General features: G+C 67.1%; 51 protein-coding genes and 1 tRNA gene (2 of these 52 only partly in view). 30 read left to right on the top strand and 22 right to left on the bottom strand.

Translation table 11 applies throughout. The features are described from left to right. The 4 genes from ACWPMX_RS01945 to ACWPMX_RS01930 all read right to left on the bottom strand — a co-directional run. A protein-coding gene (locus tag ACWPMX_RS01945) for a glycosyl transferase family protein (protein WP_455698368.1) crosses the window boundary here: on the bottom strand, positions 1-743 show its 5' portion. 661 nt of this gene lie to the left of the window's left edge; the window shows 743 of its 1404 coding nt (coding positions 1-743); its start codon is at positions 741-743; the stop codon falls past the left edge of the window. A 249-nt stretch (positions 744-992) separates the two neighbouring features. Continuing rightward, complete coding sequence (locus ACWPMX_RS01940) at positions 993-1376, bottom strand: YdbL family protein (protein WP_455698367.1); 384 nt, start codon at positions 1374-1376, stop codon at positions 993-995. Then, a complete protein-coding gene (locus tag ACWPMX_RS01935) occupies positions 1376-1564 on the bottom strand; it encodes a YnbE family lipoprotein (RefSeq protein ID WP_455698366.1) in 189 nt (62 codons plus the stop codon). The genes ACWPMX_RS01940 and ACWPMX_RS01935 overlap by 1 nt, the downstream gene beginning before the upstream one ends. Positions 1565-1629: 65 nt before the next feature. After that, the gene (locus ACWPMX_RS01930) at positions 1630-4842 is read right to left on the bottom strand and encodes an intermembrane phospholipid transport protein YdbH family protein (RefSeq protein WP_455698365.1); all 3213 of its coding nucleotides are present in this window, start codon (positions 4840-4842) and stop codon (positions 1630-1632) included. 70 nt (positions 4843-4912) lie between these two features. Here ACWPMX_RS01930 and radC point away from each other — a divergent pair, with 70 nt between their 5' ends. From radC to ACWPMX_RS01880, 10 genes are all read left to right on the top strand, one after another. Further along, entirely contained in the window at positions 4913-5623 is a 711-nt protein-coding gene (gene radC / locus ACWPMX_RS01925) for a RadC family protein (RefSeq protein WP_455698364.1), read from the top strand. Positions 5624-5672: 49 nt separating this feature from the next. After that, positions 5673-6983, top strand: a complete 1311-nt coding sequence (gene purB / locus ACWPMX_RS01920; protein ID WP_455698363.1) for an adenylosuccinate lyase — start codon at positions 5673-5675, stop codon at positions 6981-6983. Positions 6984-7055: 72 nt separating this feature from the next. Beyond that, entirely contained in the window at positions 7056-7427 is a 372-nt protein-coding gene (locus ACWPMX_RS01915) for a DUF1049 domain-containing protein (protein ID WP_455698362.1), read from the top strand. Then, a complete protein-coding gene (pyrF, locus tag ACWPMX_RS01910; protein ID WP_455698361.1) occupies positions 7424-8098 on the top strand; it encodes an orotidine-5'-phosphate decarboxylase in 675 nt (224 codons plus the stop codon). The genes ACWPMX_RS01915 and pyrF overlap by 4 nt, the downstream gene beginning before the upstream one ends. 4 nt (positions 8099-8102) lie before the next feature. Beyond that, positions 8103-8738: a phosphoribosylanthranilate isomerase gene (locus ACWPMX_RS01905; RefSeq protein ID WP_455698360.1), complete on the top strand. Its 636-nt coding sequence runs from the start codon at positions 8103-8105 to the stop codon at positions 8736-8738. 50 nt (positions 8739-8788) lie between these two features. Beyond that, positions 8789-10000 (top strand): tryptophan synthase subunit beta, encoded by a 1212-nt coding sequence (trpB, locus tag ACWPMX_RS01900; protein WP_455698359.1) that lies wholly within the window; start codon positions 8789-8791, stop codon positions 9998-10000. Then, on the top strand, positions 9940-10230 hold the full coding sequence (locus tag ACWPMX_RS01895) for a DUF6980 family protein (protein ID WP_455698358.1): 291 nt from the start codon (positions 9940-9942) through the stop codon (positions 10228-10230). The genes trpB and ACWPMX_RS01895 overlap by 61 nt, the downstream gene beginning before the upstream one ends. Further along, complete coding sequence (trpA, locus tag ACWPMX_RS01890) at positions 10227-11006, top strand: tryptophan synthase subunit alpha (protein ID WP_455698357.1); 780 nt, start codon at positions 10227-10229, stop codon at positions 11004-11006. Before ACWPMX_RS01895 ends, trpA begins: the two co-directional genes overlap by 4 nt. Before the next feature lie 44 nt (positions 11007-11050). Beyond that, positions 11051-11899 carry an acetyl-CoA carboxylase, carboxyltransferase subunit beta gene (gene accD / locus ACWPMX_RS01885; RefSeq protein ID WP_455698356.1) on the top strand — a complete coding sequence of 283 codons (849 nt, stop codon included), beginning with the start codon at positions 11051-11053 and terminating at the stop codon, positions 11897-11899. Between the two features lie 106 nt (positions 11900-12005). Beyond that, the gene (locus tag ACWPMX_RS01880) at positions 12006-13310 is read left to right on the top strand and encodes a bifunctional folylpolyglutamate synthase/dihydrofolate synthase (protein ID WP_455698355.1); all 1305 of its coding nucleotides are present in this window, start codon (positions 12006-12008) and stop codon (positions 13308-13310) included. On the opposite strand, the gene ACWPMX_RS01875 is transcribed toward ACWPMX_RS01880, so the two are convergent. After that, positions 13307-15022, bottom strand: coding sequence for an AmpG family muropeptide MFS transporter (locus ACWPMX_RS01875; RefSeq protein WP_455698354.1), 1716 nt, complete (start codon positions 15020-15022; stop codon positions 13307-13309). The two genes, ACWPMX_RS01880 and ACWPMX_RS01875, sit on opposite strands and share 4 nt — an antisense overlap. Before the next feature lie 74 nt (positions 15023-15096). Here ACWPMX_RS01875 and ACWPMX_RS01870 point away from each other — a divergent pair, with 74 nt between their 5' ends. The 5 genes from ACWPMX_RS01870 (at position 15097) to rsmD (ending at position 18745) form a co-directional block, all read left to right on the top strand. Further along, on the top strand, positions 15097-16254 hold the full coding sequence (locus ACWPMX_RS01870; protein WP_455698353.1) for an aromatic ring-hydroxylating oxygenase subunit alpha: 1158 nt from the start codon (positions 15097-15099) through the stop codon (positions 16252-16254). A 63-nt stretch (positions 16255-16317) separates the two neighbouring features. After that, the gene (locus ACWPMX_RS01865) at positions 16318-16884 is read left to right on the top strand and encodes a hypothetical protein (protein WP_455698352.1); all 567 of its coding nucleotides are present in this window, start codon (positions 16318-16320) and stop codon (positions 16882-16884) included. Beyond that, on the top strand, positions 16884-17363 hold the full coding sequence (locus tag ACWPMX_RS01860) for a hypothetical protein (protein WP_455698351.1): 480 nt from the start codon (positions 16884-16886) through the stop codon (positions 17361-17363). Before ACWPMX_RS01865 ends, ACWPMX_RS01860 begins: the two co-directional genes overlap by 1 nt. Positions 17364-17402: 39 nt before the next feature. Next, on the top strand, positions 17403-18197 hold the full coding sequence (locus ACWPMX_RS01855) for a pseudouridine synthase (RefSeq protein ID WP_455698350.1): 795 nt from the start codon (positions 17403-17405) through the stop codon (positions 18195-18197). Beyond that, positions 18197-18745, top strand: coding sequence for a 16S rRNA (guanine(966)-N(2))-methyltransferase RsmD (gene rsmD / locus ACWPMX_RS01850; protein WP_455698349.1), 549 nt, complete (start codon positions 18197-18199; stop codon positions 18743-18745). Before ACWPMX_RS01855 ends, rsmD begins: the two co-directional genes overlap by 1 nt. A gap of 62 nt (positions 18746-18807) precedes the next feature. On the opposite strand, the gene ACWPMX_RS01845 is transcribed toward rsmD, so the two are convergent. Then, positions 18808-19404 carry a hypothetical protein gene (locus tag ACWPMX_RS01845; protein ID WP_455698348.1) on the bottom strand — a complete coding sequence of 199 codons (597 nt, stop codon included), beginning with the start codon at positions 19402-19404 and terminating at the stop codon, positions 18808-18810. Positions 19405-19512: 108 nt separating this feature from the next. Here ACWPMX_RS01845 and ACWPMX_RS01840 point away from each other — a divergent pair, with 108 nt between their 5' ends. From ACWPMX_RS01840 to ACWPMX_RS01825, 4 genes are all read left to right on the top strand, one after another. Further along, the gene (locus tag ACWPMX_RS01840) at positions 19513-21819 is read left to right on the top strand and encodes an ATP-dependent helicase (protein ID WP_455698347.1); all 2307 of its coding nucleotides are present in this window, start codon (positions 19513-19515) and stop codon (positions 21817-21819) included. Continuing rightward, positions 21816-23198, top strand: a complete 1383-nt coding sequence (locus tag ACWPMX_RS01835) for an RNB domain-containing ribonuclease (RefSeq protein WP_455698346.1) — start codon at positions 21816-21818, stop codon at positions 23196-23198. Before ACWPMX_RS01840 ends, ACWPMX_RS01835 begins: the two co-directional genes overlap by 4 nt. 191 nt (positions 23199-23389) lie before the next feature. After that, on the top strand, positions 23390-23974 hold the full coding sequence (locus tag ACWPMX_RS01830) for a hypothetical protein (RefSeq protein ID WP_455698345.1): 585 nt from the start codon (positions 23390-23392) through the stop codon (positions 23972-23974). 34 nt (positions 23975-24008) lie between these two features. Beyond that, positions 24009-25331, top strand: a complete 1323-nt coding sequence (locus ACWPMX_RS01825) for a L,D-transpeptidase family protein (protein ID WP_455698344.1) — start codon at positions 24009-24011, stop codon at positions 25329-25331. Between the two features lie 12 nt (positions 25332-25343). Here ACWPMX_RS01825 and ACWPMX_RS01820 read toward each other — a convergent pair whose 3' ends face one another. From ACWPMX_RS01820 to ACWPMX_RS01810, 3 genes are all read right to left on the bottom strand, one after another. Next, the gene (locus ACWPMX_RS01820; RefSeq protein WP_455698343.1) at positions 25344-26048 is read right to left on the bottom strand and encodes an energy transducer TonB; all 705 of its coding nucleotides are present in this window, start codon (positions 26046-26048) and stop codon (positions 25344-25346) included. A 41-nt stretch (positions 26049-26089) separates the two neighbouring features. Continuing rightward, positions 26090-27511 (bottom strand): DEAD/DEAH box helicase, encoded by a 1422-nt coding sequence (locus ACWPMX_RS01815; RefSeq protein ID WP_455698342.1) that lies wholly within the window; start codon positions 27509-27511, stop codon positions 26090-26092. 121 nt (positions 27512-27632) lie between these two features. After that, a complete protein-coding gene (locus ACWPMX_RS01810; protein WP_455698341.1) occupies positions 27633-28214 on the bottom strand; it encodes a hypothetical protein in 582 nt (193 codons plus the stop codon). A 112-nt stretch (positions 28215-28326) separates the two neighbouring features. On the opposite strand from ACWPMX_RS01810, the gene ACWPMX_RS01805 reads away from it, so the two are divergent. Then, the gene (locus ACWPMX_RS01805; RefSeq protein WP_455698340.1) at positions 28327-29781 is read left to right on the top strand and encodes an FAD-binding oxidoreductase; all 1455 of its coding nucleotides are present in this window, start codon (positions 28327-28329) and stop codon (positions 29779-29781) included. A 67-nt stretch (positions 29782-29848) separates the two neighbouring features. Then, positions 29849-30631 carry a SapC family protein gene (locus ACWPMX_RS01800; protein ID WP_455698339.1) on the top strand — a complete coding sequence of 261 codons (783 nt, stop codon included), beginning with the start codon at positions 29849-29851 and terminating at the stop codon, positions 30629-30631. Between the two features lie 325 nt (positions 30632-30956). Here ACWPMX_RS01800 and ACWPMX_RS01795 read toward each other — a convergent pair whose 3' ends face one another. After that, a complete protein-coding gene (locus ACWPMX_RS01795) occupies positions 30957-33212 on the bottom strand; it encodes a hypothetical protein (protein WP_455698338.1) in 2256 nt (751 codons plus the stop codon). A 150-nt stretch (positions 33213-33362) separates the two neighbouring features. Beyond that, positions 33363-34310, bottom strand: coding sequence for an N-formylglutamate amidohydrolase (locus ACWPMX_RS01790; RefSeq protein WP_455698337.1), 948 nt, complete (start codon positions 34308-34310; stop codon positions 33363-33365). Between the two features lie 77 nt (positions 34311-34387). On the opposite strand from ACWPMX_RS01790, the gene cpdR reads away from it, so the two are divergent. The 4 genes from cpdR (at position 34388) to ACWPMX_RS01770 (ending at position 38019) form a co-directional block, all read left to right on the top strand. Next, the gene (gene cpdR, locus ACWPMX_RS01785) at positions 34388-34777 is read left to right on the top strand and encodes a cell cycle two-component system response regulator CpdR (protein WP_455698336.1); all 390 of its coding nucleotides are present in this window, start codon (positions 34388-34390) and stop codon (positions 34775-34777) included. Between the two features lie 54 nt (positions 34778-34831). Then, positions 34832-34906: transfer RNA gene (locus ACWPMX_RS01780), tRNA-Val, on the top strand. 123 nt (positions 34907-35029) lie between these two features. Beyond that, the gene (locus ACWPMX_RS01775; protein ID WP_455698335.1) at positions 35030-36253 is read left to right on the top strand and encodes an NADP-dependent isocitrate dehydrogenase; all 1224 of its coding nucleotides are present in this window, start codon (positions 35030-35032) and stop codon (positions 36251-36253) included. A 104-nt stretch (positions 36254-36357) separates the two neighbouring features. After that, positions 36358-38019: a GNAT family N-acetyltransferase gene (locus ACWPMX_RS01770; protein WP_455698334.1), complete on the top strand. Its 1662-nt coding sequence runs from the start codon at positions 36358-36360 to the stop codon at positions 38017-38019. 1 nt (position 38020) lies between these two features. Here ACWPMX_RS01770 and ACWPMX_RS01765 read toward each other — a convergent pair whose 3' ends face one another. Continuing rightward, positions 38021-39226: an FAD-dependent oxidoreductase gene (locus ACWPMX_RS01765; protein ID WP_455698333.1), complete on the bottom strand. Its 1206-nt coding sequence runs from the start codon at positions 39224-39226 to the stop codon at positions 38021-38023. 123 nt (positions 39227-39349) lie between these two features. Here ACWPMX_RS01765 and ACWPMX_RS01760 point away from each other — a divergent pair, with 123 nt between their 5' ends. Both ACWPMX_RS01760 and ACWPMX_RS01755 read left to right on the top strand, forming a co-directional pair. Next, positions 39350-41110: a cation:proton antiporter domain-containing protein gene (locus tag ACWPMX_RS01760; RefSeq protein ID WP_455698332.1), complete on the top strand. Its 1761-nt coding sequence runs from the start codon at positions 39350-39352 to the stop codon at positions 41108-41110. A gap of 42 nt (positions 41111-41152) precedes the next feature. Next, on the top strand, positions 41153-41317 hold the full coding sequence (locus ACWPMX_RS01755; RefSeq protein ID WP_455698331.1) for a hypothetical protein: 165 nt from the start codon (positions 41153-41155) through the stop codon (positions 41315-41317). Positions 41318-41349: 32 nt separating this feature from the next. Here the strand turns inward: ACWPMX_RS01755 and alaS are convergent, their stop codons facing one another. The 9 genes from alaS to dapA form a co-directional block, all read right to left on the bottom strand. Further along, positions 41350-44013, bottom strand: a complete 2664-nt coding sequence (alaS, locus tag ACWPMX_RS01750) for an alanine--tRNA ligase (protein WP_455698330.1) — start codon at positions 44011-44013, stop codon at positions 41350-41352. Between the two features lie 70 nt (positions 44014-44083). Continuing rightward, positions 44084-44908, bottom strand: a complete 825-nt coding sequence (locus ACWPMX_RS01745; protein WP_455698329.1) for a class I SAM-dependent methyltransferase — start codon at positions 44906-44908, stop codon at positions 44084-44086. 163 nt (positions 44909-45071) lie between these two features. Then, positions 45072-46142: a recombinase RecA gene (recA, locus tag ACWPMX_RS01740; RefSeq protein WP_455698328.1), complete on the bottom strand. Its 1071-nt coding sequence runs from the start codon at positions 46140-46142 to the stop codon at positions 45072-45074. A 132-nt stretch (positions 46143-46274) separates the two neighbouring features. Beyond that, complete coding sequence (locus ACWPMX_RS01735; protein WP_455698327.1) at positions 46275-47864, bottom strand: DUF4139 domain-containing protein; 1590 nt, start codon at positions 47862-47864, stop codon at positions 46275-46277. Between the two features lie 11 nt (positions 47865-47875). Next, positions 47876-49390 (bottom strand): DUF4139 domain-containing protein, encoded by a 1515-nt coding sequence (locus ACWPMX_RS01730; RefSeq protein ID WP_455698326.1) that lies wholly within the window; start codon positions 49388-49390, stop codon positions 47876-47878. Positions 49391-49465: 75 nt separating this feature from the next. Continuing rightward, positions 49466-51919: a response regulator gene (locus ACWPMX_RS01725; protein WP_455698325.1), complete on the bottom strand. Its 2454-nt coding sequence runs from the start codon at positions 51917-51919 to the stop codon at positions 49466-49468. Beyond that, positions 51916-52506, bottom strand: a complete 591-nt coding sequence (locus ACWPMX_RS01720) for a DUF2062 domain-containing protein (protein WP_455698324.1) — start codon at positions 52504-52506, stop codon at positions 51916-51918. Before ACWPMX_RS01720 ends, ACWPMX_RS01725 begins: the two co-directional genes overlap by 4 nt. Positions 52507-52544: 38 nt before the next feature. Further along, positions 52545-53027 (bottom strand): SsrA-binding protein SmpB, encoded by a 483-nt coding sequence (gene smpB / locus ACWPMX_RS01715; RefSeq protein ID WP_455698323.1) that lies wholly within the window; start codon positions 53025-53027, stop codon positions 52545-52547. Positions 53028-53072: 45 nt separating this feature from the next. Continuing rightward, positions 53073-53954, bottom strand: a complete 882-nt coding sequence (gene dapA, locus ACWPMX_RS01710; RefSeq protein WP_455698322.1) for a 4-hydroxy-tetrahydrodipicolinate synthase — start codon at positions 53952-53954, stop codon at positions 53073-53075. Between the two features lie 103 nt (positions 53955-54057). On the opposite strand from dapA, the gene ACWPMX_RS01705 reads away from it, so the two are divergent. The 3 genes from ACWPMX_RS01705 to ACWPMX_RS01695 are packed head-to-tail and all read left to right on the top strand — an operon-like array spanning position 54058 to position 57023. Continuing rightward, positions 54058-56031, top strand: coding sequence for a lytic transglycosylase domain-containing protein (locus ACWPMX_RS01705; protein ID WP_455698321.1), 1974 nt, complete (start codon positions 54058-54060; stop codon positions 56029-56031). A 34-nt stretch (positions 56032-56065) separates the two neighbouring features. Further along, on the top strand, positions 56066-56542 hold the full coding sequence (gene greB / locus ACWPMX_RS01700) for a transcription elongation factor GreB (RefSeq protein ID WP_455698320.1): 477 nt from the start codon (positions 56066-56068) through the stop codon (positions 56540-56542). Further along, entirely contained in the window at positions 56535-57023 is a 489-nt protein-coding gene (locus tag ACWPMX_RS01695; protein ID WP_455698319.1) for a hypothetical protein, read from the top strand. Before greB ends, ACWPMX_RS01695 begins: the two co-directional genes overlap by 8 nt. Before the next feature lie 73 nt (positions 57024-57096). On the opposite strand, the gene ACWPMX_RS01690 is transcribed toward ACWPMX_RS01695, so the two are convergent. After that, positions 57097-57671, bottom strand: partial view of an outer membrane protein gene (locus ACWPMX_RS01690; protein ID WP_455698318.1) — the 3' portion only. 97 nt of this gene lie beyond the right edge of the window; 575 of the gene's 672 nt are visible here — the last part of the coding sequence; the start codon falls outside the window, past its right edge — the gene reads right to left on this strand; it ends in the stop codon at positions 57097-57099.

Genomic DNA, 57671 nt, shown 5'->3' with positions numbered 1-57671 from the left:
AGCTGCGCCAGCATCTCGCGCGAGATGCCGCAGCCCACGCCCGCAGTCGGGATGCCTGCGCCAAGCGCATCGCGCACAACGAGACCTTTCGAATGGGCTTCCGCGAACTCCTCGCAATAATGCGACGCGACCCAGCGAGAATCGGTCATTGGCTCGGGCAGGACCGGCAATTGCGCGAGGTCGTAATCACCGATCGCGGCGTCGAGTTGATTGAGGCCCGCGGGATCGACCATGTCCTCGGCGTCCTGCATCACGACCATGCGCGCGCGGCACCCGCCCCGCTCCTCGTCGGCCTCCAGCGCGCGGTAAAGCCGGTTGAGACAATCGGCCTTGGTACTGGGTCCATCGCGGTCGTGGATCACCAGCCGCAGGCGCGGATCGCCGTTAGCCGCGCCGATGACCGCTTCAGCCGTGAGTGGGTCATTGCGATAGGTACCGACGTAGAGTCGCAAGTGCTCCTGGGGCCAGGCGGCGAGCGTGTGGCGGACAGTCGCGCCGATGACCGCAGCTTCGCGCCAGGCCGCGATGAACACTGCCGCTTCGCCGTCGAGCGGTGCCGGAGCGCTCTCCTTGGGGGAGAGCCGCCGTGTCCGTGCCCGCCCGGTGAGCTTGAGCCAGAGCCAGATCGCATCGACAACGAATTCGTCGAGCGCGCCGATGAGGAAGAAAACCCCGGCGAACAGCAGGAACTCGTGCTGCACGAGCACGAGCCATTCACCTGGCGAGTTGAGCCATTCCGGCAATTACGACCCCCGAATTACCCGGGCGCCCGACTATCAAGCGGTTAACGGCAGTGCAACGCCAAATACCGGCGAAGATTAATATTTATTTCACCAGTACCATTACGCCCGATGGGGGCTTTGCTTGACCAAAACGAACGCCCGGGAACTTGCTCCGGTGTCAGCAATCCCATGTATCAGACAGCAGACGGGGTCGAGGCTCATCACTCCGGCCCCGCCCTCATGCCTGTCCTTTGCGCGACGATTCGGCGATCAGGCCGGGCAGCGGCTGTCGCGCGTCGGCGGAGCGCTGGTGCGGGTCTGCCAGCTGCCGTCGGGCGCCTGGTACTTTTCGCCCGGCGCGGTACGCGCGATCGCGAGGCAGCCGGCGGTGAGCGCGTATTCCTCGAGCGTGGCATTCGCCCCGCGCGCCTTATCGGCATAGACCGCGCGGCGCTTGATGTTGATGTCGTTGACGATCCGCTGGAGCTCGGCGTTGCTCGCCCCGACGATGCCGAGATAGCCGTCCATCTTCTCGCCGACCTTGCCGCTCGAACGCGCGGCGTCGTAGGCGGGATCGCGCTGGGCGAGCGCGGGCGCGGCGAGCATGCCGGCGGCGAGGCCGGCAACGGCGATCATGGTCCAGGTCTTGCGCATCAAAAGATGTCCTCGTTCTGATCGATCGTATTGCCCGCGTCTGCCGCGAGCCGGTAGATCACTTCCTGCCGGATGTTGACGTTGAGCTCGATCACGATCGGCTTGTCGGGTGCAGTCACCTGCACGCATCCCCCGATCGCCACCGTTCCCAGCATCGCCAGCGGCAGCGCCCTTGCCATACGAGCCATGCGACGTTCCCCCATCATGGGAGCGATTGTCGCAAGCGCGCGGGCGCGGGTCAATTCGGTTCGGATCATGGCTTTTTCTCGCTTTCCGAGGTCTGAACGGGCGGTTGGCCCGGGATAATGTCGGCGGGGGTGACATCGGGCGGCGGCGGCCCGGTGGTCGCGCGCTGGAGCGCGCGGCCGTCGTCGGTCAGCAGCCCCAGTTCGCGCGGATCACGCACCGAGGCGGGATCGTACATCGACTTGAGCGACGTGATCAGCTGGTAGAACTGAGCGGTGATGTTGAGGTTGAAGCGGATCGGCAGGTTTTCGAACCGGCGGGTGATGAAATTGCGCTTGGCATTGGCGCCCTGCTTGACCCCGTCGAAGCGCACCTTGGTGACGATCTCGCCGGTGAGGTTGCCGTTCATGGTCACGAGCATCTGCTGGTAGTCGAGCGATTTCAGCGCATCGAAGGCGAAGTTCGCCATCGTGCCCAGGTCTTCGCGCGTAAGCTCGCCGACATAGGAGACGTTGCCGCCCGGCGGGCGGGCGATGAGGGTGCCGTCCTCGATTCGCCCATTGCCATTGGTGTCGAACACGATCGGCATTGAGCCGTCGAAGATACCGGTCGCCGCGATGTTGGGCAGTTCCATCCGCGCGACGAACTCGGCTGCATCCAGCCCCTCGATCTCGAAGACGTAGCGCCGTTCCTCGCTGGTCCCGAGGTTGAGCGAGGTCGACCGCAGGGTGATGGTGCCGCCCATGAACGGCCAGGTCGCGCCTTCGACCGCGAGGAACTGCCCGTCGCGTAGCGAGAACACGAGCTCGCCGTCGAGCACCTCGATCCCCGGATTGACCGAGGCGATACGGATGCGCTGGTTCGGCGCGGTGGTCAGCGCGAGCAGGTCGGTGAACTCGACCGTACCGCTCGCGCCCTTCACAGGACCGAAGGCGGCGGCGAAATCGAGGCTGTCGCTTGAGAAAGAGCCGCGGCTGGTGACGCCGCGTTCCGACCAGTCGATGCGGCCGGTGCCGCGCACGGTTCCGCTGGTATTGGCGACGACGCCCAGCGCCAAGGGCGTGAGCGTGTCCGGTTGCAGGCTCCTGTCGAACAGCAGGCCGTCGACGGTGAGGTCGGAGTGCCCCGTCCCGCTCGCGAGGTTGTGGACGATCGCGACGTCGGTCACTTCGCGCCGGGTCGCTGGTTCGAGCAGGCTCGCCTCGGCGCGGATCACGTTATTGCGCAATGTGAGCGTGCCGCCTTCGGACACGAGCGGGTTGAAGCGCGGGGTTGCCTGCCGATCGACCAGCCGGAATCGAGCGTCGCTTATGCCGAGCACCCCGCCCGCATAGCGCCAGTTCCCCGATGTGTTCTCGAGGTTCATCGGCACCTGGAACAGGCGAATGTCGGCGTTGTCGAACTTGCCCGCGATCTCGCGTCCGAAGGTCGCGGTGACATTGGAGATGCGGAACGTGCTCGCGGTCGCTGCCGGACCCAAGCTGACATCGACCGCCTTCGCGCTCAACGCGCCGGGATAGGCGAACCCAACCGCGCCGCTGCGCAGGCGGATGGGCGTGGCGGCGAGCCGTCCGGCGAGGTCGAGCGACGGGGCACCTGCGGCTATGCGCAGGCCCCGCCCGTCCTGCCGCACGATCGGCTGGCCGCGCGTCGGGCACAGCGTCAACCCGCGCCGCTCGAGCGTGAGCGATGCCACCGCGAGGCTGTCGAAGCGCACGTCGATGCAGCGGTTCCATAGCGCCAACCCGCCGCGCAGGGAGAAGCTGCCGCTGATCGGCAGGGCGAGGTTGCGGGTCGAACCGCCAGGCAGCGGTCCGCTCGCGAGCGCCCGGCCGGAGAAGCCGAGCGCGCCACCCGGTGCCTGGGCAAGGACGAGTTCGGGGATCGCCAGCTTGCTACCGCCCGCCAAATACTCCGCCATACGCAGCCGCAGCACCGCATTGCCCGCCGGCGCGCGTTCCATGCGACCGACGATCCGCGGCAGGCCCGCGCCGCCGGTCGAAAGATTGCCCGCGATGCGCGGCGCGCCGCTGCCGGTCGCGGTCACCTGAACGCGGCTGAGCGCTAGCAGCGCATCGCCGCTACCGCCCCGCAAGGTCGCTTCGGGAATCTGGAGGCTGGTCACCTCACCCGTCCGCCGCGCGGAAAGCGACGCGACGAGGCTGCTCGCGCGGCTTTCCCGCGCCAGGGCGCCGCGCGCCTGTTGAAGCAAGGGCGCGAACAGCGTGCCTTGCGCCGACTGCACCGCGCTCGCCAGCATCCGGTCGAGACCGTCACCCACCCGCACGCCGTTGCCTTCGACGTCGGACTGCAGTTCGATCGATGCGAAATTGTCGCGGCCTCGCAGCGTTCCCTCGGCGGTCAACAGCGCCGCCTGCGCCTGCGGGTGCGCGAACCCCCTAGCTGCAAGCGAGTAGCGCGCGGTGAGCGCCTTGTCCCGCCAGGTCGCGCGCAGAGATCCGTTTACGCCGTTCGCCTGCATGCCGGCAGCGCCGAGCGCACCTGTGGCAATCCGTCCATCGCCCTCGACCCCGGCGAAATCCTTGTCGGCGGTCACGTCGAGCGCGATCGCTGCGTCGCGCAGCCGCAAGTTGCTTGCCGGGCAATCGAGCTGCCGCATCCGCAGCGGCCCCGCGATCGTCGGCTTGCCGAGCGCGGTCGTGACCTTGCCATACAGCGTCGTCCCGCGCGCCGCGCATCCACCACCGTCGAGCGTGGGCGCAGCGACCGCGAGCACACCCGCGAACCCGCTGTCGATCCGCCCGGTGCCATCGGCCTTGATGCCGAGCGGGCCCCAGTCGCTTTCGATCAGGCTCCGGCCATCGACCAGCCGAACGTCGAGCCGGGGCAGGCCCGGAGGCTCGCCGGTGTCGCGAAACAGCGCCTTGTCGAGCGTACCGAAGCTGAGCTTGCCGCCGCGCAGCGTGCCGAAGAGCCGAGGGCGAACCAGCGTGATCCGCCCCAGAGTCGGCGTGCCAAGGCGATAGCGGATGGCGACCTCGGCCCGCTCGACCGTCAGGTCCGGCTTGGCCGGATCGCCGACGACTATATTTGTGAGAACTTGCTTGTCGGGCCCGATATGCTCGATCGTATACGTCGCGGGGATGTCGTACTGGCGCAGTTGGCCTTCGATGAAATTGCCCGCGATGCGCTCGCGCGAGAACCACACGATCGCGAGTGCAACGACGATCGCGATTGCCAGGACGGCGAACACGCGCGGCCAGCGGCGGCGGGCCGCGGCCGGCGCTAGCGTTTCAAGCATGTCCTCGCCGTCGGCCATCGACCCCACTTGCGCGTGCTGCCGCCCGGAGGCAATGCGCTTATCGTTCAACGCGATGGCGGGGGAAAGGTTGCCGCAGGCTGAAGGCGAGAGCGGAGGAGGAGCACCCGACGACAGTCGGTCGGGCCACCGTGCGCGCCTGCGGCAGCGACTGCTGAACGGCGGCGCGGAAGCGCTCGCCGATTACGAAGTGCTCGAATTCCTGCTCTTCGCTGCCAACCCGCGGGGCGATACCAAGCCGCTTGCAAAAGCGCTGCTCGCGCGGTTCGGCGACCTGAATGCGGTGCTCAACGCCGAGCCCGGTGCCTTGCAGCAGGTCAAGGGCATGGGCGAAGGCGGCGCGGCAGCTCTGAAGGCGGTCGCGCTCGCCGCGCGTCGGATGGCGCGACGGCAGGTCGAGGACAAGCCGGTGCTGGGAAGCTGGCAGGCGCTGATCGACTACCTGACGATCGACATGGCGCACCTGACCGTCGAGCGCGTCCGCGTTCTCTACCTGGACACCCGCAATCGCCTCATCACCGATCATCACGTCGGCGACGGTTCGATCGACGAGGCGGCGATTCACCCGCGCGAGGTGGTGCGCAAGGCGCTCGACGTGGGCGCGACCGCGCTGATCCTCGTCCACAACCATCCGAGCGGCAACCCGGAGCCGAGCCGCGCCGACATCGACATCACCCGCCGCATTGCCGAAGCGGGGCGTTTGCTCGGCATCGTCGTCCACGATCACGTGATCATCGGGCGTCAGGGGCACGTGAGTCTCAAGGCCAAGGGGTTGATCTGACGGGCCGGCACCCCTAGCCGCTCCGGCACATCCCCCACCGGAGTCGAACATGGTCCCCCGCTACGCCCGCCCTGCCATGACCGCGATCTGGGAGCCTGAGGCACGCTACGGCATCTGGTTCGAGATCGAGGCCCACGCCACCGAGAAACTCGGCGAGCTTGGCGTCGTACCGCCCAGCGCGGCCAAGGCGCTGTGGGGCTGGTGGGCGACGAATCCGAAGATCGACGTCGCCGCGATCGACGCGATCGAGGCGGTGACCAAGCACGACGTGATCGCTTTCCTCACGTGGGTCGCCGAGCAGGTCGGCGATGAAGCGCGCTTCATGCACCAGGGCATGACCAGTTCCGATGTGCTCGACACGACGCTGTCGGTCCAGCTCGCCCGCGCGAGCGACTTGCTGATCGAGGACCTCGACCAGCTCCTCGCCGCGATCAGGCGCCGCGCGGAAGAGCACAAGTACACCCCAACCATCGGCCGCAGCCACGGCATCCACGCCGAACCGGTGACCTTCGGGCTCAAGCTGGCGCAGGCCTATGCCGAGTTCGACCGCTGCCGCGCGCGTCTCGTCGCCGCGCGGGAAGAGATAGCCACCTGCGCGATAAGCGGCGCGGTGGGCACTTTCGCCAACATCGACCCTGCCGTCGAGGAGCATGTCGCGGAGAAGCTCGGCCTTGCGATCGAGCCGGTCAGCACGCAGGTGATCCCGCGCGACCGCCACGCGATGTTCTTCGCGGTTCTCGGCGTGATCGCCAGCTCGATCGAGCGGCTCGCGATCGAGGTGCGGCACCTCCAGCGCACCGAAGTGCTCGAGGCGGAGGAATACTTCTCGCCCGGGCAGAAGGGCTCGTCGGCCATGCCGCACAAGCGCAACCCGGTGCTGACCGAGAACCTGACCGGCCTCGCCCGGATGGTTCGCAGCGCGGTCGTGCCCGCGATGGAAAACGTCGCGCTGTGGCACGAACGCGACATCAGCCACTCCTCGGTCGAGCGGTTCATCGGCCCCGATGCCACGATCACGCTCGACTTCGCGCTCGCGCGGCTGACCGGAGTGATCGACAAGCTGCTCGTCTACCCCGAACGGATGCAGAAGAACCTCGACCGGATGGGTGGCCTCGTCCATTCGCAGCGGGTGCTGCTGGCGCTGACGCAGGCCGGGGTGAGCCGCGAGGACAGCTACCGCCTCGTCCAGCGCAACGCGATGAAGGTGTGGGAGTCGGACGGCGCGCTGTCGCTGCTCGACCTGCTCAAGGCCGATGACGAGGTCACCGCCGCGCTCTCGGCGGAGGAGCTCGAGGACAAGTTCGACCTCGGATATCATCACGCGCACGTCGATACGATTTTCAGCCGCGTGTTCGGGTGACGGGACCCGCCCTTCCCTTGGCCCGTTATCGCGGTTAAGCCGACTTAACGGCAACAAGGGGAACGCGCCGCCATGCAGATCATCCGCACCATCGTCTGGGTCGTGCTACTCATGCTGCTGCTCGGCTTCAGCTTCTTCAACTGGAAGCCGGTCGAGGTGCAGATCTGGGACAACCTGATCCTCGAGACCAAGGTGCCCGCGCTGGTCATCGTCTCGTTCCTGCTCGGCCTGATTCCGATGTGGTTGATCCACCGCGGGGTGAAGTGGCGGTTGGAGCGGCGGATCGCAGGGCTCGAAACGGCTGGGCGCAACGCCGCGCTGGCCAACACGCCGCCACCTCCGGTTGCCGAGCCCGTAGTCGCTCCGACCGCCGCCGCCGAACCGCTCGCACCCGAAGCGCCGGTCGCCGGCGCGCCGAAGCCGCGCGACGAAATCCTCAAGTGACCAACCCGATCTACCTTGCGCTCGACCTGCCGCGACTGGACGACGCCAAGGCGCTTGCCACCAGGGTCAAGGCACACGTCGGCGGGATTAAACTGGGCCTCGAGTTCTTCTGCGCGCACGGGCACCACGGCGTGCGCGAGATCGCCCATGTCGGCCTGCCGATCTTCCTCGACCTCAAGCTCCACGACATTCCGAACACGGTCGCCGGCGCGATGCAGTCGATCCACGTGCTCGAACCGGCGATCGTCACCGTCCATGCTTCGGGCGGGCGCGCGATGATGGAGGATGCCAAGGCGGCCGCTGGCGAGCACTGCAAGGTCGTCGCCGTCACCATGCTTACCAGCCTCGACGAACGCGACCTGATGCGCACCGGCGTAGAGGGCTCGGCGCACGACCAGGTCATGCGCCTAGCGGAGCTTGCCGAAGCGGCAGGCCTCGACGGGATCGTCTGCTCGGGCAAGGAAGTGGGCGCGGTCCACAAGCAGTGGAAGAACGGCTATTTCGTGGTTCCCGGGCTGCGCCTTCCCGAAGGCAACGTGGGCGACCAGAAGCGTGTCGTCACCCCGCGTCAGGCGCGCGACGACGGCGCGAGCGTGCTGGTGGTCGGTCGCCCGATCAGCCGCGCCGACGATCCGGTGATGGCCGCGCGCGCGATCGAGGCGACGCTCTGACGCCATGAGCCGGACGCTGGTCAAGGTATGCGGGTTGAGCTCGCCCGAAGCGATCGACGCCGCGGTGGACGCGGGCGCGGATTACATCGGGCTCGTCCACTTCGAAAAGTCGCCGCGCCACGTCACGCTCGAAGAGGCGAAACGGCTGCGCGCGCGCGTGCCGCTCGAAACGAAGGTCGTCCTGCTGCTCGTCAACATGCAGCCGATCCCCACCGCGCAGGCGGTCGACGCGGTGCGGCCCGACGTGGTGCAGTTTCACGGCAGCGAAACCGCGCAGTGGCTCGCCATGCTCAAGCAGGCGGTGCCGCAGCAAATCTGGAAGGCGGTCGGCGTGAAGAACGCGCAGTCGCTGACCGACGTCCTCCGCTTCAAGGGCGCGGTCGACCGGCTGCTCTACGACGCCGCGCCGGGCGTGCTGCCGGGCGGCAACGGCCTCGCGCTCGACTGGTCGCTGCTGACGAATTTTCGCCACGAGATTCCCTGGGGATTGGCGGGCGGGCTCAACGCCGACAACGTGGCCGAGGCGATCCGCGTGACAAACGCACCGCTGGTCGATGCATCGAGCGGCCTCGAAAGTGCTCCGGGGGTGAAAGACCCCGGCAAAATCCGCGCGTTCGTGCAGGCCGCTAAAGCCGCCTAAAGACAATCCTGTCTCGACTCGGCCGCGCACCGGCGGCAAGGGAACGCGCGATGGCAACCAGTCCCAACTCCTTCCGCAATATGCCTGACGAGCGCGGGCACTTCGGCGATTACGGCGGGCGCTACGTCGCCGAAACGCTGATGCCGCTGATCCTCGAGCTTGAGAGCGCCTATCGCGCGGCCAAGGCCGATCCGGCCTTCGCTGCGCAGTTCGATGATCTGCTCGAACACTACGTCGGCCGCCCCAGCCCGCTCTACTTCGCCGAGCGGCTGACCGAGGCATTGGGCGGAGCGCAGGTGTGGTTCAAACGCGACGAGCTCAACCACACGGGCGCGCACAAGATCAACAACTGCATCGGCCAGATTCTGCTCGCGATCCGCATGGGCAAGACGAAGATCATCGCCGAGACCGGCGCGGGCCAGCACGGGGTCGCCACCGCCACCGTCTGCGCGCGGTTCGGGCTACCCTGTACGATCTTCATGGGCGCGACCGACGTCAGTCGCCAGCAGCCCAACGTCTTCCGAATGAAGCTGCTCGGCGCGGAGGTGATCCCGGTCACCAGCGGCGCGGCGACGCTGAAGGACGCGATGAACGAAGCGCTGCGCCACTGGGTCGCGAACGTCGAGGACACGTTCTACATCATCGGCACCGCTGCCGGCCCGCATCCCTATCCCGAACTGGTGCGCGACTTCCAATCGGTGATCGGCAAGGAGGCGCGCGCACAGATGCTCAGTCGGACCGGCCGCCTGCCCGACCTGCTGGTCGCGGCGATCGGCGGCGGCAGCAACGCGATCGGGCTGTTCCACCCGTTCCTCGACGATGCCGACGTGAAGATGCTCGGCGTCGAGGCGGCGGGGCACGGGCTTGACAAGCAACACGCCGCGTCGCTGGCCGGAGGCGCTCCGGGGGTGCTCCACGGCAACAAGACCTACCTGCTGCAGGACGATGACGGCCAGATCACCGAGGCGCACTCGATCAGTGCGGGGCTCGACTATCCCGGGATCGGGCCGGAGCACGCCTGGCTCAAGGACATCGGCCGGGTCGAATACACCGCGATCAGTGACAATGAAGCGCTTGATGCGTTCCAGTTACTGTGTCGAACGGAGGGTATAATCCCCGCATTGGAACCGTCTCACGCCATTGCCGCCGTCGCCAAGCGCGCGAAGGAGATGGACCGCGACGCGGTGATCCTCGCCAACCTGTGCGGCCGGGGGGACAAGGACATCTTCACCGTGGCGGAGCATCTGGGAGTGGAGATGTGACTAAGCATTGCTGCGAAATGATGCAGTACCATGCTGAGTCGACTTGCGAAGATCATCCCGATCGCTTCGACTGTCCCGACTGCATGGTGCATCGTAGTGACCGTGATGGCAGTTACGGACTTATCATTCTCAATGAAGCTGGTGGCGGAGTGATTTCGATCAGCTTCTGTCCTTGGTGCGGCACAAAACTGCCTGAATGGCAGCCGCTCGATTTGGAGCACGAAGAGTGACCCGCCTCGCCTCCGCCTTTGCCAAAAGCCGCCCGGCATTCGTCGCGTTCATCACTGCGGGGGATGGCGACACCGCGGCCAATCTCGACGCACTGGTCGAAGGCGGTGCGGACGTGATCGAGTTGGGGATGCCGTTCACCGATCCGATGGCCGACGGCCCGGCGATCCAGCTTGCGAACCTGCGAAGCCTCGGCGCGGGAACGACCACGGCCGACGTTTTCGCCATCGCCACTGCGTTCCGTGCGCGCCATCCCGACGTACCGCTGGTGCTGATGGGCTATGCCAACCCGATGGTCCGCCGCGGACCCGAGTGGTTCGCGAGCGCCGCGAAGGCCGCGGGCGTCGACGGGGTGATCTGCGTCGACATTCCGCCCGAGGAAGACGACGCGCTCGGCCCGGCCCTCCGCGCAGAAGGGATCGACCTCATCCGCCTCGCCACCCCGACCACCGACGCCGCACGGCTTCCGACGGTGCTCGAAGGCTCGTCGGGCTTCGTCTATTATGTCTCGGTCGCCGGGATCACCGGGCTGCAGCAGGCCGCCACCGCCTCGATCGAAGGCGCCGTCGCGCGGCTGAAGGCGGCGACCGACCTGCCGATCGCGGTCGGCTTCGGCGTCCGCACGCCCGAGCAGGCATCGGCCATCGCCAAGGTGGCGGACGGCGTCGTCGTCGGCTCGGCGCTGGTCGACCTGTGCGAGAAGCACGGCCCGCAGGCGCCGGAGCACATCCGCGCCCTCGCCGCGTCGATCTCCGAGGCAGTGCATTCGGCCCTCTGACCGGCGGGGATGACGAACTGAAAAATCGCGGCTAGAGGCGCCCCATGTCTTGGCTCAGCCGCGTCCGCAATTCGCTCCCCTTCGTCGCCAAGCGCGAAACCCCCGACAACCTGTGGGTCAAGTGCCCCGGTTGCCAGGAGATGCTCTTCGTCAAGGAGTACGAGGAAAACCTCCACGTCTGCCCGCGCTGCGGCCACCACGGCCGGATCAACGCCGACACGCGGCTCGGCATCCTGCTCGACGCCGGGTTCGACCTGCTGCCGCAGCCGAGCGTGAAGGAAGACCCGCTCAAGTTCCGCGACACCGCGAAATATACCGACCGCCTCAAGAAAGCCCGCGCATCCAACGCGCACCACGACGCGTTCAGCGTCGGCTCGGGCACGATCGACGGGCGTCCGGCGGTCGTCGGGGTGCAGGACTTCACCTTCATGGGCGGTAGCATGGGCATGGCCGTGGGCACCGCGTTCTGTGCCGGAGCCGAGCGCGCGCTGTCGCGCAAATGCCCCTACATCGTCGTCACCGCCGCGGGCGGCGCGCGGATGCAAGAAGGCATCCTGTCCCTGATGCAGATGCCCAAGGCGACCGTGATGACCCGCCGTCTCAAAACCGCGGGCCTGCCCTACATCGTCGTGCTGACCGATCCCACCACCGGCGGCGTCACCGCGAGCTATGCCATGCTGGGCGATGTCCACATCGCCGAACCCGGCGCGCTGATCGGTTTCGCGGGCCAGCGGGTGATCCAGGACACGATCCGCGAGCAGTTGCCCGAGGGCTTCCAGCGCGCCGAGTACCTGCACAAACACGGCATAGTCGACATGGTGGTCGAGCGGAAGGACCTGAAGGGCACGCTCGCCACGCTGATCGACTACCTCGCGCCGAAGAAGGCGGCGTAACTCCCCTCCTGCTTGCGGGAGGGGCCGGGGGTGGGCAAGGCGCAAGCATGAGACCCCTCGCCGACTCTCGCCCACCCCTAACCCCTCCCGCAAGCGGGAGGGGGATTTGAAAGACTTCGCCACCTCCGACCACCCCGCCGTCCAGACGCAGCTCGACCGGCTGGCGAAACTGTCGCTGCCACAGGGGCGCTTCGGGCTGGAGACGATCCGCGCACTGCTCGCCCGGCTCGGCGATCCGCAGCTGCGCCTCCCGCCAACCTTTCACGTGGCGGGGACCAACGGCAAGGGATCGACCTGCGCCTACCTGCGCGCGATCCTCGAAGCCGACGGCACGCAAGTCCACGCCGCGACCAAGCCGCACCTCGTTCGCTACAACGAGCGCATCCGCATCGCGGGAACGCTGATCTCGGACGCAGAGCTCGCCGCGCGGCTGAAGACCGTGCTCGACGCAGGCGAGGATCTGTCACCGAGTTTCTTCGAGGTGACGACCGCAGCGACCTTCCTCGCCTTTGCCGAAACCCCTGCCGATGCCTGCGTGATTGAGGTCGGACTCGGCGGGCGCTTCGATGCGACCAACGTGCTCGAACCCGGAGTCCTCGCCGCCTGCGGCATCGCCAGCCTCGGCATCGACCACGAAGCCTTCTTGCTCGCGCCAGAGGAGGGCGTGCCGACCGAGCCGATCGAGCGGATCGCGTTCGAAAAGGCAGGCATCGCGCGCCCCGGCGTGCCGCTCGTCACGCAGGCCTATTCGAAAGAGGTCACCCGCACGGTGATCGAACAGGCTATGATCGCGGGCGCGCGTCCGGCCATCAGGGGCCTCGACTGGTTCGCGGACGTGGGCGAAACCATCGCCTATCGCGACCGGCACGGTGAGCTCGACCTTCCACTGCCCCAGCTCCCCGGCGCGCACCAGGCGGACAACGCCGCGCTCGCGGTGGCGATGCTGCGGCACCAGTCGGTCGTGCAGGTTTCGCCCGAGGCAATGGCAATGGGTATCCGCGCCGCTCGCTGGCCCGCGCGGTTGCAACTGCTTGCTGACGGTCCGCTGACCGCGCTCGCGCCCGGCCACGCGGTCTGGCTCGACGGCGGACACAATCCCGACGCAGGCATTGCGATCGGGCGGCACTTCAGCAACCAATTTGGGGGTCCGCTCCACCTCGTGATCGGGATGTTGGCGAACAAGAACCCGCAGGCGATCGTCGCGCCGCTCGAAGGGCGGATCGCGAGCCTCTCGGCAGTGCCCGTGCCCGGAAGCGAGAGCCATCCGGCGGCAGCGTTCGGCGCAACCGCATTTTCCGATGTCGCCGCAGCCCTCTCTGCTATCCCCGATGATGGGCTGCCGATCCTGATTGCCGGCTCGCTCTACCTCGCTGGCGAAGTGCTGCGCGCGAACGACGAGATGCCGGACTAGGTCGCCGCCGAAGCGGCTTCGGGTGCCACCTCGCCGCGGTGCCCGGTTTTCGCCTGCCGCCACCATTCGAGACCGACAAGCACCATCGCGCCAAGGCCGATCCACGTCGTCAGGATGAAGACCGAATAGTAGCCCTGTTCCTCGATCATCTGGCCCAGCGCCCCGCGTCCGAGCGTGCCGATCAGCAGGGTGAGCGACGACAGCAGCGCGTATTGCACCGCGCTGAACTTCTTCGACACGATCGACGACAGCCACGCGATGTAGGCCGCGCCCGCGATGCCGGTGGCTAGGTTCTCGCCGCCGATGGTGACCATCAGCCGCGCCAGCTTCTCGCTGCCGCCGGGAAAACTCGAGATGAAGGCCGAAAATCCGGTGCCGTCGGCCACCGCGCCCATCACGCGCCCGCCGCTCGCCATGTCGGCATAGAGCAGGTTGGTGAGCGAGGCGAGCAGTCCGCCGATCATCATCGTCGCCATCCGCCCAAGCGCGGTGAGCATCCAGCCGCCGAGCGCGAGGCCCAGCACGATCGCGCCGACCCCGAAGAACTTGGACGCCACTGCGACCTCGTCCTTCGTGTAGCCGAGTTCGGTCAGGTAGAACGGATAGGCGAAGGTGCCCCAGATCGCGTCGCAGATGCGGTAGGTCAGCACCACCGCCAGGATCAGCATCAGCGCCCAGCCCAGGCGGCCGACGAACTCCTCAAGCGGCAGAACGAGCGCGCGGTAGAGGTGGTCGGCGAGATAGGTCGATCCGCGCGCGGGCGGAGCATCCTCTGCCAGGAGGTGCTGACCCTTCTTGCGCTGGCTCGCGAGCCAGCCGGCGATGAACGCGGGCAGCACGATCGTCGCGACGATGATCCACGGGCCCCAGGTGCTGGTGAATTCGGTCGGATCAGGGCGTGCGTCGGGCGCGGCGGTCAGCGACCGGATCATGAAGTTCAGAACGAGCGCGATCGTCCCCGCCCACAGCAACCCGACCAGCGCCAGCGCCTTGTAGCGGACCGACGGGGCAAGCCCGCCGGCATGACGGAGAGCGAGAACCTGCTCGTCCCCCTCGCTGGCGATACCGTCGCGCTCGGCATTGGGCGCGAAAAGCCCCGCCGCGCCGATCGCCAGCAGGATGAGGCCGAGCACGAGATAGGTCTGCGGCCACCCGATCCGGCCCGCGATGATCAGCGCCAGCGCGCCGCCGACGAGCGAGGACAGGCGGTAACCCATTTGGTAGACCGTACTCAGGATATCGAGCGTCGCCTTCTCGTCCGCGATGTCGATACGCCAGGCGTTGATCGCGATGTCCTGCGTGGCGCTCGCAAACGCGCCAATGCCTGCGAGAAGGCTGAATATGCCCAGCGCCGAACCGGGATCGAGCGCACTCATCGTCACCAGGATCGCGCCGAGGATCGCCTGCATCGGCACGATCCACTGCTTGCGCTTGCCCAGCTTGCGCAGCAACGGCAGGTCGACCTTGTCGATCAGCGGCGACCACAGGAACTGGAAGGCATAGGCAAGGCCGATCAGGCTAAAGACGCCCATCGTTTCGAGGTCGACCCCCGCCTCGGTCAGCCAGGCGAACAGCGTGCCGAGGAACAGCGCGAAGGGCAGCCCGCTGGCGAACCCGAACAGCAGCATGAAACCGGTCTTGCGGTTGTTGAGCGCACGCCCGAGTATGCGCCAGCTCGACGGCTTCTTCGCGACTGCAGCTTCCTCGGCCATTCCCTCTACGTCCTTCCCGCCCGGCGTCTTTCGTGCGACACTTAGCGCCGGGACAGGATTAGGAAAGCCGCGCCATGAACGAGGCCGTAACGCTCCGTGGAAAACGGCCGACTGACGGCCAGCTTGCGCTCGCCGAAGCGCTCGTACGGGGTGAAGTGCGCACCAGTGCGGGCATCACTACGGTCCCCGCGTCGGTCTACACCGACCCCGCCCATTTTGCGCGCGAGAAGGCCGCGCTGTTCGACCGATTGCCGCAGGTGCTGATGCCGAGCGCGCTGGTGCCCGATCCGGGCATGGCGGTGCCGCACGATCACACCGGAAAGCCGCTGCTCGTGACCCGCGACAAGGCGGGCGCGGTGCGCGTGTTCCTCAATGTATGCCGCCATCGCGGGACGCGGCTGGTCGAAGGGACCGAGGCGCAATGCGCGGCGCGGCTGGTGTGCCCGTACCATGCGTGGACCTATCGTCTCGACGGCGCGCTGATCGCCCTGCCCCGTCCCGACAGCTTTCCCGGTCTCGACAAGGGCGATCACCACCTCGTCGAACTGCCCAGCCGCGAGGCGGGCGGGTTGATCTGGTATGCGCCGGTCGAAGGCGCCGACTTCGCTTTCGCCGAGACGCTCGGTGCCGACATGGACGCCTTCGGGGCGGCCGACCACTTCCTGTTTCGCCGCAAGACGCACAGCGTCGCGGGCAACTGGAAGCTGATCATGGACGCTTTCCTCGAAAGCTACCATGTCACTCGTCTCCACGCGCAGACGATCGGGCCGTTTTTCAAGGATGGGGTAACCAGCGGGGACATGATCGGTCCGCACGCCCGCAGCGCTGTCGGCCGGGCGGAAGAACTGGCCGGGGTCGACCTCAACGACATGACCGCGCTTCGGCGCCGGGTGACCTTCGCCTACCAGCTCCTTCCCGCGACGATCGTGATCCCCAGCCCCGATTACATCAACGTGATGTGCCTGTGGCCGCAGGCGGTCGATCGCACGCTGGTCGAGGATTTCATGCTGATCCCCGAGGAACCGACGACCGACAAGGCCCGCGATCACTGGAAGCGGAGCTGGGCACTGCTCGACGGGGGTGTGTTCGCTGCCGAAGATTTCCGCGCAGCGGAACTGGGCCAGCAGGGCCTCACCACCGGCGCGGTGCCGCACCTGACGCTCGGGACGCTCGAAGGCGGCATCCATCGCTTTCACGAAACGGTCGAGGAAGCGTTGCGCGCGGCAAACTGACTTGCGCCTGTCCGAATCCCTCGGCTAACTCGCCGAGACGGAAGTTTGGGGGCAAATCATTCCATGATTCGAGCAATCTACGCGTTCGCGGCGATCGCCGCGCTCGCAGCCGTGCCGACGACAGCGAAAGAGTGGTCGAAGGACAAGACCTGGACGGTCACCGAATTCAACGAAGGCGCCTGCCTCATGCGCCCCAAGGACATGACGTCGAACAAGGGCTTTCAGATCATCGAGGCGGTCGACCATAACGGCAGCCTCGCCGTGACCGGTTTGCCGGGCACCTCGAATAAGCCCGCGACACTGTCGTACAGCTTCACCAGCGAAGCGTATATGACAGTCCTTGTTCGCCGCGCTCAGACGTACATTACGCATGAGCACAATTCGATCGACACCCTTCTGTGGAAGGTCCCAGCCCAGCCAGCGTCTCTGTACGGCAAACCGGCGTACGAGATGCAGATTCCCCGCAACTTCCTCGATCTCTACGCGGAATTGGGCACGCTGATGCTTTCGACCGAAGACAAGCCGATGATCGAGGGGTTTTATCCGAACACAGGTGCCGCGGACGCGATCGCTGCCCTGCGCGAATGCAACAAGGCGCTCTCCGCCAAGCTCGCCAAGGGGACCAACTGATGCTCCGTGCGCTCGTTACCGGCCTGCTTGCGCTCTCCGCGACCGCAGCCGTTGCCCAGGCTACAGATGCGTCCGCCGGTCAGTGGCAGATCGCCCCGAACGATATGGGCTGCTCGATGCTGCGCACCGTTTCCGGCGAAGGAAGTGCCGCAGTGATGGTGTCGCTCAACCGCAACCAGGCGAGCCAGATCATTTTCTTCGCGCCCGGCAGCAAGATCGAACCAGGCATGTTTTATGCAGGCGTGGTGATGTGGGACGAGACCACGATCCCACTCCATTTTCTTTCTGGCGGCTCGCCTGAAATGCCCGGCGTGGCGATCGAATCGAACGACGCTCGCCTGATCGATGTCATCGCTCGCAACGAAAGAGTCGGCATGGCGGTCTTGGGCGTCACCCAGACGACCGAATTCCCGCTCTCCGGCGCGAAGGAAGCCGTCGCGAACCTGCGCAAGTGCGTGACCGACAACACACCCAAGTAGCGCTGGCAAGTCGCGCGCGCGGCTCGTAGAGCGGCGCGCATGTCGAAACCGCCCGCAAATCCCCGCCATGATGGCGGCGCTCCCGCTGCATCCGCACCTCCCCGCGAAGGCGAGCGTATCGCCAAGCTGCTCGCGCGCGCGGGCGTGGCCAGCCGGCGCGAAGTCGAGCGGATGATCGCCGATGGGCGCGTGGCGATCGATGGCAAGGTTCTCGATACCCCGGCGACCGTGCTTCCAAACCTCAAGGGCGTGACGGTGGACGGCAAGGCGGTCGGCCAGGCCGAACAGTCGCGAGTGTTCGCGTTCCACAAGCCCTCCGGCCTGCTAACCGCCGAGCGCGATCCCAAGGGGCGGCCGACGATCTATACCGCGCTCCGCAACGCGATGCCCAAGGACGCTCCGCGGGTGATGCCGGTGGGGCGTCTCGACCTCAACACCGAGGGGCTGCTGCTGCTGACCAACGACGGCGAATTGAAGCGCGCACTGGAATTGCCCACCTCCAACGTGCCGCGCACCTACCGCGCGCGCGCCTTTGGCGACGTCACCCAGAGCCAGCTCGACGACTTGATCGAGGGTGTCACGATCGACGGCATGCGCTACGGCAAGATCGAGGCGGATCTGGATGGCGGAAAGGGCCGCAACCAGTGGATCCTGCTGACGCTGACCGAAGGCAAGAACCGCGAAGTGCGCCGCGTGCTCGAATATCTCGGGCTGCAGGTCAGCCGGCTGCTCCGCGTCGGTTACGGCCCGTTCAACCTCGGAGACCTGCCGCGCGGCGCTGTGGCCGAAATCCCGCAGGCGCAGGTCGAGCGGCTGCGCAAGAGCCTGCGCTGATGCGAGTGATTGCGGGGGAATGGCGCGGCCGCAAGCTCGTCGCGCCCAAGGGCGAGGCGACGCGGCCGACCGCCGACCGCACGCGCGAAACCTTGTTCAACATGCTCGTGAGCCGGCTCGGCGATTTCGACGGGCTCAAGGTCGCCGACCTCTTCGCCGGGTCGGGTGCACTGGGAATCGAGGCGCTTTCGCGCGGTGCCGCCTCGTGCCTGTTCGTCGAGCAGGATCGGCCCGCGCTCGACGCGATCCGCGCGAACATCGAGACGCTTGGCGCGCGCACGCGGACCGACCTGCGGGCGCAATCGGTGATGACGCTCGGCCCCACCTCCGCCCCGCTCGACCTGATCCTGCTCGACCCGCCCTACGGCACCGGTGCCGCGGGGGTCGCGCTCGACCGACTGCTGCGGCTCGGCTGGATCGGCCCCGCAACCTGGCTCGCGGCGGAAACTGGTGCGAACGAGACGCTGGAGGTCGCTGGACTGGAGGTCGACGCGGCCCGCAAGGTGGGCAAGGCGCAACTCTGGCTGCTCCGCAAAGCTGCCGCATAGAAAAAGAACGCCGACCCGGCTGGGCGGCGCCCTTCTTTCCTGCCGTCCTGACGGCGGGTTCCTTACTTCTGCGGCTTGGGGCCTGGGATTTCGCTCGCGGGCTTGCCCGGCCAGTAGTTGAGCGGGCGGTTGCCGTAGTTCTTGCCCGCTTCACGCGGGTTGATGCAGCCGTCGGTCACGGTCGCACTGCACAGCGGATATTCGCCGGTGCGCGCGGCGGGCGTCGTCTGGGTGACGGCACCGCTGACCATCTGCGGTTCGCGCCCAGCCACGGCGTTTGCAGCCGCGGCGGTCGTAGCGACCTGCGCGGTGGCAGAAGCATTCGCCGACGGCATGCTTGCCAACTGGCTTTCGATCGAGGTCCACGCGGTCACGCGCTGCTCCGGCGTCATCGCATACAGCCGGGTGCGCTGGTCGTCGGTAAGGGCCCACCAGCCGTTCTGCTGGGGCTCGGTCAGTGTCCAGTAGTAGACCTTGTAGTCGTTGGGCCACGCCGTGTAGATCGTTTGCCGCTCGGCCGGCCAGGCATCGTAGATTACCTGCTGCGGGCTGGTGAGCACATACACATCGCCGTTGGCACCGACGGCCACGGCGTCCTGGGCTGCGGCGGGAATGGCGAGCGCCAGCGCGGCAGCGCCGGCGAGGATAATCTTCTTCATGCGAACTCTCCGAACTTCTCCGTCGCGGTCCAATACGCACAGTCGTCGGACGCGGTTCCGACCCGCCCTTGCGCCGACTGGCGATGTTCCCTAGCTGTTCGCGTGTCCATGAGCTCCGACACCGCCCTTCCCGCGACCGCCCACCAAGGTGCGCTGCCCGCTTATGCGCAAGGGTTGAACCAGCCGCAGCAACAGGCCGTCCTGACGACCGAGGGGCCGGTGCTGATGCTGGCGGGCGCAGGCACCGGCAAGACCGCGGCGCTCACCGCACGCCTCGCCCATCTCGTCGCAATGCGGCTCGCCTGGCCGAGCGAGATACTCTGCGTCACCTTCACCAACAGGGCCGCGCGCGAGATGCGCGAGCGGGTGGGCCGGCACATCGGCGAGGCGGTGGAAGGGATGCCTTGGCTCGGCACGTTCCACTCCATCGGCGCGAAGATGCTGCGCCGCCACGCCGAGCTGGTCGGGCTAAAATCGAACTACACTATCATCGACACCGACGACCAGCTGCGCCTCCTCAAGGGCATGATCGTCGAGGGCGGGCTGGACGAAAAGCGCTGGCCCGCGCGCCAGCTCGCCGGGCTGCTCGACCGCTGGAAGAACCGCGGGCTCAATCCGGGCGACCTCGATGCGGTGGAGAACGAAGCCTACGCCAACGGGCGCGGGCAGGAGTTCTACGGTAAATACCAGGAGAGGCTGAAGGCGCTCAACGCCTGCGACTTCGGCGACCTGTTGCTCCACATGCTCAACGTGTTCCGCAAGGACCGCGAGGTGCTGTCGATGTACCAGCAGCGCTTCAAGTACATCCTCGTCGACGAGTATCAAGACACCAACCAGGTCCAGTACCTGTGGCTCCGCCTGCTGGCGCAGGAGCGCAAGAACATCTGCGTGGTGGGCGACGACGACCAGTCGATATATTCGTGGCGCGGGGCCGAGGTCGCCAACATCCTGAAGTTCGAAAAGGACTTCCCCGGCGCGGCGGTGATCAAGCTGGAGCAGAACTACCGCTCCACCCCGCACATTCTCGCCGCTGCCAGCGGCCTCATCAATGCCAATAGCGAACGCCTCGGCAAGACGCTGTGGACCGAAGTGCCCGCAGGCGAGAAGGTCCGCGTCATCGGCGTATGGGACGGCCCCGAGGAAGCGCGCCGCGTGGGCGAGGAGATCGAGCGGCTGGAACGCGAAGGCGCGGGCCTCGACCAGGTCGCAATTCTCGTGCGCGCGCAGTACCAGACCCGCGAGTTCGAAGACCGCTTCATCCAGATCGGCATGAACTACCGCATCGTTGGCGGTTTCCGCTTTTACGAGCGCGCCGAAATCCGCGATGCGCTCGCCTACCTGCGGGTCATTGCGCAGCCGGCCGACGATCTCGCGTTCGAACGCATCTACAACCAGCCCAAGCGCGGCCTCGGCGCCAAGACGCTCGAGTTGATGCATCGTCACGCCCGCGCAACCGGACTGCCGCTCGCCGCCGCGTCCCTCCAGCTCGCCGATACCGACGAGTTGCCGCCACGGGCGCGCGGGACGATCGCTTCGATGATGGGGCAGTTTCTCCACTGGCGCGATCTCAGCGCGACCACCGCGCCCGCCGAACTGCTGCGTCTCGTGCTCGCCGAGAGCGGCTACGAAGCGATGCTCAAGGCCGACAAAACCGCCGAAAGTGCGGGCCGCGCGGACAATCTGTCCGAACTCGCGCGGGCGATGGAGGAATACGACACGCTCGGCGACTTCCTCGAGCACGTCGCGCTGGTGATGGACAACGACCGCGCGGACGACGGCGAGAAGGTAACCATCATGACCATCCACGCGGCGAAAGGCCTCGAGTTCGACCATCTGTTCCTGCCCGGCTGGGAGGAAGGCGTGTTCCCTTCGCAGCGCGCGCTGGACGAAGGCGGGCTCGCCAGTCTCGAGGAGGAACGCCGGCTCGCCTACGTCGCGATCACCCGCGCGCGGCGGCGGTGCACGATCATCCACGCCGCCAACCGCCGCATCTACGGCCAGTGGACGAGCAGCATCCCCAGCCGGTTCGTCGGCGAACTGCCCAAGGATCACATCACCGAGGAAACCACGCTCACCGGCGGCGCATCGCTGTGGCGCGCGCAGATGAGCGAGCACGACGATCCTTTCGCGCACCTCGCCCGCGCGCAGCCCGCACGCACACTCACCCGCGGTCCCGGCTGGCAGAGGGCGCTCACCACAGGCTACGACCCCGCCCCCGCGCGCGTGAAGGAAAGCACCCGCAGCGCCGCCAGCTTTGCCGCCAAGCCGCGCGCCGACATTGCTGTCGGGTGCCGCGTGTTTCACGACAAGTTCGGGTATGGCGAAGTGATGGACCAGGAAGGCAACAAGCTGGAGATCGAGTTCGAGCAGGCGGGCCGCAAGCGCGTCATCGACAGCTTCGTGAGTCTCGCTTGAAGGCGATCGCCGACCCGAACGGATTGCTTGGCACCGGGCTCGCGGCGATCCGTCGGCAGTTCTCGGTCCCCGAGGATTTTTCCCCCGAAGTGCTGGCCGAGGCGGAAGCGGCGAAGAACCGCGTGCCGACCGAACATGCCGACTGGACCGAACGCGCCTTTGCCACGCTCGACCCGGCGACGTCGACCGATCTCGACCAGGCGTTCCTGCTCGAGGAGGCGGGCAGCGACCTGATCCTGCATTATGCCCTTGCCGACATCGGCTGGTTCGTCGCGCGGGACAGCGCGATGGAGACTGAGGCATGGCGACGGGGCCTGACGCTCTACCTGCCCGACGGGCGCGCGCGGCTCTATCCCGCTGTACTCAGCGAGGATGCCGCGAGCCTGCTGCCCGACGGTCCGCGCCCGGCGATCGTGGCGACAGTACGCTGCGCACCCGACGGCGGCGTCAAGCTCGACGGGATGACCCGCGCGCTGGTCCACAGCCGCGCGAAGCTCGCCTACGAGACCACCGAGCCTGCCGACGTGCCGCTGCTTGCCGAGTTCGCCGCGCGGATGCAGCGCGCGGAGGATGCGCGCGGCGCCGCGACCGCCAGCCCGCCCGACCAGGAGCTGGAGCGCGACGAAGCCGGGACCTACTCGCTTCATGTCCGCCCGTGGCGTCCGTCGGAAGTCGCCAACTCCGCACTGTCGCTGGCAGCCAACATCGCAATCGCCCATGCACTGCTGGCGGCGGGCACCGGAATGTTCCGCGAGATGCCGCCGCCGGACGACCGTGCGCTCGATCGCCTGCGGATGACCGCGAAGGCACTCGGCCTGACATGGCCCGCCAATGCCACCTTCGCCCAGTTCAACCGTACGGTCGATCCGCGCACGCGCGCCGGCTCGGCCTTTGCGCTCGCGGTGCGCCGGGCGACCGGTCCCGCGCGCTACGTGCCCTTCACCCCCGGCCGGGTGCCGTGGCACGCCGCGCTCGGCGCAACCTATACGCACGCGACCGCGCCGATGCGGCGGCTTGCCGATCGCTATGTGCTCGAAACCGCGCTGGTTCTCGCGCAAGGTCACACCCCCGCTGCCGGGGACGCGGACCTGTTCGCGCGGCTGGGCAAGGCGATGGACACCGCCGATTCGCGCGAAGGGGCTATCGAGCGAGCAGTGCTCGACTTGGCCGAAACGGTGATGCTGCATGGCCGCGAGGGCGAGCTGTTCGCCGCCACGGTCACCGAGCGCGACGATCGCGGCGCACGGATTCAGCTCGCCGAACATCCGGTTATCGCCCGCGTCGATGCCCACCGCATCGCGACCGGCGACGACATTCGCGTGCGGCTCGTGACCGCCGATCCGGCACGCCGCGAACTGCGGTTCGAACGGGTCAACTGACCGCTCGCCAAATCCGGCGGTCAGTCACCGCCAAATCCACAAATGTCAGGGTCCGCGCCTAAGTGACTCGGCCACCGCTGAAATCTTCGCGTGGAACGCTTCTGGAAAGGCGGCGTTTGAGGGGCGGGACGAGAGGGCGTTGCGTCGCGCAGAACGCTTGATGACCTCGCTTTGAAGAGAAGGGAAATACCATGAAAAAGGCATTCGTCCTGTTGGCCGCAGCGGCTCTCCCGCTGGGCGCCTGTACCTCATACAACAACGACAGCACGCTCGCGAGCGCCGGAACCGGTGCGGCGATCGGTGCGGCCGGCGGCGCGGGCGTTGCCGCGATCGCGGGCGGCGACCTGCTGACCGGTGCCGTGATCGGCGCGGCCGTGGGTGGCCTGGCCGGTGCCGTGTGGTCCGACCGCGACCGTGACGGTCGTGCGGACGGTTACGTGTACGAAGGCCAGTACTACGAGGGTGCTCCGACCGGGTACCAGAACGCTTCGGCCACCACCACGACGCGCAGCTGCCCGAGCGTGGGCAGCACCGCACTCAAGACCGGCGTCGCCGGTGCGGCGGTCGGTGCCGGTGCGGGCGCCCTGATCGGCGGCCTCGGCGTGCTCGAAGGCGCGGCGATCGGTGCAGCCGTGGGCGGCCTCGGCGGCGCGATCTGGGCCGACGCCAACAACGACGGCTGTGTCGACGGTTATGTCCGCGAAGGCCAGTACTACGAAGGCTCGCCGACGGTGCAGCCGACCAGCAACGTCGCCTACACCGGCGAGCGGGGCTGATCCCACGATGACGAGCATCGCACGGACCGTTCTGATGAAGACCAACCGGGCGATGCTCGTCGCCAGCATGGGTGCGCTGATAGCCTTCGGCGCACCCACTGCGGCCTTTGCCACTCCCTATGGCGAAAGCGCTGTGCGCGGCGAAATCGCGGAGCGCGCAGACGGCCTCTCCAAATTCTACTCCCAGCGCGGCAACCGCCCGCTGTGGATCGGCTCGAACGGCATGGTCAATCCGGCCGTCGACCGCTTGCTCAAGAGACTCGACACCGCGCAGTTCGACGCGCTCGACCCCAGGGTCGTGAAAAGGCTGCGCACCCGGACCGTTCGCCGCGACCTCGACCGCGCGATGAGCGGCAACCCCGAAGCGATCGCGCGGGCCGACATCGGCCTGTCGCAACTGTTCACGACCTATGTGCAGGCCATGCGGGTCGCTCCGCGCGCCAGCATGATCTACGAGAGCCGCGCGCTCGCGCCGGTGGTTCCGTCGCAGGAAGCCGCGCTGACCGCCGCAGCCGCCGCGCCCTCGCTCGCAACATACGTGGCCGAAATGGGCTGGATGCATCCGTTCTATGCGCCCTTGCGCGATGCGATGGACAGCCATTCGTTCGATCCCGATCGCCGCCGGATCATATGGGAAAACATGGACCGCGTGCGCGCGCTCCCAAACACGCCGGCCGATCGCTACGTGCTGGTCGATGCCGCGAGCGCGCGCCTGTGGATGTACGAGAACGGCAAGGTCGTCGACACGATGAAGGTCGTCGTCGGCAAGCCGGAGTCGGCAACGCCGGTGATGGCGGGGTTCATCCGCTACGCCATCGTGAACCCTTACTGGAACGTGCCCGCGGACCTCGTTCAGACCAGCATCGCGCCGAAGGTGCTCAAAGGCGGGACCAAGTTCCTCAAGGCCAACGGCTATGAGGTGCTGTCGGGATACGACAAGGACGCCACGCTGCTCGCGCCGACGGCGGTCGACTGGAAGGCAGTGTCGCAAGGGGCTACCCCGCCGCACGTTCGCCAGAAGCCGGGCGGGACCAACTTCATGGGCAAGGTCAAGTACGAATTCCCCAACGCCCAGGGCATCTACCTTCACGATACGCCCGAGCGGGCGCTGCTGAAGAAGGAAGACCGCCAGTTCTCGAATGGCTGCGTCCGGCTGGAAGATGCCGACCGGCTGGGCCGCTGGCTGATGGGTCGCTCGATCGCCAAGGCGGGCAACACGCCCGAACAGCGGATCGACCTGCCCACGCTGGTTCCCGTCTACATCACCTACCTCACCGCGACGCCCACCGCGACCGGCAGCATCGCCTTCCGTGAGGACGTGTACGGGCGCGACAGCGCGGTGCAGTACGGCGGCTGATCCCGCGCCGCCTCAACGGCGGCGCGTGCTCCAGGTGAAAGTGGTTTGCAGCGTCGAATCGATTACCTGTCCGCGCATGTCGGTGGCAGGCGCAAAGCGATAGCGTTCTGTGAACAGGCGGCAGGTCAGGTCGTCGAGCAGCGCGTGGCCGCTTGATCGTACGACCGAGCACCGATCGACCCGGCCGTCCGTGCGCACGCGAAACGCAATGGCCACCGTTCCCGCCAGCCGCTGCGCTTCGGCCTCGCGCGGATAGTCGCTGTCACGTAACGCTCCGGCGATACGGCGAGCCTGGCTACCCTTGCCGGTCCCGCCGCCACCGGTGCCGCTCCCCTCGCCGCCAGCGCCCTGGCCGTATCCGCGCTCGCCGGCACCCTGGCTGGCGTCAGATCCCGATCCTGCGACCGTCGCGGCGGGTGTCGGGGCGAGCGGAATGGCGACGGGCGGCGCTTCCCTGGGCAGCGCCTCGCTTTTCGCGGCTTCGGGCGCGGCCTCCTCCTCTGGCGCCGCGGATGGCGTTTCGGGTTCAGGAGGCGGAGGGGGGGGCGGCTCGTCGATGCGGACCGTGGTGACCGCGAGCGGTGGATCGCCCTCGCTCTCTCCCCCGCGCACCGTCAAGCCCCAGAGCAGGCCTACGGCGATGACGCCATGGACAGCCAGCGTCGCCGCTGCCGCCGTCAGTCGCCGGCGATTGCCCGGGTCGTGGTCGCCATACATCGCCTCCGCTCAACGCGGGGACGCGGCGATTGGTTGCGCGGTCAGCCGAATCCGACGTCGAGGAACGAAGGCACCGGGCCGTTCCATTCACCGGGCTTCATCGCGGCCCCGTCGTCGCGTGCTTCGCGGCGGGGACGGTCATCGCGGCGCGGGCGCTCTTCGCCGGAACGATCGTCGCGAGGACGCTCGTCGCGGCGGGGCCGATCCTCGCGGGGCTCGCGTTCGCGGCGCTGACGTTCTTCGCGTTCCGGACGCTCGGACCGCTCGCGGCGGGGGCGACGTTCTTCCGCGTCAGCCTCTGACTCGCGCTCTGGGGCCGGCTCGGGCGCCCGGATCTCGACACGCACGTCGCTCTTGCCGAATACCGGAACGGGAGCACCGGTCAGCTTCTCGACGTTGTCGATCGCCTCGGCGTCTTCTTCCGAGACGAAGGTGAACGCGCGGCCCTTGGCACCCGCACGGCCGGTGCGGCCGATGCGGTGGACGTAATCGTCGGGGTGCCACGGCGTGTCGAAGTTGAACACATGGCTCACGCCCTTGATGTCGAGCCCGCGGGCCGCGACGTCGGAGGCGACGAGGATGTTGACTTCGCCGTTCTTGAACCGGTCGAGTTCCTTGATCCGGCTCGACTGATCCATGTCGCCATGAATCTCGCTCGAGCGGAAGCCGTGGCGCTGCAGGCTCTTGTTGACCTCGCGCACGGTCGTCTTGCGGTTGGCGAAGATGATCGCGGTCTCGACGAGGTCGTTGTTGAGGAACCAGCGCAGCGTGTCGCGCTTGTCGCGGGACTTCACCTTCACCTTGAACGCGGTGATGTTCTGGTTGGTCGACGCCGCGCGGCTGACCTCGATCCGCTTGGGATTCGAAAGGAACTTCTTGGCGAGGTTCTCGATCGGCTTGGGCATCGTGGCCGAGAACAGCATCGTCTGGCGCGTCGTCGGCAGCTTGGAGCAGATGAACTCGATGTCGGGGATGAACCCCATGTCGAGCATGCGGTCGGCCTCGTCGATCACCAGCAGTTCGCAGCCCGTCAGCATGATCTTGCCGCGCTCGAACAGGTCCATCAGCCGGCCCGGCGTCGCAATCAGGATATCGACGCCTTCGTTGAGCGCCTTCAACTGGTCGCCCATCTGTACGCCGCCGATCAGCAGCGCCATCTTCAGGTCGTGGTTCTTGCCGTACTTCTCGAAGTTTTCGGCTACCTGTGCGGCGAGTTCGCGCGTCGGTTCGAGGATCAGGCTGCGCGGCATCAGCGCGCGGCGGCGGCCGCTCGCCATGATGTCGATCATCGGCAGAACGAAGCTGGCGGTCTTGCCCGTGCCCGTCTGGGCGATGCCGATGATGTCCTTCATCATCAGGACCGGCGGGATCGCCTGCGCCTGGATCGGCGTCGGTTCGGAATAGCCGGCCGCTTCGACCGCCTTGAGCAATTCGGGAGAGAGGCCGAGGTCGGCAAATGTCATGCAGGTAAATGTCCGGATCAATTGGCGGCGAGCGCCCGGTGCGTATACGGATGGAGCACCCGCCACGTTCCGCGCGCGCCCCTGCGCGTAGCGCGGGAAAAAGTCAAGATTTTCGGCGTATTCAGTCGTCGGTTGCGACGAGCTGGCGCAGCTTGCTGAGTTCGCAGCTCGCCCCGGCGCGCGAATGGAGTTTGTCGCGCTCTACGCAGAGCAGGCCGTCGCCGGTCCGCTCGAGGTAGAAACCGGAGTAGAAGTCGCGCGCCCTGCACGCTTTTTCGAGGCTGGCAGCCACCAGCCGCTGGTCGCGCATGAACAGCAGCAGCCTGCCCGCGTCGGCCTGGACTGCGGCGATGCCGGACACCGGCACGCACTTGCCCATCCTGCGCTCCTCCAGCTTCGTGGCGGCCATGCGTGGCCCCATCTCGGCCAGCATCGACGGGCGGATCGAAGGATCGCGCGGGGCAATCTTGATCGTCACCCGCTGCTCGATTCGCACCTGGTTGACGATCGGCACCATGTCGGCCGCGACGAATGAATCGACGTCCGCCGCGCTCGCGGCGACCGCGGGCTGGGCGGGCTGGGGCAGGAGCTGCGCATCGGGCGCTGGCGCCTGCGCGGTCGGCGCCACCGGCACGCCAGCGTCCCCGCCGATTGCCGGGACGAGCAGCGCAAGCGGCGCGAGGAGGAATAGCGATGGATGCATGGTGAAACAGTAGGCAGCGCGGATAGCGCATCCGGTTGAATAGCGGCTTAATCCGCCAGCGAAACCTTGCTCGCTCTGGCGTCCCCCGTTCCTCGCGTGCCATAGCGGGACCGTGACCGAAGACCGCACCCAATTCCTTGCCGAGGCCGCCGCCCTTGTTGGGGCGCGCGGGCTGACGCAGGACGCCGATATCGTAAGCCCGTGGCTGACGGACTGGCGCGGACGGTTCACGGGCAAGGCGCTGGCGCTCGCCTCCCCCGCTTCGACCGAAGAGGTCGCCACGCTCGTAAAGCTCTGCGCCCGCTACGGCGTGCCGATCGTGCCGCAGGGCGGCAACAGCGGGATGTGCGGCGGCGCGACGCCCGACACTTCAGGCACCGCGCTGCTGCTGTCGCTTCGGCGAATGACCGCGGTGCGCGCACTCGACGCCCAAGCCCGGCAGATCACTTGCGAGGCGGGCCTCGTTCTCCAGACCCTCCACGACATCGCCGCGGAAGAGGGCCTGCGCTTCCCTCTCACGCTTGGCGGAAAGGGGTCGGCGACGGTCGGCGGGTTGATCTCGACCAACGCGGGCGGCACGCAGGTCCTGCGCCACGGATCGATGCGCGCGCAGGTGCTGGGGATCGAGGCGGTGCTGGCGGACGGCAGCGTGTTCTCCGCACTCACCCCGCTCAAGAAGGATAACCGGGGGTTCGACCTCAAGCAGGTGCTGATCGGCTCCGAAGGGACGCTCGGCATCGTTACCGCCGCCACGCTCGCCCTCGCGCCTGCGATCGCCGAGCGGCGGGTGCTGTGGGCCGGGGTCGCTTCGCTGGAGAAGGCGCGTGCCCTGTTGCTGCACGTCGAGAACGCCGCCGGTAGCGCGCTCGAGGGGTTCGAGGTGATGACCCAGGATACACTCGAGAACGTGATTGCCCATGTGCCTGGCACCCGCGCGCCGCTCTCGGCCCCGCATCCTTGGCACGCGCTGATCGAGATGGTCGCGGCCGACAAGGCCGCCGCCGACGCGCTCGGTCCGCTCGCCGAACAGGTGCTCACCAGCGCCTTCGAGGCGGGGCTGATCGCCGACGCGGTGATCGCCGCGAACGAGGCGCAGGCCGAGGCGTTCTGGCAGATCCGCGACGAGATCGCCGCCGCCGAGCGCGCAAAGGGACCGGCAGTGCAGCACGACATCTCGGTCGCGGTCGAGCGGATGCCCGCTTTCGTGGGCGCGGCGATCCCGGCGGTCGAGGCCGCCTGGCCCGGCACTCGCGCGGTCGCTTTCGGCCACCTTGGCGACGGCAACGTCCATTTCCATGTCATCGCACCCGCTGGTGCCGACGCCGCTACGTGGCAGCAGGGCGACGGCAAGGCGATCAGCGAGCAGGTCTACGCCCTCGTCACCGAATGGGGCGGATCGATCAGCGCGGAACACGGGATCGGCCAGCTGAAGCGCGACACGCTCGCCCGGGTGGGTGACCCGGTGGCGCTGGCGATGATGCGCAGCGTGAAGCACGCGCTCGATCCCGCAGGCATCCTCAACCCCGGCAAGCTCGTGCCGCTTGCACCAGCCGTGACCACCAACTAAAGCGCCCGCTTCCGCGCGCGGCCCCGGTCGCCGTGCGATCCGACATCCATCTCACCCGGAGAGAGCCATGGCCAGCGCGCCGCAGCCCACCCTGCCCCTGTTCTACAACGACCTCATGCCGCTCAACAGCCGCGACCATGCCAAGTGGCGGACGAAGGCGCTCGATTCGATCGACTGGCTCAAGGGCCAGCACGCCGTGCCGTTGACGGTCGAGGAATTCATCCACGCACAGCGCGATTTCCCGATCGTGTTCAGCTCGGGCGACCAGCCGGTGCCGCTGGCGCTGATGGGCCTCAACGAGGGCGTGAACACCTTCATCGGCGACGATGGCAAGCCGACCGAGGAATTCTACCTCCCCGCGTACGCGCGCCGCTATCCCTTCATGCTCGCCCGCCTGACGCCGGACGCAGAGGAGCTGTCGCTCTGCTTCGACCCGACATGCGAGGCGATCGGCGCATTCAAGGAAGGCGACGCGCTTTTCACCGACGCGGGCGAGCCGGGCGCGCCAACCCAAAACGCGCTGGCGTTCTGCGAGCAGTTCGAACAGGCCGGGGCCAAGACCCAGGCGTTCGTCGACGAACTCAACAAGCACGAACTGCTGATCGACGGCGAAATCGCGATCACCCAGAACGACAAGCCGGACCAGCCGTTCGTCTATCGCGGTTTCCGCATGGTCGACGAAGCCAAGGTCCGCGATCTGTCGCCCGAGACGCTGAAGGAGTGGAATACCAACGGCCTGCTGCCGCTGCTCTACGCCCACCTCTTTTCGCTCGACCGGATGCGGGTGATCTTCGGCCGCCAGGTCGCGCAGGGCAAGATGCCCGCGCCGACCCCCGCCGCCGTCAACTGACGCCCTGCGACAAACCGCGACGAAACGCCCCGTCCGGAGGACCGGACGGGGGTTGAAAGCGGTTTCAATCGAGCCTACCTTGGCTCTACCCGGTTCGCGCTTCCCTCATGGCCGGATCGGGCTGGTGCATTTCGGTGCACCTCCTCCCTGAACCTTGGCCACCTCGTGCAATGCACGAGGTGGTTTTTTATTAGGCAGTTGGGGGAGTAGGCAGGGGCGCACGGTTGCTTCTATTGGGACTGGGCGAAAGCGGACCGTCGGCTAGCGACCCCGATGCGGACACTCTGCGCAAGAGGGCTGGCGGATCACCCACCCCCTTGTGCGTTCAGAACTCGCCGGCGATGCCCGCTCTCACAGCAGTGTTCTTTCCGCCCGCGAAGGTGGCTCCAGCGGTAAAGGCAAAGTCGCCTTCGAACCGGTGAGCTACCCCGGCCGACACGCCAACCTCGCCGCGAAACACCGCGACGTTGGAAGCATAGCTGGTCTTCCCTGCCTCGGAAGGAAAGTGTGGTTGGGCCATGGCCGCTACCGCCGCGATACCTTGCTTGAAATCCTTTCGGTCATGCTGGCGCAGGTCGAACAGCGTGTTGACTTCGCTCTGAAGCGCCGAGAATTGGCTGTCGCTGACCGCTGCGATGAGTTCCATCTGCGAACGCACGGCTGCGACCGACTGAGCCGAAGCAGTCGCCTGGCGACCTAGTGTGCCGTTCGCATCGACGGTGACCACGTTCACGGGTCCTTGCTGTGCCGCGGTCGAGGCGGCGATGTCGCCCACACGGACCGAGGTTCCCGCGGCCCCGAGAGAAACCTGGTTCACGGCCGTCGTGACTGCGTTCGCTCCAATCGCCGTCGAGCCGCTAAAAGCGGCGGTCGAGCCGGTCCCCAGGGCGGAGGCATCCGTAGCGCTGGCATTGGCGTTCAACCCGATGGCGACCGATTGTGCGCCGCCAGCGCTCGCGTTCGTGCCGACACCGACTGCCAAGTTTGAGGCGCTCGATCCCACCCCTACTGCGAGCGAGTTCGACCCCGACGCAACAGTACGGCTGCCAATAGCGATGGCGCTTTGTCCGGAGGCCTGCGAGTTCAGTCCCACAGCGATTGCCTGTGCGCCTGACGCCGCTGCGTCGGAGCCGACAGCAACGGCGACACCGACAGCGCTCGCTTGGTACCCGATCGCCAGTCCGCGTACGCCGGGGGAGCTGGCGAAGGCGCCAATGGCGATCGCGTAGTCCTGGGTGGTTTGCGCGGAAAATCCCAGCGCAAGAGTTCCCGTGTCCAGCGCAGAAGCCGCACTGCCGACGGCTGTAGCGCCGTCGACCGCATATGCCTTGTCTCCGACCGCGGTACCTCGGCTGCCTCCTACGGTAGACCCGCTGCCGACCGCTGTCCCGAACTCGCCAGCACTCAGGGCATCAGGGCCAATCGACGTCGACGAGGTCTGGTTCGCGACGGCGCGATATCCCACCGCCAGTGAGCTTTGCGCTCCCGCAGTTGTGTTGGAGCCCAACGCGATGGAGTTCTCTCCGGCCGCATTCGCTGTTGTTCCCATGGCGACCGATATGATGCCCGCCGCCCTCGCGCTGTTGCCGATCGCGGAGCTGCTGGCACCGCTGGCCAGGCTGTTCACGCCGACCGCAATGGCGGAAAAATTCGAAGCTTTGGCCGAAGTGCCAACCGCAACGGAATTCTCAAACGAAGCCACAGCCGTGGAGCCGGCCGCTAAAGCATCAGCGCCACTCGCGCTGGATCCATTGCCGAGTGCTAGGCTGCGCGTACCGCCGGCCGTCGTGTTGTACCCTAGCGACGTTGATCGCTGGCCCTGAGCAGTTGCGAACTTGCCAACTGCAGTCGCTTGGTAGGTTGCGCCCGAATATGAACCAATGGCAATGGAATCGTTGCCCTCTGCCGAAGCGTGGTCGCCGATTCCCGTCGAGCTCGAGCCTGCCGCAAGAGCTTCAGCGCCAAGAGCAAGCGAACGGACCTCGAAAGCTCGCGAATCAGCCCCAATTGCAGTGGCGAACTGACTGCGCGCGTTCGCGCCGATCACGTTGACGTCGGGACCATCGACCCCAATCGCTATCGAGGATTCGCCTTCGGCACGAGAGGCGTAGCCAACCGCGATTCCGAAGTTCCGTGTTGCCGTGCTCAGGTAGCCACTAGCAACCGACGCAGCCCCCGCTGCAACGCTGCGTGGTCCGAGTGCGGCGCTAAAGTCGCCGGTGGCTTGCGACACAAAACCCAGAGCTGCAGCTTCGTCGCCGGAAGCCAGCGACCGTCTTCCGATTGCGGTGGCTGCGTTGTTGATCGCCCTTGACGAGCCGCCAACGGCCGTCGCATCGCCATAGGCAATTGCGGAGGCGCCCAGCGCTACCGCATCGCTCTCTGCAACGGCGCTTGCACCACATGCAAGTGCGCTGTCCTGATTGCCCGAACTGGCGGCCGCATCGTTGTCGGTCGTTTGATCGGCAGAGCCATTGTCGTTGCGATCAAGCAAGCAGTCGTCGGCGCGAACAGGACTTGCGATGGTTACGGCTGCACAGACAACTGCAGCAGCAAAGGTGCCGTGAGCGATTTTCTTCATAGTGAATCTCCCAGTTGAAAAGACGAGATTAGCACGAAGGCGAGCTGCGAGACTTGGTTCGAGCTAGCGCACAGTTTCTACGCTCAAGTCAGGCATTCGCTCGCATTCGCAACCCGCCCCAACCGGCCACCCCGCCCAATCGGGCAGCGCCTACTCCGCCGCCAGCGGCAGCCTGGCCCCGCCCATGTCGGCGACTTCGCCCGCCAGCGCCCGCACCAGTCCGGCGAGCGTGCGGACCATTCCGCCGAAGCGGCCGCTCGGTTCGGCGAGGCGAGCGTCCAGGTAGCTCGAGCGGCAGACCTCGATCTGGAGCGCATGGATACCGCGCGCGGGTGCAGCGTGGCGATCGAGCACATAACCCCCGGCATAGGGCCGGTTGTGGAGCACCGCGCGGTCGTGGCGTTCGAGCCAGCCGATCACCGTGGTCACCAGTCGCCGGTCGCAGCTCGCACCGAAGCGATCGCCGACCACGAATTCACCCGGTCGCTCGCCCGCATGGCGCGCGCGCAGCGGGGGCATCGAATGGAGGTCTATAAGGAGGACCGCGCCCCAGCGGTCGCGCAGGTCCTCCAGCGCGGTGCCGAGCGCCTGGTGGTACGGCACGTGCACCCCGGCGATGCGCGCGTCGAGTTCGGCGCGGGTCATCCGGCCCTTCCAGATTTCGCCGAGGCCGGGGAGGCGCCGGGGGACGAGGCCCAAGCCGCTGCGCGCCCGCCGATTAGCCGCCGAGTGCCGCGCTGGAACGGGCGCTCCATCGGCCACCATCGTCCAGTCCATGTCGTCGGGCGCGCGGTTGAGATCGAGCATGGCGCGCGGTGCGTGCGCGGCGATCAGCGTCGCACCCGTCAGCGCGGCGACCTGGTCGGCCATCGCATCGACGTGCCGATCTTCCAGCCGCAGCGCGGCGTAATGCGGATCTCGCATCCGGGTAGCAAGCGCCTGGGGATAGGCCCGACCGCCGTGCGGCGCGGCGATCAGCACCGGCAGCGGCGCCCCCGCAGGGCAGCGAAAGGTGAACGCGGGCGCGTCCGAACCCGGGATCGTCCCGCCCGTGATGCCGGTGATCGCCCCTTGGTCCATGACCCGATGAGTAACCATCGAAGCGCCCGTGTCAAAGCCGGTCGCCCTCTATCTCGGGAAAGATTTCTTAAGCTCGATGCGCTAAGGAGCGCAGCATGAACGAGTTGCCCAAGATCCGCATCCTCCTCGCCGAAGACGAGGAGGCGATGCGCACCTATCTCGCCCGCGCGCTCGAAAACGCCGGTTACGAGGTCGTCGCGGTCGATCGCGGGACCGAGGCCGTGCCGCATCTCGAATCGGCGCATTTCGACCTGCTGCTGTCGGACATCGTCATGCCCGAAATGGACGGGATCGAACTCGCCCAGCGTTGCAGCGAAGTGAGTCCCGCCACCAAAGTGATGTTCATCACCGGATTCGCGGCGGTTTCGCTGAAGGCGAGCCGGGAGCAGCCGCGCGCCAAGGTGCTGTCGAAGCCGTTCCATCTCAAGGACCTGGTGATGGAAGTGGACCGGATGTTTCACGCGGACGCGGCGGCCCGGCTCTGACCCCCCTTGCCAGCCCGCGGCCCGCTCGCTAGAGGGCCGCCTGCTCGATGGTGTGGGCGTATAGCTCAGTGGTAGAGCACTATGTTGACATCGTAGGGGTCGCAAGTTCAATCCTTGCTACGCCCACCATCCAGCCGAGATACAAAAGGCGTCGCGCAAGCGGCGCCTTTTGCGTTTTGGGCAACCCTTGCACCCCTGCCCCGCCCTGCTAAAGCGCGCCCGAACTCCCCTTCAGGCAGCAGCAGGATCGAAATGGCAAAGATCAAGGTAGCGAACCCCGTCGTCGAGATGGACGGCGACGAGATGACCCGCATCATCTGGCAATGGATCCGCGAGCGGCTGATCCTCCCCTACCTCGACATCGACCTCAAGTACTACGACCTCTCGGTCGAGAAGCGCGACGAGACCGACGACCAGATCACCATCGATTCGGCCGAAGCCACCAAGAAGTACGGCGTCGCGGTGAAGTGCGCGACGATCACGCCCGACGAGGCGCGGGTCGAGGAGTTCAAGCTCAAGGCGATGTGGAAGAGCCCCAACGGGACGATCCGCAACATCCTCGGCGGCACGATCTTCCGCGAGCCGATCGTGATCCAGAACGTGCCGCGTCTGATCCCCGGCTGGACCGACCCGATCGTCGTCGGCCGCCACGCCTTCGGCGACCAATACCGCGCGACCGACATGGTCGTGCCGGGCCCGGGCAAGCTGCGGCTGATCTTCGAGGGAGAGGACGGCCAGGTGATCGACCGCGAGGTGTTCAACTTCCCCGCGGGCGGCGTCGCGATGGCGATGTACAACCTCGACGATTCGATCCGCGACTTCGCGCGTGCCAGCTTCAACTACGGCCTCAACCTCGGCTGGCCGGTGTACCTCAGCACCAAGAACACGATCCTCAAGGCCTACGACGGGCGCTTCAAGGACCTGTTCCAGGAAGTGTTCGACAGCGAGGGCTTTGCCGAGAAGTTCAAGGCCGCGGGCATCGTCTACGAACACCGCCTGATCGACGACATGGTCGCCTCGGCGCTCAAGTGGTCGGGCAAGTTCGTGTGGGCGTGCAAGAACTACGACGGCGACGTGCAGTCGGACCAGGTGGCGCAGGGCTTCGGCTCGCTCGGCCTGATGACCTCGGTCCTCCTCACGCCCGACGGCAAGACGGTAGAGGCCGAAGCGGCGCACGGCACCGTTACCCGCCACTACCGCCAGCACCAGCAGGGCAAGGCGACCTCGACCAACCCGATCGCCAGCATCTTCGCGTGGACCCGCGGCCTCAGCTATCGCGGCAAGTTCGACAACACGCCCGACGTGGTCAAGTTCGCCGAGACGCTGGAGCGTATCTGTATCGAGACGGTCGAAAGCGGCAAGATGACCAAGGACCTCGCGCTGCTCATCGGTCCCGAACAGGCCTGGATGACCACCGAGCAGTTCTTCGAGGCGATCGTCGACAACCTCGAAAAGGAAATGGCCGCCTGGGCGTGAAACCATCCCGCGCTTCGGTCATTACCCTGACCATGTGACATTTCGGACCGGGTTCGGCTGAGGCGGAACCCGGTCCTTTCGTATCGAGATCGGACAGGACCACCATGGCCATCGCCGCGAAGCCGAAGAAGCGACCCAGCAGCGCCGCCCGCAAGGAACGGTTCGGCCAGAAGCGGCTCGAGATCCGCAACGCGCGGGCCAAGGACATTCCCGGCATCGCGGCGCTCGTGCGCCGTGTCTACGACGACCTGCCCGCCTACACCCACGGCGAGATCCGCGGCCAGATCAACAACTTCCGCGACGGGTGCTTCGTCGCGCTGCTCGACGAGGTGGTCGTTGGTTACTGCGCGACCATGCAGGTGGGCGAAGCGCTGGCGTTCCAGGACCACGACTGGGACGAGATCACTGGCAACGGTTTCGGCAGCCGGCACGATCCCACCGGTGACTGGCTCTACGGCTACGAGATGTGCGTCGATCCCAAGGTGCGCGGCGTTCGCATCGGCCGCCGCCTGTACGAAGAGCGGCGCGCGCTTGCGGAAGAGCGCGACCTGACCGGCATCGTCTTTGCCGGACGGATGCCGGGCTACCGCCGCGCCAAGCGCAAGGTGAAGGGGCCGCAGGACTACCTCGATCAGGTGCTCGCCGGAAAGCTGCACGATCCCGTGCTGCGCTTCCAGCTCGCCAACGGGTTCGAGCCGGAAAAGGTGATCGAGGGCTACCTGCCGGAGGACAAGGCGTCCGAGGCGAACGCCGTGATGATGGTCTGGCGCAACCCTTACGTCGAGCGTGACCAGCCGGTGAAGAAGCGCCTGCCGCGCGGGGTCGAATCGGTCCGTGTCGCCACCTGCCAGCTCCAGGCGCGCGCAGTGAAGGATTACGACGAGTTCCTTTCCACCGTCCGCTATTTCGTCGACGTCGCCAGCGACTACGAGGCGGACTTCATCCTCTTCCCCGAACTCTTCACGCTGATGCTGCTGAGCTTCGAGGAAAAAGAGCTGTCGCCGGTCGAGGCGATCGAGCGCCTGTCGGAATACACCCCCGCGCTGAAGGCCGACATTTCCGACATGGCGATGCGCTTCAACATCAACATCATCGCCGGCAGCCACCCGACGATGATGGACGACGGCGACATCCACAACGTCGCCTACGTCTGCCTGCGCGACGGATCGATCCACGAGCAGGAGAAGATCCATCCCACCCCGAACGAGCGGTACTGGTGGAACATCAAGGGCGGCGACAGGATCGACGTCATCCAGACCGACTGCGGCCCGATCGGGGTGCAGATCTGCTACGACAGCGAATTTCCCGAGCTTTCGCGCCGTCTGGCCGACGAGGGCGCGCGGATCATCTTCGTGCCGTTCTGCACCGATAGCCGGCAGGGCTATCTGCGCGTCCGCTACTGCGCGCAGGCCCGCGCTATCGAGAACCAGTGCTTCGTGGTGTTGAGCGGCAACGTCGGCAACCTGCCCAACGTCGGCAACATGGACATCCAGTACGCGCAGAGTTGCATCCTGACGCCGTGCGACTTCCCCTTCGCGCGCGACGGCATCGCCGCCGAGGCGACCGAGAATGTCGAGACGCTGACGATCAGCGACGTCAACCTCGCCGACCTCAGCTGGGCGCGGGCGGAAGGCACCGTGCGCAACCTCGCCGATCGCCGCTTCGATCTCTACCGCATCGAATGGGACGAAGACGGCAAGCATCCCGCCAAACCCCGCCCTCGCCGCGAACCCCTCGGCGGCCCGCACGGTCCCGGCGGCGGCTAAGCTAGAATCCGCGTGCCGCGTCGGGCGAGCGGACGTGTTCCTGGCGGATGCCGTGGCCGATGAAGTAGCCGGGAATTCGGCGAAGCAAGGGGAAGCGGTTAAGCAGGCGCATGACCGGCGGCGGCTCGGACGGCAGGCCGGTGTCCGCGAACACGCGCGCCAGCAGCGTCTCGTGCACCGTGCGCTGGGCAGACTGGATCAGCCGGGTCGGCAAAAGCCTCCGCTTCTCGACGTAGGGCAACAGCGGATCCGCCGCGCCGCCGCTGGCCAACGGACGGGCGAGCAGGTTCGCGGTCGCCACCGCGTCCTGGATGGCGAGGTTGATGCCGATGCCGCCCACCGGGCTCATCGCGTGCGCCGCGTCGCCGATCGCGAGCAGGCCGGGCCGCGACCATTCGCTCAGCCGGTCGAGCGAGACCGACAGCAGGTGGACCGAATCCCAATCGGGCAGCGCACCGGCGAGGTCGGGCAGGTCGGGCGCGGCAGCGGCGATCTCGTCGCGGAACGCCGCGATGCCGCGTGCCTTGATGGCAGCCGCCCCGCCCTTGGCGATCACGAACGCGCACTGCCAGTAGTCGCCGCGGTCGATCATCACGATCAGCCGGTTGCCGACGACGCTGCCGCGCAGCGCGGTGTCGGCGTCCCTCTTGGGCACCGCGAACCAGAAAACGTCGATCGGCGCGCCGAGCGTTTCGACCGGGAGCACCTTGCGGGCGATCGAATCGCGACCATCGCAGGCGAGGACCAGCCGCCGCGCGCGCAATTCCTCGCCGCTCGCCAAGCGGACACCCGCGATGCGCCCCCCTTCATCGATGAACGAGGCGACCGGCGCCTCCATCCGCAGCGTGAAAGCGGGATACCTGGCTGCCTCGTCGCGCACGAAATCGAGGAAATCCCACTGCGGCATCATCGCGATGAACGGCGCGGGCATGGCGAGGTGCGTCAGGTCGCCCACGGTCATCAGCCGGCCATTCCAGCTCACCTCGGCGCGCTCGATCCGGTTATGCGGGCGCGCGAGGAATTTCTCGAGCAGGCCGAGCTCGGACAGGATCTGCATCGTCGAGGGATGAACCGTGTCGCCGCGGAAATCGCGGAAGAAGTCGGCGTGCTTCTCCAGCACCAGCACGGGCACCCCGGTGCGCGCGAATAGCAGCGCCGCCATCATGCCCGCAGGGCCGCCGCCCACCACGATGACGTCGGGTTTCATCGCCGTCAGGTTAGCCGATTGTGCCGCAGTGCGACATTTGATTTTCCTACAGCCGCCGGTTCGGGGTAGCAGGAGGGTGATGATACGCTCCCACCCTTTCTTCCGCCGGACAGGCCGACAGCAATGACCGAGGGCATGGAGCCATCCTCGATGCTGTCGGATGCGCTCGTCATCCTCGGCGCGGCGGGCATCGTGATCCCGGTGTTCCACCGGTTTCGCATCACTCCGGTCATCGGGTTCATCCTGATCGGAATCCTCGTCGGTCCGTTCGGGCTCGGGCGGCTCGTGCCGCAAGCGCCGTGGCTCTACCACATGACGATCACCGACCCCGAGGCGCTGGAGCCGTTCGCCGAATTCGGCATCGTCCTGCTGCTGTTCACGATCGGGCTCGAGCTCTCGTTCAACCGGCTGTGGACCATGCGCCGACTCGTTTTCGGGCTAGGCGCGCTGGAGCTTCTGCTGATCGGCGCGCTGCTGGCGCTGGTGCTGGCGGCTGTGGGCGAGGCATTCACCGCCGCTCTCGCGCTGGGTTTCGCGCTCGCGCTGTCGTCAACCGCGATCGTGCTGCCGATCTCCGGCACCACGAGCCCGGTGGGCCGCGCAGCGTTGGCGATGCTGCTGTTCGAGGACATCGCCATCGTCCCGATCATTTTCGTCCTCGGCGCGCTGGCGCCTTATGCGCAGGCCGATGGCTGGGAAGGCATGGTGCGCACGATTTGGCAGGGGCTGCTGGTGGTGGGCGTTCTGCTTGTCGCCGGGCGGCTTGCCCTGCCGCGCCTGTTCGCACAGGCCGCGCGCACCAAGAGCCCCGAACTGTTCCTCGCCGCGAGCCTGCTGGTTGTCATCGGCGCAAGCCTGGCGACCGCGGCAGTCGGCCTCTCGCCGATCGTCGGCGCGCTCATCGCGGGGCTGCTCATCGCCGAAACCGAGTACCACGGCGAAGTCGAAGGGATCATCGAGCCCTTCAAGGGCCTCGCGCTCGGAATATTCCTGATCACCGTCGGCATGGGGGTGGATCTCGCCAAGATCTGGGCCGACCTCGGCCTCATCGCGCTCGCAGTCGTCGGCGTGCTGGCGTTGAAGGCGCTCGTCACCGGGCTGCTCCTGCGGATGATGGGAGCACGGCGCGGGACCGCTGCCGAGACCGGCGTGCTGATGGCCTCCCCCAGCGAGACAACGCTGATCGTGCTGTCCGCCGCCACCGCCGCGCTGCTGATCGACCGCGAGACCGCGCAGTTCTGGCAGATCGTCACCGCTATCGGCCTCACCGTCACGCCGCTACTGGCGCGGCTGGGGCAGGTCGTCGCCCGCCGGGTCGAGCCGCTGCCCGACATGGAGGACGACCTTGGCGAAGCGCGCGCGATCGTCGTCGGCGCTGGCCGCGTGGGGCGTCTCGTTTCCGACATGCTGACCGTCCACGGCATCCCGTACGTTGCGATCGACAGCGACAGCGACCTCATCCAGCGCGCCCGCAGGCGTGGCTATCGTGCGGTGTTCGGCGACGCGGCACGCGGCAATACGCTCGACCGGCTCGGCATCGACCGCGCCCCCGCCGTGATCCTGACGATGGACGAGCCGGTGCTCGCCCAGCGCCTCGTCACCAAGCTGCGCAAGACCTATCCCGAACTGCCGATCATCGCGCGCGCCCGCGACCTCAATCACGCCGCCGCGCTCTATCGCGCGGGCGCGAGCCATGCAGTGCCCGAAACGCTGGAAAGCTCGCTCCAGCTATCGGAAGCGGTGCTGGTCGATCTCGGGGTGCCGATGGGGCCGGTGATCGCCTCGATCCACGAGAAGCGCGACGAATTCCGCGAGCGGATCAAGCGCGACGGCGCGCTCGATCACAAGCCGAAGCTGCGCACCACCAAGGCGGATGGAGGATAGATTGCGCCTCTCGGGCGTTGCTTGGGGAGAAGGAGAACCCTCATGACGAAGCCCCAAGCCGACGAACACAAGAACCCCGCGCAGCAGACCGGCGAGGAATTTGGCAAGATCAAGCGCCCGCAGCAGACCGACGCGACGATGCAGGATCAGGATACCGCACGCGGTAGCGAAGTGTCGGGCCGCCAGCACGCGGGTCACCGCGGCTGAAGCGCGCGCCTGCGCTCGGCAGTGATGACCGCTTAGGCGGGAACGCTGGCGAGCGCGGCACGCACCGCGGCTATGGCATTGGCGGCCTTGCTGCCGTCGGGTCCGCCGCCCTGCGCCATGTCGGGCCGGCCACCGCCGCCCTGACCGCCCATTGCCGCGACACCGGCGCGGACCAATTCCACCGCGCTGATCCGGCCAACGAGGTCGTCGGTCACCGCAGCAGCGATCGCGCCCTTGCCGTCATTGACCGCGACGATCGCCGCCACCCCCGAACCGATGCGGGCCTTCGCCTCGTCCAGCAGACTCCGGAGCGCTTTGGCCTCAAGACCTTCGATCACCTGGCCGGAGAACTTGACTCCGCCGATGTCCTCGTCCGCTGCTGCGTGTGCATTGCTGCCGCCACCTCCGAGCGCGAGCGCCCGCTTGGCGTCCGCCAGTTCGCGTTCGAGCCGCTTGCGCTCGTCCAGCAGCGCGGCCAGCCTAGCCGCCACGTCCTCGGGCGCGACGCGGATCGCAGCCGCTGCATCCTTCAACGCATCCTCGCGCGCGACTAGCCACTGGCGCGCCGCTTCGCCGGTCAGTGCTTCGATCCGGCGCACACCACTCGCCACCGCGCTCTCCGATACGATGCGGAAAATCCCGATGTCGCCCGTGGCACGCACGTGGGTGCCGCCGCACAGCTCGACCGAATAATTGCGCCCGCCATCGCCTGCGCGGCCCATGCTGAGCACGCGGACTTCGTCGCCGTACTTCTCTCCGAACAGGGCCATCGCGCCCGCCTCGATCGCATCGTCGGGGCTCATAAGTCGGGTCGTCACGGCCTCGTTTGCGCGGATTTCCGCGTTCACCTCGGCCTCGACCGCAGCGATGTCCTCCGCCGTCAGCGGCTTGGGATGCGAGAAATCGAACCGGAAACGGTCGTCGGCAACCAGCGAACCCTTCTGCGTCACGTGATCGCCAAGCCGGTGCCGCAGCGCCGCGTGGACGAGGTGGGTGGCCGAATGGTTCGCGCGGATGCGGTCGCGGCGGTCGGCGTCGACCCACAGTTGAACCGTGTCGCCCACGCTGATCGTGCCCGCCTCGACCGTCGCGTGATGCGCGTGCAGGCGACCGAGCGGCTTGCCCGTGTCGGTGACGGCGATCTTGAGGCCCTCGGGCGTGGTCATCGTACCGGCGTCGCCCGACTGGCCGCCGCTTTCGCCATAGAAAGGCGACTGGTTGGTGAGCACGATCACACTGTCGCCCGCACCGGCGGTCGTGACCTCGACCCCGTCCTTCACCAGCGCGACGACGCGGCCCTCGCCTTCGGTCGAGCTGTAGCCGGTGAACTCGGTGCCGCCTTCGCGCTCGGCGATGTCGAACCACAGTTCGCCGTCGGCGGCCTGACCACTGCCCTTCCACGCGGCGCGGGCGGCGGCTTTCTGGCGGGTCATCGCGGCATCGAAGCCGTCGCGATCGACCGCGATGCCGCGGCTGCGCAGCGCGTCTTCGGTGAGGTCGTACGGAAAGCCGTAGGTGTCGTAGAGCTTGAACGCGGTCTCGCCGTCGAGCTCGCCGCCCTCGCCCATGGTCCCGGTCGCTTCGTCGAGCAGCCTGAGGCCGTTCGCCAGCGTGCGGCGGAACTGGGTTTCCTCGCGCTCGAGCGTTTCCTCGATCAGCGGCTGCGCGCGGCCGAGTTCGGGATAGGCCTGGCCCATCTCGGCGACCAGAGCGGGTACCAGGCGGTGCATCAGCGGCTCTTTCGCGCCGATCAGGTGCGCATGGCGCATCGCGCGGCGCATGATCCGGCGCAGGACGTAGCCGCGCCCTTCGTTCGACGGCAGCACGCCGTCCGCCAGCAGGAAGCTCGTCGAGCGCAGGTGGTCGGCGATCACCCGGTGGCTCGCCTTGTGGTCGCCGTCCGCGCGCACGCCGGTCAGGTTTTCGCTTGCTGCGATCAGCGCCTTGAACGTGTCGGTGTCGTAGTTGTCGGTGACGCCCTGCATCACCGCGGCCAGGCGTTCCAGCCCCATGCCGGTGTCGATGCTGGGCTTGGGCAGTTCGCCGACGATCTCGTCTGCGGCCTGCTCGTACTGCATGAACACGAGGTTCCAGATCTCGACGAAGCGGTCGCCGTCCTCCTCGGGCGACCCCGGGGGTCCGCCCCAGATGTGGTCGCCGTGGTCGTAGAAGATTTCCGAGCAGGGGCCGCAGGGACCGTCACTGCCCATTGCCCAGAAGTTGTCCTTCGTGGGGATGCGGATGATCCGCGCTTCGGGGATACCCGCGATCTTGCGCCAGAGATCGAAGGCCTCGTCGTCGGTGTGATAGACGGTCGCGGTCAGCCGGTCGGGAGACAAGCCCCATTCCTTCGTCAGCAGCGTCCACGCGTGCGTGATCGCCTGCTCCTTGAAGTAGTCGCCGAAGCTGAAGTTGCCGAGCATCTCGAAGAACGTGTGGTGCCGCGCGGTGTAACCGACGTTGTCGAGGTCGTTGTGCTTGCCGCCCGCGCGAACGCACTTCTGGCTCGACGTCGCGGTCGGGCTCGGCGGAGTCTCGAGACCGGTGAATACGTTCTTGAACGGCACCATGCCGGCGTTGACGAACATCAGCGTCGGATCGTTGTACGGCACCAGCGGCGCGCTGGGCACCACGCGGTGACCCGCACTCGCGAAGTAATCGAGGAAGCCGCGGCGGATGTCGTTGGTCGATGTCATGACCCGCCTGAGTTAGTTGCTGCGTTTGCTAGCGACAAGCGAATTAAGGTCGAATCATGGCAAGGCGCGCTTATGGCACGCGAGCGCTCACAATCCAGGCCGATGCGGGCAGCGCCACGATCGATCCGTCCCTGCGCCGCTCCAGGAAATGCTCGAGGCGCTCGACGAAGGCGGCGCGCTCGTCCGGACCAAGCTCCGACGCGGCGGCCGCAGCAGGCCCGATAGTCATGAAGTAGGTGACCGCGTCGCTGACCGGATCGCCCCCGGTCCCCGCGACATAGGCAAAGTCGACGGGATCCAAAGCCAAGTCGGTCCACCCCGCTGCGTTGAGGATCGCCTCGACATGCATCGGATCGGAGAATGCGAACGGGCCGGGCGATCCCGGCCTTGGCGCGGTATACCGACCGGGCGGAAGCAGGTCGACGAGTTCGCTCGCCCACATGTTGCGAGCAGGCTCACGAAAGCACGAGAACAGCAGGCGTGCTCCGGGAGCGGCGATGGATGCGAGATGCGTGAACGCGGCAACCGGAGCGGCGAAAAACATCACTCCGTGGCGCGAAACGAGGAAGTCGGGACGTTGGGCACCTGCGTCCCACCCGGCAGCGTCAGCGACGAGGAAGCGCGCGTTCGGCGTGTTCGCTGCCCGCTCGCGCGCGACTGCGACGAGATCGCCGCTGACGTCGATCCCGGTGACCTGCGCGCCAGGATGCTCCCGTGCAATCGCCAGCGAGAGTTCTCCGGCTCCGCAGCCGATATCGAGGACTCGGCGGGGTGATTCCTTGCGGACGTCGGACAACAGGCGCGCGGTGAGGTTGGTAAAGCTGCGATCGGTCCGCTTCCATTCGGCAGCCCATTTTTCGCCCGTAAGTCCTTCCCAGTCGCTGCGATCGGTCATGCGCATTCCCTGGCGACACTGTGCCGCGGCCGAGGATTTGCACGGCGCAACCGACCTGCCAAGGCAAACCGCTCTCTGGAAACGGAAAAGCCGGTGCGGGTCCCGCGGGACACACGCACCGGCCTTCCGGTTTAGCGGGCGCGGGGAACGCCCGGTGTGAGGATCAGATGTCGTCTTCCGCGTCCGGGCCCGTCATCATTTCCTCGGCGACGGCGTCGGTCCGGCCGCGGATCGCGGCTTCCAACTTGTCGCAAACTTCGGGGTTTTCCTTGAGGTAGCTCTTGGCGTTCTCGCGGCCCTGGCCGATGCGAATGCTATCGTAACTGAACCAGCTGCCCGACTTCTCCACGAGGCCGGCCTTGACCCCGAGATCGAGGATCTCGCCGATCTTGGAAATGCCTTCGCCGTACATGATGTCGAATTCGACCTGCTTGAACGGCGGGGCGACCTTGTTCTTGACCACCTTCACGCGGGTCGAGTTGCCGACGATATCGTCGCGATCCTTGATCTGGCCGGTGCGGCGGATGTCGAGGCGGACCGAGGCGTAGAACTTGAGCGCGTTGCCGCCCGTCGTCGTCTCCGGGTTACCGTACATGACGCCGATCTTCATGCGCAGCTGGTTGATGAAGATCACCATGCACTTCGACCGGTTGATCGAGCCGGTGAGCTTGCGCAGCGACTGGCTCATCAGGCGGGCCTGAAGGCCGACGTGGCTGTCGCCCATCTCGCCCTCGATTTCTGCCCGGGGCACCAGTGCGGCCACCGAATCGACCACCAGCACGTCGATCGCGTTCGAGCGGACCAGCGTATCGGTGATTTCGAGCGCCTGCTCGCCGGTATCGGGCTGCGAGACGATCAGCTCGTCGATGTTGACGCCCAGCTTCTTGGCATAGACCGGATCGAGCGCGTGTTCGGCGTCGACGAACGCGGCGGTGCCGCCGTTCTTCTGCGCCTCGGCGATGACGTGGAGCGCCAGAGTGGTCTTGCCCGAGCTTTCCGGGCCATAGACCTCTATCACGCGACCACGCGGAAGGCCGCCGACACCCAGTGCGATATCGAGTCCGAGGCTGCCGGACGAGATCACTTCGACCTGCATCGTCTCCTTCTGGCCCAGCTTCATCGCCGAGCCCTTGCCGAACGCGCGGTCGATCTGCGCAAGCGCGGCGTCGAGCGCCTTCTGACGGTCCGTATCCAAGTTCTTACCTTCCACCAGCTTGAGATTCGAAGCCGCCATGACACACCCTTTCGCGCTTTGACTAGACCCGCCACCGAGATGGGGGCCACCTGTCACCCGAAGCGCGATGTATCTGGTTTGTTCCAATAGAACAAGGGGAGAACGAAATTTTCCTGCAGCGTCGCTGGCGGCTTACTCGTCGACGATGGTCCACGTCACTTCGCGACGTCCATTACCCGGTACCGTGGTCTCGTAGATGCGCGCGCCGTCCTTGACGCGCACGCCCTTCAATCCGGTGATCTTCGCTGCCGAGCCGCCGAGCGTCAGCCGCAATTTGACCGGATTACGGTTCGCGTTCGTCACGACCGCCTTCATCGGAACGCGGTCGCCGGGCTTGCGCAAGTCAGCGTCGCCAAGGGCCGCACACGTTGCGAATACCTGTGCGCTCTGGCCCATGGCAATCTCGACATCCTGGCCAGAGGCGTAATCGCGCAGGCGCTGCTCGCCGACGAACAGTTCGCCGCGAGGCGTCGATTCGAACACGGTGATTGAGCCCGTCGGCAAGGCCATGCCGAGGTCGTGAGAAGCGTCGTTCACCGTCGTCAGCAGGAGGCCTGCAGCCTGTGGCTCGTCGGTCACATTCCACGGCGCACAAGCCGCAGTGTGCCAGAGTTTCCCCTCGACCCGATCCCGCTGAAGAAATGCGACCTGCTTTTGCGCCTGCGCCGCCACGGTGACCGGTTCGGGCACCCGGTACAGTTTGAGGTCGGCGAGGTCTTCCTCACGCGCCACCATCGCCGCGCGCGAGACTCGCGATCCCGTCACCATGATCGCCTCGGCCGCCCGCGCCGCGACGGGCGCGGGCGGCGCCATCGGTGGCGGCGGCGGTGGTGGAGGAATGGGGCCGATCCAGGGTTCGGGCGACCCTTGAGCCGTGCTCCCGATGGGATAGCAGACCAGCGACAGCGGCTTCGCATCGGGTGGATCGGCCAGCGCGCGGTAATCGCTCGTCACGCGCAGCTTGCCCGCCACTGCCATCAGTTCGGCATCGGGAAAGCTCTGGTTGTTGTCGTTGACCAGCGTCAGCCAGCTCATCAGCCGCATCCTTACGTCGTCGGCCGACCCGCCCTCGGCCAGCGTCGCGACATAGTGCGCCTGCCAGTCGAAGCCCCATGACAGATAGGTCAGCGTGATCGTGTAGGTACCGCCCGCCGGGCTGCTGGTGTCGATCGAATAGACCGGCTGCGCGGAGAGGCCCGCGGGCACCTTGTCGAAAGTCAGCTTCTCGGGGATGCCCGAGCAGCGCACCGCTTCGAAACCGGCACCGGACTGCAGCACGAGGCCGCCGTCCGCACGGGTGCGGACGATCGCCGATTCGCTGGTCTCCCTACCCGTCGCCGGGTTGGTGCGCGTGATCGTCACCCGGTTGCCGAGCGTGCCGTCGACCAGCGCGCCGGGGCTGAGCAAGTCGGCGTTGCGGTTCTTCTCGATCGTCCCGCCGGGAAGCCCGGTGACGATCGCGGTGACCGCTACCATGCCTTCCGATACGCCGTCGAAGCGGATCGTCGATTCGCCGGGCGGAAGCGTGACCTGCCGCGTCTCGCTGATCATCGCGAAGCCGCGCGGCCAGTTGCGGTTCATCGCCTCGTCCGGGCCGCGGTTGGGATCACGGTAGACGGTCACAGAGAGCTTTTCGGGCGCCGAGGCGTCGACCGCCTCGCGCGCCATTAGCGGCGAACCGGCGACGCTCGCCAGCAGCAGCCCGGTGAGGATCCGGCGCACGGCGGCGCTCCTCAGTACCGCGTCTCGTAGGTTACGCGCACCTCGCGCTTGCCGTTGGCGGGCACGGTGACGAGATACTTGCGGCTGTCGGCATTGAGCTGCTCGCCCGGCACGTCTTCGCTCGTGATGCGGAAATCGCGGCTCCACCATCCACGGTCCAACCCGCCTTGGGTCAGTTCGACCTCGACCGGCGTCGGCTTCGCGTTGGTGAAGGTGTAGCGCATCGTCGTGCGGTAGTATTCGACTGCGCGCTCGCTGGTGACTTCGCGCACGACCTCGCCATTCTTGATGACGCGATACCGCCCCGAGGCTTCGTACTCGCCCGAGGAAATCTTGTCGCGAGTGACGACTTCGGCCTGCACGAACACATCGAAGGCATCGCCCGTGGTCAGCGTCAGCGCGCTGCCCATCGGGGTGTGGCCGATCGTGCTCTCGCCGACGAACTGCGGCGTGCCCTGGCGGTCGCGCTGGTAGAAGCGCACGGTGCCCGCAGGCAGCGCATCGCCGAGGCCCTGCTCGCGCGAGGTCGAGAAGCCGATCGCACTCGAGACGTTGACGGGCTGGTCGTCGCTCGCCAGCCAGCCCACCCGGCGTGCGTAGACCTTCTTCGCCGGCACCGCCTGCACATCGAGGAAGCTGACCTGCTTGGTCTGTGCGTTGGCAATCGTCGTCCGGCCGCTGAGCGGGTAGAGGTAGAAATCGCCAAGCCGTTCCCGGTTGGCGGTTTCGGTCCCCGGCACGAAGCCGCCCCGAGGCGGAGGTGGCGGCGACGGGCGGTAGTAACCGTTGTTGTTGTTAACAGTCGCAGGGCTGCCCGCCACGAGCACGGTGTCGGCGTTGGTGAAAGTCGTGCCGGTCTGGTTGGTCAGTGTGACCCAGCCCTGCATGTCGGTGGTCCCCTTCGCTTCGTCGTAGAGCGCAACGTAGTCGGCCGACCAGTCGAGGCCGCCCGTAAGATAGCGGATCGAGGCGGGCCGCGTGCCCCCGCGGTCGCTCTCGACCGTCACCGACAGGGTCGGGCGGGCGCGCAGGTTCGGCGGCACCCGGTCGAAGATCACGCGCACCGGCAATCCGTCGTCGCGCAGCACCTCGATCCGGTCGCCGATCCGCACGACCACCCCGCCCGCAGTCGAAAGCACTGTGGCCCGCTCGCGGGTTTCAGCGCCGGTTGCGGGGTTCGTGCGGATCAGGGTCACCGTCTGGCCGATCGCCTTTTCCATCAGCTTGGAGGGTGTCAGCAGGTCGAAATCGAAGTTCTGCTCGATGATCCCCGCGCCTGCGGCGTTGAAGCTCAGCGTTTCGGGCCGAATCTGCGCCGACACGTCGGGGAATTCGATCCGGCTGCGCCCGTTCGCGATCGCAAGCTGACGCACGTCCTGCACCAGCGCCTGCCCGTTGTTGTAGATCGTGACATCGATATCGCCCTGCGCGCTGGGGCCGACACCCGCAGGCTGGTCCGCGCTCTGGGCCCACGCTGCTGTGGCGAAGGCGGCGGCGGTTGCGAGTGCAAGGAACTTCAGGCGCATCGAGCATTCCCCTCAATTACGGTGCGACAGATGTAACATTGTATCGTCAGCCTTGCGGCAAGCTGAACGAACCGATTACCCCCGGGCCGACGCAAGTACCGCGCCGACCTTGTCCGAAATCTGCTGCACGCTGAAGGGTTTGGCAATGAAGTGCATGTCGGAAATGTCGATATCCTGCCGTAGCTGCTCTTCGGCGTAGCCCGACATGAACAGGATCGGCAGCGCCGGTTTCGCCCGGCGGATGGCCTTCGCCATCGCGGGACCGTCCATGCCGGGCATCACGACATCGGACAGGACGAGATCGAATTCGCCGCCATTGGCGACCGCGGCAAGCCCCTCTTCGCCGTCGCTGCAGGGGGTGACGGTATAGCCAGCCCGCGACAGTGCGCGCTCGGCCACCGCGCGGACCATGTCCTCGTCCTCGACCAGCAGGATCTTGCCTCCGCCCGACCACTCGGCTGCCGGAGCGACCTCGATCTTGGCCTTGCCGGTCGTCACCTCGCCGTGATGGACCGGGAGATAGACACTGAACCGCGCACCGGCGCGGGCATTGGCCGTAGCCGGCGTGTTGTCGGCGAAGATGAACCCGCCCGACTGCTTGACGATGCCATAGACTGTCGAGAGACCCAGGCCTGTCCCGCCCATGGCTCCGCCGACTGAACCGCGGCCCTGCTGTTTCGTGGTGAAAAACGGCTCGAAGATTTTCGCGAGGTGATCGACCGGGATGCCGCCGCCGGTGTCTTGCATCACGAGCACGGTGTAGTCGCCCTCGGGTACGATCTCGCTCGCCATCTTGCGTACATCGCGGGCAGTCACCCGGCGCGTCGCGAGCGACAGCTTGCCGCTGCCGTCGCCTTTCGCTTGGATCGCGTCGCGCGCGTTGACCGCGAGGTTGACGATCACCTGCTCGAGCTGCTGCGGATCGGCGCGCACCGGACCCAGATCTCGGTCGTGGTGCACCACGAGCTGGATCTTCTCGCCGAGCAGCCGTTTCAGGAGCTGGCTCACCTCGCTCACGACGTCGGGCAACTGGAGCACCTCGGGCCGCAGCGTCTGCTGACGGCTGAATGCGAGAAGCTGGCGGGTCAGTGCCGCGGCGCGGTTCGAATTGGCGCGAATCTGATTGATGTCGTCGTAGTCGCTGTCGCCTGGCGTATGGCGCAGCATCATCAGGTCGCACGTGCCGATCACCGCGGTAAGCACGTTGTTGAAATCGTGCGCCACGCCCCCTGCGAGTTGGCCGACCGCCTGCATCTTGGTCGCCTGCGCCACCTGACGCTTGAGCCGCGTCTCCTCGGTCGAGTCGACGAGGCTCAGCAGCACCGCCGCCTCGCCCAGTCCGCGCACCCCGGCGATGCCGAGGCTGACCGGCTCTTCCGCCGAACCGCGGAGGCGCACCGCCATGTCGGTCGCGCTCGGCGGCCCCTTGCCGAAGCGGCGCACCGCGTCGACCAGCGGCCCCTTGTCCTCGCGCACCACGAGGTCGGAAGGAAACTGCGGCAGCGTCTGCCCCTCGAGCCCCGCCGCGCGGCGGAACGGCGTGTTGGCAAACAGGAAACGCCCGTCGCGGTCCGTCATCGCAAGGCCCAGCGGCAGCGCGCCCAGAAGCGCCTCGAGCTGCGGGGTCGCAGCAGTTCCGGCAGCCTCCCCGCTGCCGCCGAGACCCACTCCCGCATCGACCAGCAGCATCAGGCTTGGCCCCTCGTCGGCACCCGGGGCGCGAGTTGCTGCCGGCTCACCGAGGGGGACGTGAATCAGGGTTTGCGGACTGCCGCGCCGACCTTCGCGGGCGAAGAAGATGCGCTCGCGCTCGTCGGCGCGCAGAAGTTCGGCAAAGGACTGACCGGCGAGCGTCGCATCGGCATCGCCCGCTGCTCGCAGCGCGAAACCGGCGGCGGCGGCGCGCACCATCCCGTCGGGGGCGACGAGCGCAGCCTCGATTCCGCTACGCGACAGGAGACCGCCAAGCGGCCCTCCGAGCGCGCGCGACAGGTCGGCGACGAAGTCTTCCTCGGTCTGCCCTTCGAACCGCCAGACGAGATAGTCCTCGCCACGCCCGGCCCGAACCGCGCTGGCCGTCCAGCGGCGCGAGCCGTCGGGGCTTTCGATTCCGACCACGCTTCCGCGACCGTCCCGCCAGGTCTCCCGCGCAGTGCGCGCCAGAGACTCGAGCGCGGGGCGGTCGAGCGCCAGGTTGGGCGGCGCGGTATTCGCGCCGAACCAGTCGGCGTAGGTGCGGTTCGCGCACACGAGGCGGTTGGCGCGGTCGACGATCGCGACGCCCTCGCCCGGCCGCTCGATTGCCGCAACGGTCACCGACCAGTCGGGCGGCGCCAGTTCATCGGTCGTCACCTGCGGTCGTATCCGCACCAGCATCGCAGCCGCGGCGACAAGTACGCCGACACCGCCAATAAAGGCGGCGGCGGTGACGAACTGCCCACTCGCGAGCCAGACCAATGCGGCGCTGACCAGCACTGCGCCGCCGAGCAGCGCGTAGAGCGGCGTGGATCGTTCCTCGACCGGGATCATTCGATGCCGGACGGGGGCAATTGGGCGAGCTGCTCACGCCGCAGGCGGCGTTCACCAAGCTTACGGCGCCGCTTGCCGGCCACCACGAACCGCCACACAAAGCCGCTGACCACGTAACTGACCCCCGCCGAAACGACGGCGACAACCACCAGGCCGAATCCCGTTACGAGCGTCGCGCCCGTCAGCCACTGGAGCATGTCGCCGAACTGACTGTGCTCCATTGCGTTGTTGACCGGCGCGATCACCGTGGCCGCGTCGACGCGGAGCATCCACGAACCGACGTTGTAGGAGAGCACCCAGATCAGCGGCGTGGTGAACGGATTGGTCACGAACGTCGTCAGCGCCGCCACGGGCACATTGGCGCGGATCGGCAGGCACAGCAGCGCGGAAAAAAGGATTTGCGCGAAGGGAATGATAATCCCGACCAGCATCCCCAGCGCCACCCCGCGCGGGACCGAGCGCCGCGTGAACCGCCACAGCTCGGACCGGAGGACGCGGTTCGAGAACGGCCGAATCCACCGGCTGCGCTCCATCTGCTCGCGCGTCGGCATGTTGCGCTGGATCCAGGCGGAGGCTTTGTCGAACATCGTGCCTGATCGTCAGTAAGGAAAGCCGGCGGCCACGGCTAGCCGCGCTCGCGCAGCAAGCGCGCCTTGTCGCGCTTCCAGTCGCGATCCTTGATACTGGCGCGCTTGTCCTGCGCCTGCTTGCCCTTGGCGAGCGCCAGTTCGACTTTCGCCCGGCCCGTGCGATTGAAGTAGATCGACAGCGGAACCAGCGTCATGCCCTTGCGCTCGACCGCGCCGGTCATCTTGTCGATCTCGCGCTCGTTCAGCAGCAATTTTCGCGGCCGCTTGGGTTCGTGGTTGTTGCGATTGCCGTGGCTGAATTCGGGCACGTTCGCGTTGACCAGCCAGACTTCGCCGCCGCGCAGTTCGGCATAACTGTCGGCGATCGTCGCCTCGCCCGCGCGCAAAGCCTTCACTTCGGTGCCGGTGAGCATCAACCCGGCCTCGAACTTGTCCTCGATGAAATAGTCGAACCGTGCGCGCCGGTTTTCGGCGACGGTCTTCTGCTTGTCGAAGGTCTCGGGTTTGGGGCGCGCCATGGGAGGGCGCATGTAGGCGCGCGACACCCCGCTGCCAAGCGCGGGTTACACCAGTCCGGCGTGCTCCAGCGCCGCATCGACCGCCGCCTTGGCCTCTTCGCTGCATTCGACGAGTGGCAGGCGCACCGCGGGGCTGATGTCGGGGAATAGGCGGCTGAGCGCGTACTTGACCGGCGCGGGGCTCGCATCCTCGAACATCGCATAGTGCAGCGGATAGAGCCGGTCGTTGAGCTCGCGCGCCCGGGCAAGGTCGTTGGCGGCGCAGGCGGCCTGGAATTCGGCGCAGAGCGCAGGCGCGACGTTCGCGGTGACCGATATGCACCCTACCGCGCCCGCGGCGTTGGCGGGCAACGCCAGTTCGTCGTCGCCCGAAAGCTGGCAGAAATCCTTGCCGATGCCCATCCGATGGTCGGTCACACGGCTGAGGTCGCCGCTCGCGTCCTTGATCGCCACGATCTGGCTCGGATACTTCTTGGCGAGTTCGCACACCGTCTCCGGCTCGATGTCGGTCACCGTCCGGCCGGGCACGTTGTAGAGAACGATCGGCAGCGAGCAGTTTTCCGCCAGATAGCTGAAATGCGCGAGCAGGCCCTTCTGCTTGGGCCGGTTGTAATAGGGTGCAACGCACAGCGCCGCCGCCGCCCCCGCCTTCTTGGAAAAATTCATGTGCAGCAGCGCGTTCATGGTGTCGTTGCTGCCGCACCCGGCGATGACGGGCACGCGCCCGGCCGCCTGCTCGATGCAGACCTCTATCACCCGGTGGTGTTCGGCGTTCGAGAGGGTCGAAGCCTCGCCAGTGGTGCCGCAAGGGACCAGCGCCTTCGATCCCTGCTCGATCTGCCAGTCGACGAGCCGGCGGAACGCGCGTTCATCGAACGACCCATCGCGAAAAGGAGTCACAAGGGCGGGAATCGAACCGGAGAACATTGCGCTGTCGCCTTTGCCTGGGTCATAGTCGGGCGCTGGGGGTGATTTCGTGCGTCCCCCGCCAGACCTGTATTCATCGCCTGATAAGGAGCCGGTAGCCAGAATGTCCAGCATGCTTGGTAACCGGTTGAATCGCCTTCGTTTCGTCGCCCTGTCAGCGCTCCTCGCGAGCGCCGCCCCGGTTTATGCGCAATCCGCGTCCGATAGCGGCCGGGCGATGATGGTCGCGTCGCAGCCCACACAGGCCGCCGCCGCCGTCTCCCGCTGGCAGCAATTGACCGCCAACGACCGCATGGGTTTCGCCGATTACGCGGGCTTCGCGCTCGCCTATCCGACTTATCCCCGGATGGAAGTGATCCGCAACAGCGCCGAAAAGGCGCTCGATCGCGACGCACCCAGCCCGTCGCAGGTGGTCGCGTTTTTCGACCGCTTCCCGCCGCAGACCAATCCGGCGCGCGCACGCTATGCCATCGCGCTGTCGAACCTGAACCGGCCCGAGGCGCGCGAACAGGCGCGCCTCGCCTGGCGCGGCGGGCAGATGAGCAGCCCGACCGAGGCCTATTTCAACAGCCTGTTTTCGGGTGTCTTCAGCACCGAAGACCACGATGAGCGGATGCGCTCGCTCCTGTGGCAGGGCCAGGCCGAAGCGGCCGCGCGGACGATCAACTTCGTCTCGCCCGGAAACCGCGAGCGATACATGGCGCACCTTGCGCTCGTTCAGGGCAGCCTGCCGCAGTCGATCGGCCTTTCGGTCCCCGCGAACCTGATGAGCGACCCCGGCTACGTGTACACGCTGGCGCGCCACTATCGGCGGAACGGACAGGGTTACCAGGCCCAGCAACTTCTGGCGACACGGGCGGCGTTCGCTCGGCCCCCGCACGACGCGCAAGACATGGTCACCGAGATGCTGACCCAGGCCAAGGGCGCCTCGGCCAACACCGCGGCGGCAATCGCGAGCAAGGTCGACGACCTTTTCGCGCCGGGCACCGACATCTCTGGCCTCAGCTACAAGCTGCGCGACGATTACACTTCGCTGATGTGGCTTGGCGGCAGCAAGGCGCTGTGGTCGATGGGCGACGGCAACCTCGCCGCGCCGCTGTTCTACCGCTACGGCAACGCGGCGCGCACCCCGCAGACGCGGTCGAAGGGCTTCTACTGGGCCGGCAACGCCGCCGCGCGCGCGGGCAACCAGGCCGAAGCCAATCGCTATTTCGAGATGGCGGCCAAGTACCCCGAGTATTTCTACGGCCAACTTGCCCACGAGCGGCTGGGCCGGGCACTGCCAGCCTTCCCGAAAGTCGCCGCCAATCCGGTGACGCCGCAGCAGAGCGCGGCCTTCGCCTCCAGCCAGCTCGCGCAGGCGGTGCGTTCGACCGCGCGGGTGATCGACTGGCGGACCGAGCGCTATTTCTTCGTCGCCCTCGCCGACCAGGCGAAAACCCCGGCGGAAATGCAGCTAGTCGCCAACCTCGCCGCCGAGATGGGCTTGCCCGAACTGGGCGTCGTGGTCGGCCGCAGCGCGCCCGAGCGCGACATCGCCGGCTTCACGGGCGTGGGATTCCCGGTCATCCCGACACCGCCGGGTGCGGACTACACGATGGTCCATGCGATCGCCCGGCAGGAAAGCGAATTCGACATCAATCGCATCAGCCACGCCGGAGCGCGCGGGGTCATGCAATTGATGCCCGGCACTGCCAACGAGCAGGCGGGGAAGATGGGCATGAGCTACATGAGCGCCAGCCTGACGACCGACCCGCAATACAACATTCGCCTTGGCGACGGCTATTTCGCGCGGATGATGGATTACTACGGCGGCAGCTATCCGCTTGCCGTGGCCGCGTACAATGCGGGCGCGGGCAACGTGAACAAGTGGCTGCGCGCGAACGGCGATCCGCGGCAGGGCGGGATCGACTGGCTGCGCTGGATCGAGGAGATCCCGATTTTCGAGACCAAGAACTACGTCCAGCGCGTTCTCGAGAATGCCGTCGTCTACGAACAGCTCCACCCCAATCGCATCCGCTACGGCGCGCAGCCCAAGACGGTGAGCCAGTTCGTCGGCAAGCGAACCCCGGGTTGAGCCGAGCCGCCGCGCCGCGCTACACGCTGGCGCCATGACGCCGTCCAACCCGATCACCCCCGGTGGGCTTGCCGCGCTCAAGGCGCGCTACGACCACCTGCTCGGCACCGAGAGGCCGGCGATCGTCGAGATCGTGAGCTGGGCCGCGGGCAACGGTGACCGGAGCGAGAACGGCGATTACCTCTACGGTCGCAAGCGGATGCGCGAGATCGACCGGGAACTCTCGCACCTCGCCCGGCGGATGAAGGCTGCGCGCGTGGTCGATCCCGTTTCGCAGCCCGACAAGGACCGCGCCTTCTTCGGTGCCACTGTGACGCTCGCCGACGAGGACGACGAACAGCGGACCGTGACACTCGTGGGCGACGACGAGCAGGACGCGAGCGCCGGGCGCATCGGCTGGTCCTCCCCGATGGCACGCGCGTTGCGCGGCGCAGTAGTGGGCGATCTGCGCACCGTCAGGCTACCGGGCGGCGAGAAGGAATGGGAAGTGGTCGCAATCGCCTATGCGTAAGCTGGTGTCGATCGCGCTCCTCGCCTTGGCTGCCCCACTCGCGGCGAAGGACAGCCTCGGTGTGTTCGACGACTGGGGTGCGTTTCGCGATCCCGGTGCCGGGCGCTGCTATGCCATCGCCATGCCCGAGCCGAGCCGGACGCCAGGGGAATACCGCGCTTTCGCGAGCGTCGGGACCTGGCCGAAGCGCGGCGTGCGTGGGCAGTTTCACGTCCGGCTGTCGCGCAAGCTGGCGGCCACGCCGCGAATCACGCTCGCGGTCGGCGGTCAGCGTTTTTCTCTGACCGGAGGGGGCGGCGACGCCTGGGCTCCCGACAAGGCCACCGACGCGGCCATCGTCGCCGCGATGCGATCGGCTGGATCCCTGTCGGTGTCCGCCAGCGATCCGGGCGGGCGCCGGTTCACCGATCGCTATCGGCTGGCCGGAGCCGCCACCGCGCTCGATGCCGCATCGGTCGGCTGCGCGCGCCTGCGCTCCTGAACCGAGTGCGGTCCTGACACGAAAAGGGCGGAGCCGAAGCCCCGCCCTTCCCTGTTCGACGGTCGGCTGCCGCTTAGAAGCGGACGCCGGCCGTCGCCACGACCTGGTGACGGTCGGAATCGAGATTGAAGCGGCTGGTGTCGGGGGTGGTACCCTCGAAGTCCACTTCGCCTTCCGAGTAGTTCGAGTAACGGTACTCGGCACCGATGTAGGCGTTGCGGCCCACAGCGAACTCTGCGCCCGCACCGGCGCGCCAGCCGTCGGTGTCGAGCTTGCCGTCGAGCGTGGTGGTGCCGTCGGTGCCGACCACCGAGTAGCGCTGGTTGGTGTAGCCGCCCTTGGCATAGATCATCGTGCTCGGGCTGGTGACGACGCCGACACGGCCACCGACATAGATGTCGCGGTCGGCCTTGACGTTGCCGAGGTTGAATACGGTCGGGTTGTCGTTGTTGAAGTCGCGGCCCGCGGTGCTGCCGGCATAGCTGGCTTCGGCACCGATGCGCAGGGTGTCGCCCGCCGCGATGTCGTAGCCGACCACGCCGCCATAGGTGACGCCGTCGATCGACTGCTTGAGATCGCGGGTGTCGTCCACGTCCTCGCTGCTGCCCGAACGGATGTGGTCGTAACCGACCTCAGCACCGACGCGCA

The organism is Tsuneonella sp. HG094 (assembly GCF_053819285.1).
The sequence above is the reverse complement of the archived record's forward strand: the minus strand, read 5'-3'. Positions and strand labels throughout refer to the sequence as shown.

Bases quoted from the DNA above. Each gene is read 5' to 3' on its own strand.
- ACWPMX_RS01940 (WP_455698367.1), bottom strand. From the start codon at position 1,376: ATGCGCAAGACCTGGACCATGATCGCCGTTGCCGGCCTCGCCGCCGGC.
- ACWPMX_RS01935 (WP_455698366.1), bottom strand. From the start codon at position 1,564: ATGGCTCGTATGGCAAGGGCGCTGCCGCTGGCGATGCTGGGAACGGTG.
- ACWPMX_RS01930 (WP_455698365.1), bottom strand. From the start codon at position 4,842: ATGGCCGACGGCGAGGACATGCTTGAAACGCTAGCGCCGGCCGCGGCC.
- purB (WP_455698363.1), top strand. From the start codon at position 5,673: ATGGTCCCCCGCTACGCCCGCCCTGCCATGACCGCGATCTGGGAGCCT.
- ACWPMX_RS01915 (WP_455698362.1), top strand. From the start codon at position 7,056: ATGCAGATCATCCGCACCATCGTCTGGGTCGTGCTACTCATGCTGCTG.
- ACWPMX_RS01905 (WP_455698360.1), top strand. From the start codon at position 8,103: ATGAGCCGGACGCTGGTCAAGGTATGCGGGTTGAGCTCGCCCGAAGCG.
- trpB (WP_455698359.1), top strand. From the start codon at position 8,789: ATGGCAACCAGTCCCAACTCCTTCCGCAATATGCCTGACGAGCGCGGG.
- accD (WP_455698356.1), top strand. From the start codon at position 11,051: ATGTCTTGGCTCAGCCGCGTCCGCAATTCGCTCCCCTTCGTCGCCAAG.
- ACWPMX_RS01875 (WP_455698354.1), bottom strand. From the start codon at position 15,022: ATGGCCGAGGAAGCTGCAGTCGCGAAGAAGCCGTCGAGCTGGCGCATA.
- ACWPMX_RS01870 (WP_455698353.1), top strand. From the start codon at position 15,097: ATGAACGAGGCCGTAACGCTCCGTGGAAAACGGCCGACTGACGGCCAG.
- ACWPMX_RS01865 (WP_455698352.1), top strand. From the start codon at position 16,318: ATGATTCGAGCAATCTACGCGTTCGCGGCGATCGCCGCGCTCGCAGCC.
- ACWPMX_RS01860 (WP_455698351.1), top strand. From the start codon at position 16,884: ATGCTCCGTGCGCTCGTTACCGGCCTGCTTGCGCTCTCCGCGACCGCA.
- ACWPMX_RS01855 (WP_455698350.1), top strand. From the start codon at position 17,403: ATGTCGAAACCGCCCGCAAATCCCCGCCATGATGGCGGCGCTCCCGCT.
- rsmD (WP_455698349.1), top strand. From the start codon at position 18,197: ATGCGAGTGATTGCGGGGGAATGGCGCGGCCGCAAGCTCGTCGCGCCC.
- ACWPMX_RS01845 (WP_455698348.1), bottom strand. From the start codon at position 19,404: ATGAAGAAGATTATCCTCGCCGGCGCTGCCGCGCTGGCGCTCGCCATT.
- ACWPMX_RS01840 (WP_455698347.1), top strand. From the start codon at position 19,513: ATGAGCTCCGACACCGCCCTTCCCGCGACCGCCCACCAAGGTGCGCTG.
- ACWPMX_RS01830 (WP_455698345.1), top strand. From the start codon at position 23,390: ATGAAAAAGGCATTCGTCCTGTTGGCCGCAGCGGCTCTCCCGCTGGGC.
- ACWPMX_RS01825 (WP_455698344.1), top strand. From the start codon at position 24,009: ATGAAGACCAACCGGGCGATGCTCGTCGCCAGCATGGGTGCGCTGATA.
- ACWPMX_RS01820 (WP_455698343.1), bottom strand. From the start codon at position 26,048: ATGTATGGCGACCACGACCCGGGCAATCGCCGGCGACTGACGGCGGCA.
- ACWPMX_RS01815 (WP_455698342.1), bottom strand. From the start codon at position 27,511: ATGACATTTGCCGACCTCGGCCTCTCTCCCGAATTGCTCAAGGCGGTC.
- ACWPMX_RS01810 (WP_455698341.1), bottom strand. From the start codon at position 28,214: ATGCATCCATCGCTATTCCTCCTCGCGCCGCTTGCGCTGCTCGTCCCG.
- ACWPMX_RS01800 (WP_455698339.1), top strand. From the start codon at position 29,849: ATGGCCAGCGCGCCGCAGCCCACCCTGCCCCTGTTCTACAACGACCTC.
- ACWPMX_RS01795 (WP_455698338.1), bottom strand. From the start codon at position 33,212: ATGAAGAAAATCGCTCACGGCACCTTTGCTGCTGCAGTTGTCTGTGCA.
- ACWPMX_RS01790 (WP_455698337.1), bottom strand. From the start codon at position 34,310: ATGGTTACTCATCGGGTCATGGACCAAGGGGCGATCACCGGCATCACG.
- cpdR (WP_455698336.1), top strand. From the start codon at position 34,388: ATGAACGAGTTGCCCAAGATCCGCATCCTCCTCGCCGAAGACGAGGAG.
- ACWPMX_RS01775 (WP_455698335.1), top strand. From the start codon at position 35,030: ATGGCAAAGATCAAGGTAGCGAACCCCGTCGTCGAGATGGACGGCGAC.
- ACWPMX_RS01770 (WP_455698334.1), top strand. From the start codon at position 36,358: ATGGCCATCGCCGCGAAGCCGAAGAAGCGACCCAGCAGCGCCGCCCGC.
- ACWPMX_RS01765 (WP_455698333.1), bottom strand. From the start codon at position 39,226: ATGAAACCCGACGTCATCGTGGTGGGCGGCGGCCCTGCGGGCATGATG.
- ACWPMX_RS01760 (WP_455698332.1), top strand. From the start codon at position 39,350: ATGACCGAGGGCATGGAGCCATCCTCGATGCTGTCGGATGCGCTCGTC.
- ACWPMX_RS01755 (WP_455698331.1), top strand. From the start codon at position 41,153: ATGACGAAGCCCCAAGCCGACGAACACAAGAACCCCGCGCAGCAGACC.
- alaS (WP_455698330.1), bottom strand. From the start codon at position 44,013: ATGACATCGACCAACGACATCCGCCGCGGCTTCCTCGATTACTTCGCG.
- ACWPMX_RS01745 (WP_455698329.1), bottom strand. From the start codon at position 44,908: ATGACCGATCGCAGCGACTGGGAAGGACTTACGGGCGAAAAATGGGCT.
- recA (WP_455698328.1), bottom strand. From the start codon at position 46,142: ATGGCGGCTTCGAATCTCAAGCTGGTGGAAGGTAAGAACTTGGATACG.
- ACWPMX_RS01730 (WP_455698326.1), bottom strand. From the start codon at position 49,390: ATGCGCCTGAAGTTCCTTGCACTCGCAACCGCCGCCGCCTTCGCCACA.
- ACWPMX_RS01725 (WP_455698325.1), bottom strand. From the start codon at position 51,919: ATGATCCCGGTCGAGGAACGATCCACGCCGCTCTACGCGCTGCTCGGC.
- ACWPMX_RS01720 (WP_455698324.1), bottom strand. From the start codon at position 52,506: ATGTTCGACAAAGCCTCCGCCTGGATCCAGCGCAACATGCCGACGCGC.
- smpB (WP_455698323.1), bottom strand. From the start codon at position 53,027: ATGGCGCGCCCCAAACCCGAGACCTTCGACAAGCAGAAGACCGTCGCC.
- dapA (WP_455698322.1), bottom strand. From the start codon at position 53,954: ATGTTCTCCGGTTCGATTCCCGCCCTTGTGACTCCTTTTCGCGATGGG.
- ACWPMX_RS01705 (WP_455698321.1), top strand. From the start codon at position 54,058: ATGTCCAGCATGCTTGGTAACCGGTTGAATCGCCTTCGTTTCGTCGCC.
- greB (WP_455698320.1), top strand. From the start codon at position 56,066: ATGACGCCGTCCAACCCGATCACCCCCGGTGGGCTTGCCGCGCTCAAG.
- ACWPMX_RS01695 (WP_455698319.1), top strand. From the start codon at position 56,535: ATGCGTAAGCTGGTGTCGATCGCGCTCCTCGCCTTGGCTGCCCCACTC.